Here is a 56,747-nt window from a genome sequence, read left to right as displayed (position 1 = left end):
AAGAGCACGTCCTCTATGCACGCTGACCACGGTTCAGACATCCACCGGTGACCTAGGACCGCCCACCCAGGGAGGAGCGCCACGGCGAGGAGGTAACCGCGCAGACGCTCACGCAGCCGACGCGCCTCGTGCCGTTGTTCAACTGCCATGATGGCCCCGTGTCATCGCAGGATGGTGCCTGGTCACAAGCGTATGCTGTCCACCTTTGCATGGTAGGTCAACGCTCGTGCGGGGACTGGGTGTTGGATCACGTATCGGCTCGTTCTTCTGGAAGTGTCGCGGCCGCGTTGGCTATGCCAGCGGACCACTGCCTTGTAAGGGCGGCGTGATCTGTAGCGGGAGCGACCAGGTCACCGCGGCTGCAGCGGCAGCCCAGGCCAACGGCACTTCTCGACTGTGGAGAGCCGTCGTTGACCGTGGCTGACCCTTGCATCTGGCACGCCTGTGGCACGGGCTGCCCCTAAAGCTCTTCAGTCCGTCGGGATCAGGTGCGCCCAGACGGTGCCGAGCCTCTTGAGCAGGGCACGCTGCTCGTCGATCCAGCCGCGGTCCACTTCGAGGGAGAGGGCCAGCCTGCTGGTCTGCTGGTCTGCGATGGTGACCGTGATCCCATCATGGTCGTCCTCCCGCCAATTCAGGCGGATGCCAATCTCGGCGACTCGCGCAGCCTCACGCCAGACGGCGTCGTGCCCCGCGGCGACCTCGTCCAATACGTGCGCCCAGCCGGCCAGGTCTCTTGGATCCACATAGGTATCGAGGACACCGGCCACGAAATCGTTGTGGACCAGGAGCTGCCCCTTCACGTCCGGGATGCCCGGGGCATAGGAGTCGTTCAACTCGACCACAACACTGCCGCCGTACTTACCGGTGATCCGCAGCAGTGCGAACCGCTCAGGCTCCTTCATGTCCCACCCTGGGTGTTCGGTCCAGTGCTGATGCCGCGCACTCTAAGCGGCACCACTGACGATGCCTGCTGCGCTCACCGTCTCAATGGGTGACTCAAGACCTGTCTTCTTGCCCTGGGTCTTGTCGGAGATCTTGAGACGCTGGAACTTTGCAGGTCGGGACACTAAGCGGCTTGCCTGAAGTTCTGCGCGTAACTCTTCGGCAGCCAGGGCGAGGCCCAGGGTGCGGCGGTGGTCAGCATCTGGGTGGGTGAGCGCTGCCGGAAGAAGGCGTGGACCTGGCGCAGGCGGCCCGGCCAGGTGACGGCGGTGTTGGCAATGTGGGCCTTCAGCGCGGCCCAGATGCGCTCGACCGGGTTGTCGTGCGGGCTGTAGCGGGCGCCGAACAGCAGGCGCAGGCGGGGCTGGTCGGCCAGGTAGGCGGTCACCGCCTTCGCGTGATGAATGCTGTCGTTGTCGCAGACCACCGCGACGACCGGGGCGGCGGGGTAGGCGGCCAGCAGTAGCTGGAGGAAGGCGGCGGCATTGCGGCGGCCCAGGGTGTAGACCCAGGCGCCGGTGGCCACTTCCAGGGCCCCGAAGACGGTGGCCTGCCGGTTCTTGCCTGGGGTGGCCACCTGCTGCCGCGTCCCGCGCAGGATCCAGCTCGCCCGCACGTGCGGCAGTAGGTGCAGGTGGGTCTCGTCCTCGGCCCAGACCACCGACCCGTGGGGCAGGGCGGCGAGTTGGCGGCGCAGGGCGGCGAGGGTGCGCCTGCGCTCGGGGTCACCCCTGGCCACCAGGCGGGGCCGCCGCCAGGCCGCCTGTTCGCGAGTGTGCCGGTACACGGTGCGCAGGCTCATCTTCGGCCGGCCCAGGCGGCGCCAGATCCGGCGGATGGTCCACGGCCCGGGGCGGGTCAGCAGGCGGCGGATGCGCTCGCCCAGCCTCGGCCCGCCGAGCCGGGGCCGCCCCGCGCGGGGGCGATCGGCCAGGCCCGCCAGGCCGGCGGTGTTGTAGCGATGGATCCAGCGGCGCACCGTGGCCGGGTGGTAGCCGAGCAGCTCGCCGATCTCTCCTGCGGTCATGCCGGCCGCGGACAGCAGCACGATCACCGCGCGGGAGGCCTCTCGCCACCGGTGATGCAGCAGGTGATACAGGTGCTGGTACGCCGGACCGGGGCGGTTGGCGAACACGGATGCCGGACGCATACTGGCCTTGACCTCGCCGGTTTTGTCGTAGTTTGGTCAACCTCGATACAACACCCGGCGAGGTCTTCTCGTCATCGAGGCCATCGCGCCAGGCCGCCGCTGCCGCTCCAGATTCCGCGCAGAACTTCAGGTCATCCGCTTAGTCCGCCGTGGCCCAGAGGTCGTCATTGGTCGTTGTTGGCCGCTGCCGATCGGCCTCGGACGGCCCATGGACGGCCCAGCCGTGGCCCACATGACCGGCGTCAGCCGGCGGAAACGGCCCGCCACTGAGCGGTGATGCACCCCTCTTCCATGTCCCACCACTCCTCGCCAACACCGCGTTTGAGCAACCTTTGCACCTTGGCGAGATCAGCGGTGGGCGGGACGTCCAGGGCCACCATGCCGAACCGCTCTATGCCCTCGCCTTCGACGCCGAGTTCCTGAAACGCGTTGATCACGCTCTGTCGCGCAGCTCCCGAGCCTCCGTCACGGAACACGATGAGGCGGATGGTGCAGTTCTCCGAACGCCGAACCACCTCGCCGGCCCATCGCACGCCGTCCTCGTCGGGTTCCGTGGCCACGATGTCCCCGCAGGCGATGCCTCGGACGAACCAGGGGATGTTGTCGAGCTGAACGGTGCCGTCTCCCTGGTCGATGGCCCACAGACTCTCCGCCGGGGCCGGAGGCCAGTCGTCCTCTGTCTCAAGCCGGAAGTGCACCTTCACGTACGGTCCGCCGGGATTCGTCATGCCGCCCAGGATGCACGCATCGGAGCGGCTGCCCGGAGGGGGCCCTCTTCCCCCGGCTGCACGTCACGGGGGCCAGCGTTCCAGGCCCGTGCCTCAGCCCCGTTCACGGCAGAGAGGTCCTCGGTGGATCGCCGGTGTGCGTGCCTGTTGATGTCACCCGCTGATGTCAGAGCCGCCGGCGCCATCCTGCAGGTAATCGTGCCATCCGGCAGGATCGGCGCGTTTGGCGGCCGACGAGGTCCCGTTCGTCGGCATGGATCGAACGGGACCTCGTGGCTTCCCAGGTGTGGTTCAGCTCGCTACGCGGTCTGCCGCATGGGCGTTGTCGTCCTTGGCCTGGGCGCGGGTACCGGAAGCGATGCAGACCAGGTCACCGGCTGCCGCCTCACGCCACACGCACCCCGACACGCAAGTGAGACCCGTGGCTCCCCAAGGTCGGACGCGCTAGCCCGCGTCGGGTGCGGGCCACTTACCGGGCACCCCTCCCCGTTCGGGTGACATCCGGACCGTCTCCCTATCACCCGACCCCAATCGGCACATAATCTGCGCACCGCTGGGGCGCTTCGGGGGGTGTGCGGGCACACCCGGGGAGGGATGAGCATGACGACGGACACAGCCACCGCCGAGACCACGACGGCGACGCACGGCGACGCGGGCCCTTTCCGATTCCGTCCCTCGGGCCGTCACCGCAAGCCGCGCCTGCGGCGACTGGTCTTCACCGTCGGCGGGTTCGCGCTCGCCGCCGGGGCCCTGAGCCTGGTGCACCTCGCACCCGAGTCGGCGACGGGCGGGGCCGGCACCGCGGAAGCCGAGCCCGGGATCAACACCCCCGACACGTCGGCCACGGTCGTAACCGAGCCCGCCACGGGTGCCGTGCGCCTCTCCGCGAGCGTCGTCACGGGGGCGGTAGCGCGCCCACCCGAGGTCGCGCCGGGCACCGCGCGCACGTCCGCGCACCCGTCCTCATCGGTCCCACGCGCCACCGACCCGGCGACCGGCATCCCCGAAGCGCCGTCGACCCCGACAGGCACGACCCCCGACGCGCCGTGGCCCACCCCGTCCGGTACCGCCACCACTCAGGAGCCCGAACCGGACCCGAGCCCCGCTCCTGCCCGCACGCACGGCGGCCCGCCGGAGGGCCACGGACGACGACCTGCCCAGGTCCCGGCGCACGACCCGTGGCGTACCGACTAGTACTCGGTGTGCGCAGCTGCCACATCCGCCTGGCCCCGGAGGAACCGAAAGTTCATCGCCCCGTTGATCCGGTGCCCGACCGGGGACCTTTCCGGCCGGGTGACGCTGCGCGCTAGCCGTGCGCTGTGTGAGTGCCGAGTCCCTGCTGAACCGATCACGGGCGACTGCCCGTCAGCGTCGGCACCGCGCGCTTCCCAGACCACTGCCCGTGCTGCGCTTGTCTCCCCCCGGTGCGGCATGGAGAGGGATAGGGGCGGCCGGGTCCCCGCCCACTGCACGGGGGTCCGGCCGCCCCCCATACGCATCGGACCGAGGCGGGCGGTCAGGCGCGACTCACGGACCTCACCGGGGCCACCGATCCCAGGGTCCGGGCGCGCTCGCCGGCGCATCGCGGCACAGCAGTCGCCGCGAGCCGTGTCCGGTGAAGCGACGGCGATTCCTCATGCCGTCGTCCTGCCGGCTCCGTCGTTGACCGACCTATCCCTTTCGGTCGATTCGCTCTCTGCTGGGAGGTCGAGGTGTAACACTTCCGGCCGAGTTCGCTCTGTCTAAGCGGACGACTGTGTCGGTCGGCCAGGACAAGGAGCACGACTCGTGCAGTGGACGGACGAAAGCGGCAGAGCATACGGCGAGGATCCGTACGGCGGCGCCGGGTACGCGTATGCCTATGGCTACGAGCACGGCGGCAGCGCCCCCACCGACACGGCCACGATGCCCTGGGCCCCGGAACAAGTCACGCAGCAGACGCATCCGGCGGGCCATGCCCATGTGGCGGGGACGGACCCCTACACCACCAGGCCGAATCTCTACGTCATCGCCACGGATCCCTACGCCGCCGGGCCAAACCCTGCCACTACGGGGTGGGACGCTCCCCACGGCGACATGCTCACCGTGCCGCCTCCAGAACTCGACCCGCCCGGCTCTTCCGCGCCAGGACCGGGTGCGCCGAAGAGCGAGTCGGTTCGGCCCGTCTTCGTCGACTCCTCGGGTCGACGCCAGCGTCGCGTGCTGCGCGCCGCCCGGCTGCTGGTGATCCCAGCCGGCGGCTACGTGGCCCTGTTGATCAGTACCCTGCTGGGCGGCCCCACCCTCAACGCCCCGTTCGTCCCGCAACCGGACTCCCCGCACCCGACCACGCCCCGGGCGACCGCTCCCGACGCCTCTTCCGGCACAGGCCACTCCGCAGGGAATGGGAGCCCTGCCGTGGCGCAGACGAACTCCCGCCTCACGCCGACGCAGAAGGTCTCCGGCTCCGCCGACCAGTCGACAGCCTCCGCCGCCTCTGCGGCGGCCGCACCCGGTCCTACCGCGGCCTCCACCGGTATCGCGTCCCCGACCGCAACCCCCACTGCCACTACCAATCCCCACTCCAAGGGCCGCGCGGTCGGCTCGTCCCACAACCCCGTGAAGTGAGCCAAGGCCAACTGACGTGACCAATCGCCGACGCCGCAATGCGCCTCCTCGCATCGGCAGCCGCATCCGCCAGATCACACCTCGCGCCCATTGGCTGCTGCTCAGTGTGTTCGCGGTGACCTTGTCGACGGCTCTGCTGCTGCAGGGCTACACCCACCACATGTTCCGTATCACCTCGGACAGCGTGACCGGCGCCCGTGGCCGCAACGACACGGTGCCCAGTCAGGTGGTCCACGGTGGCCCGGTGATCGCGAACGCCGCCACCTCTCCGCATACCGCCCACGTCAAGACCCGCACCATCGCGCTGACCTTCGACGACGGCCCGGACCCCGTCTGGACGCCACGGATCCTGGAGGTGCTGCGCCGCAATCATGTGCACGCGACCTTCTTCGTCGTCGGGACCCAGGTTGTCGCCCATCCGGAGCTGGCCCGTCGGATCGTCGCCGACGGCCACCAGATCGGCATCCACACCTTCACCCACCCTGACCTGGCCCACCTCGCCCCTTGGCAGCGCTCCCTGGAGCTGCGCGAGACGCAGCTGGCAGTGGCCGGTGCCGCGGGGGTCACCACCGCACTGCTGAGGCCGCCGTACTCCTCCGAGAACGACGCGCTGGACAACGCCGACTGGTCAGTCCTCAAGCAGGCCGACGCGGCGGGCTACGTCACCGTGCTCACCACCCAGGATGCCGAGGACTGGCAGCGCCCCGGTGTGCAGCGCATCCTCGCGAATGCGACACCCCACGGCCATGCCGGGCAGATCCTGCTGATGCACGACGCCGGCGGTGACCGGTCCCAGACCGTCGCCGCACTGGAGTCCCTGATCCCACGGCTCAAGGCACAGGGCTTCAGGTTCGCGACGGTCTCCAATGCGGTCGGCATGGCCGCACCCGTCCAGCCCGCCGGGCTCGGCGACCATCTGCAGGGGCTAGCCCTCATCAAGATGCTGCAGGGCGGCGACTGGGCCGTGTGGCTGCTGGGCCTGCTGATGTACGCGGCCGGAGCGATCAGCGTGCTGCGCGCGGTGGTCGTGCTGATCGCCGCCCGGCGGCACCGGCGCCTGCAAACCCGTCGGGGCCGCTCCTGGGGGCCGCCGGTGACCGAGCCGGTCAGCGTCATCGTCCCCGCGTACAACGAGAGCGCCGGGATCGAGGCAGCCGTGCGCTCCCTGCTCGCCTCCAACCATCCGGTCGAGATCATCGTGGTGGACGACGGTTCCACCGACGGAACCGCCGATCTGGTGGAATCGCTCCACCTGCCGGTGCGGGTGATCCGCCAGCAAAACGCGGGCAAGCCCGCCGCACTCAACACCGGCCTCGCAGCCGCCACCTGGGACCTGGTGGTCATGGTCGACGGCGACACGGTCTTCGAACCGGACACCGTCCGCACGATCGTGCAGCCCTTCGCCGACCCGCGCGTGGGCGCCGTCTCGGGCAACGCCAAGGTCGTCAACCGCGGTGGCCTGCTGGGCCGCTGGCAGCACATCGAGTACGTGGTCGGGTTCAACCTCGACCGCCGCCTGTTCGACCTCGCCGAATGCATGCCGACCGTCCCCGGAGCGGTCGGCGCGTTCCGCCGCCGGGCCCTGCTGGACCTCGGCGGCGTCAGCGACGTCACCCTCGCCGAGGACACCGACCTGACCATGGCGCTGTGCCGCGCCGGCTGGCGCGTGGTGTACGAGGAAGACGCGAAAGCCTGGACCGAAGCGCCCGCGTCACTCAACGCCCTGTGGCGGCAACGGTACCGATGGTGCTACGGCACCCTGCAGGCGATGTGGAAGCACCGCGGCGCCCTGCTGCAGCGCGGCGCCGCCGGAAAACTGGGCCGCCGAGGCCTGGTCTATCTGCTGCTCTTCCAGGTACTGCTGCCCCTGCTCGCACCCGTCGTGGACATCTTCGCCGTGTACGGGCTGGTCTTCCTCGACCCGGTCCGGATCATCGGACTGTGGCTCGCCTTCCTGCTCCTGCAACTCCTGATGGGCCTGTACGCGTTCCGCCTGGACGGAGAACGCCCGGGCCCGCTGTGGAGCCTGCCGCTGCAGCAATTCGTCTACCGGCAGCTGATGTACCTGGTGGTGATCCAGTCCGTCTTCACCGCCGTGTCAGGCTCCCGCCTGCGGTGGCAGCGCATGGAACGGTACGGCAGCCTGCAAGCCCCAACGGGCGCTGGGACACCCCGCGTTGACCTCACCCCACAGGACCCCGGTTTCGCGCAGCCGGCACCGTACGAGGGCTATCCGCAGCCAGCACCGTACGACGCCCTCCAGCAACCGGCGCCCTACGACGGCCTTCCGCAGCCCCCACCCCACCACGGCTTCCGGCAGCCCGCACCGCACGAGACATCGCAGTTGTACTGAACCGAGAGAAGTGATGCGGCGGTCCCCTAACCTGCACCTGCCTACTCGATCAGAGCTGTGACCTGCTGCTGAGCTGCCGACAGTTGTCAACGCTGGTCATCGTTGAGCGCCCTTCTACGGCCCAGCGACGGCCCCGGGATCCATACCCGGGGCCGTCGCTAGTTTGGAAGACCACGTATGCACGTCTGTCCCCACCGGTGGTGCCGCTGACCTGCGCGGAAGTGGCGCCGACACCGCTGTTCCCCGTTGCGCCCCCTTCGTGACCGACCGGACGGGCACACAACGGGCATGGGCGCCATGCCGACAGAGGCAGTGGCTGAATGATCTGCCAGGAAGCCTTGCTGCGACAGCTGTAGCTGCCGATCATTCGAGCATGAGACCCGAAGTGCAGGCGTTTGTCGCCGACGGTCCACTCCCCGACTGGGACGCGAGTGAGGAAGAGGTCGACAGGCGCTACGAGCAGCTTCGGGCAATCTCCCGACCGGTTACGGCGGAGGAAGCGCAGGCGCTGGCCGGGTGTTTTGGGCCCGACGACTGCTACGGCGTCGCCTGGATGCTGGTACACCTCATCGAGACGGGCCCTGGACCGGTGCCCTCAGTGGCTCGTCCCGGTCCCGACGCCGACTACTGGCACGAGACGCTGTGGTGGCGGTGGGGGCGAATAGTACGGCGGAGCATCAATGACTGAGGCAAGCCAGCGGGGCGCCGCCCATCGGTTGTGGACGACGCCCAGTGCTTGACACAGGCTTTGGGGTCCGGCCTCATCCTTATCAGGTCGATCACGGGGGTCTGTCGACGTCGACCAACGGCCCCTGCGCCTTGGTCCATCGTCCACTGAGGTCCGTCGCTGACCGCTGCTGTTCGTGCTTGTTGGTGTCAGCCGCTGGTGTCAGCCGCCGCACATGGTCTTGACAAGGGCTGCCCCGCCTTTGGCCAACGGCAGCGCCTCCAGGTGACACCCTGGCCTGCTGGACTGCCACCCGCCCGCCCCCACTCCGCGCCGAGCCGAAGGGGGCCAAGCGTTCCACTCTCGCCGGACACATCAGCACGCCCGCTGGCCGCTGCCATCACGCGCGCAACGCCACCGGCCATTTGCCAGCCAGCATCACGTGATCAAACCGGACAGAGCGGTTGAACGACGCCGCCCTGGCCCCGGGCCTGAAGCACCAGACCGAGCACGACGAGCCCCAGAGCAATGGTGAAAAGAACCATCGCCAATGGCCCAGCCCACGGATCCTCCGTCGCGGTGGGTTTGAGTCCGAGCGCCAGCAACATCGCGCCTGCTGTCAAGCCCATCAGGTCGTGGTGGACGTCCATCCATCTCGTGACTTCCGAAAGGTTGACCAGGTTTGATCGTGACAGGGAACCTGCCCCGCTGCCAAGGGGGGAATTCCCTGCCACGACCTGTGCCTGGACCCGCGGTCGGTGGAGTCTTAACTCACTTGGGTGCGGATCCTCTCGGGGGACGGTTGAACTGGGGTTTTGCTGATCTGGGTGTGGGTGGGGTGTTGTCGTCTCTACCGTGCGGGTAGAGGAGGCGGTGCCGGATGGGCTCGTTGATCGGGGAACTGGAGGCTCGGCAGGCGGCGGTGCGGTCCCGGGTGGAGGAACTCGAGCGGGAGATCGCCGTGTTGACCGTGCGGTTGGAGGCTGAGCGGGACCGGCTGGAACGGTTGACCGTGACGCGGGAGACGCTGGAGGAACTCGCGGCTGAGGGAGTGGCCGTGGACGCGGTCGAGCCGGTGGGCGGGGGCCGGGTGGTGGGAGCGCAGACGGTGACCGTGTGGCGGGAGGGGATGAGCAGCGCGGATCTCCCTGCGGTCTACCGCGACATCGTGGGCGTGATCGACGACGGGCCCGAGCCGGTGCAGGCGAAGCAGGTCGTGCCGAGGATCGGCCTGCCCGCGCAGACGTCGAAGATCGAGGGGACGCGGTCGAAACTGAAGCGGCTGGTCGAGCGGGGCTGGCTGGACGAACAGACACCCGCACTGTTCACCGCGTCGGCCGGAAGGACGGCGACCGGTTCGGTGCGGTGAGCCAACTCCCGGTGGTCAAGGGGCTCTTCTTCCTACCGTCGTAGGTGCCAACCAGGAACGACGGCCGGAAGAAGAGCCCGGATGGAACGCTACGACACCCACGATGTCCCTGACCCGTTTGCCTGCTCGATGGAAGCGGTGGAGTCGCTGGCAGCACGGCTGTCGGCACCCGAGACCGCCGAGTTGGACCATGCCGCGGTGGAACAGCTGATCGAGACCGATGGCCGGGAGATCCTGCGCCGGTTCTTCCAGGACCACCTCGACCTGCGGGCGGCCCGTGAAGAGCAGGCGCCGCCGCCTCGGGCGGTCTTCGGTCCGGACCGCGAGGTGCGGCCGTACCGCGAGAGGGGGCATGCCCGGCAGCTGACCTGCTTGTTCGGCACGGTGAGTGTGACGCGGTGCGCCTGGCGGAGCCGGGGCCTGTCGAACGTGCACCCGGCCGACGCCCAGTTGTCGCTGCCACGCGGCCGGCACAGCCACGGCGTCAAACGCCTCGCCGTGCGCGAGGCGGTCCGTGGTTCCTACGCGCAGGCCGTCGCGGCGATCACCGACCGGTGCGGGCCGGTACTGGGCAAACGCCGGGCCGAGAGCCTGACCGTCGAGGCCGCCGGCGACATCGACGCCTTCTACCACCACAAGATCGCCTCCCCGTGCACGGCCGACATGCCGCTGGTCATCCAGGTCGACCAGAAGGGGGTGGTGATGCGGCCCGAAGCGTTACGCGAGGCCACCCGCCGCGCGGCCGAGGCAAAGAAGCGGCAGGGCAGGCAGGCGCGGCTCGCACCGGGCGAGAAACCGAACCGGAAACGCATGGCGACCATCGCCTGCGTCCACGACACCCACCCCGCCCAGCGCCGTCCGCACGACATCGTCCACCCACCCGGCGGCCGTACCCGCCTGCGGACGGTGCGGCCCGGCCCGAAAGCGGTCAACCGGTGGTGCACCGCCTCCCTGATCCACGACCCCGACGACGTGATCGCCGAGGCATTCACCCAGGCCACCGACCGTGACCCGGGCCATCACCGGCCCTGGCTCGTCCTCGTCGACGGCGCCCGCCACCAACTCGACCTCGTCGAAGCCGAAGCACAGCGCCGCAACGCCAAGATCCACATCTTGATCGACTTCGTCCATGTCGCCGAGTACGCGTGGACGGCCGCGCACGCCTTCCATCCTGTCGGCAGCCTGGAGGCCGAGACTTTCGCCGCCGAGACACTCACCGCGATCCTGCACGGACACGCCGCCCGCGTCGCCGACGAGATGACCGCCCGCGCCGAGAAGGAACAGCTCACCGGGGCGAAACGGGACAGCGTCGACACCTGCGTGCGCTACCTGTCCGGCCACCTCGACCAGCTCCGCTACGACACCGCACTGGACAAGGGCTGGCCCATCGCGACCGGATCGGTCGAAGGCGCGTGCCGGCACCTCGTGGGCGACCGCCTCGACATCACCGGAGCCCGCTGGGGCCTCGCCAGCGCCGAAGCCGTCCTCAAACTCCGCGCTGTCCACGCCAACGGCGACCTCGACACCTACCTCGCCTACCACCACACCCGCGAGCATCAGCGCACCTACCCCGACCAGCACCACAACCAACCCAGCACTTGATCAACAACCTTCCCTCAGAAGGATCCGCACCCGTCCCCGTTGGCGGGAGGTGCCTGGTGGTGGGTGCGGTCATGACGTCCTGCCAAGGTGCATGGCGGGCTACGGCGACAGCGGCTTGGTCTGGTTCAGGGCTTCGGCAGGCCTGGCCGTGTGCCCCGGAGGATGGCCAAGCGTCACTGATTCCTAATGCCGAAGCCGACCCGAAGCACACGCCATCGCTGTTTTTCTACGTCTCGTAGTAGCTTGAACGGGTCGAAGACGGAGCTTGCTGGAGCAGGCAGAGGGAGGTGCCGGATGGCCGGCGGTGCGGACGGCCGGAAGGAGTCCCGGCGCCGTGCGCGGGGAGAGCTGGAGGGGGAGGTGCTGGCGGCCCTGTGGGCGGCCGGCGGGCCGGCGACGGCTGTGATGGTGCACGAGAAACTGGGGGACGACACGGCCCACACCACCGTGCTGACGATCCTGACGCGGCTGTGTGACAAGGGTCTGGTGACCCGGCGGCGCGAGGGACGCAGTTTCCTGTACTCGCCCGTGAACGACCAGCCGGGGATGGCGGCGGCGGGGATGCACTCGCTGCTGGACGAGGGCGGGGACCGTCCGGCGGTACTGGCCCGGTTCGTGTCGGATCTGTCAGCGAAGGACGAGCAGCTGCTGGAGCAGCTGCTGCACGGCGACGGCCCCCTGCGGGGGTGAGGCGTGTTCTGGCCCATACCGATGTATCTGCCGCTGCTGGTGAGCGCGGCGCTGGCGCTGGTGGCGCCGTGGGCGGGCCGCAGGATGCCGCCGCGTGCCGGGACGTGGGCGATGGCGTGCGCGGCCGTCGTGGCAGCCGGCACATGGGTGACCGAGCTGGCGATCCTGGCGTTCACCGCGATCGGGCAGGTGCCTCTGGTGGCGGCACAGGGGCCGTGGTCGGTGAGTGTGCCGGCGGCGTAGGACCCGGTGACCGTAAGGTCGCCGCGGTGTGCGCAGGAGTGGTGCTGGTCGTCGTGGTCAGTGTCACGGTGGCGTCCTGGCGCCGGGGGCAGGCGCTGGTCGACGCCTGGCGGGAGTGCCGGGACATTGCGGCGGGCGAGGATCTGGCCGTCGTCGACGATCCGGTTCCGGCGGCCTTCGCCGTGCTCGGCCTGCCCGGACGCGTGGTGGTCTCCTCGGGGATGCTACGGCTGCTGGACATGCGAGAGGGGCGGGCGTTGCTCGCCCATGAGCGTGCGCACCTGCGGCGTCGGCATCGTGTGTTCTCGCTGGTGTTCCATCTGACGGCCGCGGTCGATCCGCTGCTGCGCCCGTTGGAGCGGGCCGGGGCGTTCGCGGTCGAGCGGTGGGCGGACGAGGAGGCGGGGGCCGAGGTGGCGGACCGGCGCCTGGTGGCTCGGGCGATCGCGCGGGCGGCCCTGGCGGCGAGCCGGGCCCGGCAGGCGGCTCTGGCCGCCACCGGTGGGCCGGTGCCCCAGCGTGTCCAGGCGCTGATGGCCCCACCGGTCTCGCGTCACAACGGTGCGACGGCGGTGTTCGCGGTGCTGATGTCGGCGTGCTGCGCGAGCCTGGCGCTGACCGCGCACGACACGGAGCGGCTGTTCGAGGCGGCGATGCACGCCCATGCCGCCGGAGCACACCTGCCTGCGAGGTGACCGGTTCGGTGCGAGCGGGACCCGCTGCCGTCCTGCGGGTACGGACCTCGTCATACCCGGCCGGTAGCCGAGGAGCCGATCCGGTATGGGTGCGTGACGCGAGGGGATCGTGACTGGCGTGAGTGGAAGTCATCTTCCGTGGCTGGGCCTGCCGCACCAGAACGGTCCCTGGGGTGCCGCGTTCACGGTGTTCGCCGTCCCGCCTGGTGGCCTGTGGCTGTTGGCGCTGGTGCTGGAGCGCCGTCTGATGGGTTTTCGCACCGGGTTCGTGGCGGTGCTCCTCGGCGATCCGCTGCTGGCCGTGGCGAGCGGGCTGGGGATATGGCGTATGGGTATCGCCCCGCCGACGGGCCGTGGTGGGGCTGGCGTCCGCTGGTAGTGGTGAGCGGGGATGCTGCGCCCGGGGCGGCAGCATCCCCGCCGGGCTCACCCGGTGAAGTAGCCGGCCAAGTCCGCGATCAGGTCGACGGTCCCGGCGTGGTTGTAGAAGTTGATCTTTCCGTTGGTGACGGGGACGACGACGAGGTTGGGGATGGTCTTGTCTGCCGTGAAGTTGAGGTTGGAGGCGGGGGTCGGCCTGGAGAGGCCGTTGGGGTAGACGGTGACGTAGCTGCCCGTTGTGGGGTTGGTGGCGGTCACGTTGAGCACGACGGCCGTGGCGTTCACCGGTACGCCGTTGTGGCCGCCGACGGTCAGGGTGACCGTGGCATCCGCCCCGACGGTGCCCTTGCGGACGCCGGTGCCGTTGCGGGTGTCCATGACCCGGACCGGTCCCGCGTTGTGCTCGACGGAGCCGGTGGCGCTGAAGTAGCCGCTGATGTCGGCGATCAGGTCGACGCTTCCGGCGTTGTTGTAGAAGTCGACCTTGCCGTTGGTGACGGGGACGATGACGAGGTTGGGGAACGTCTCGTTCGCCCAGAAGTTGAGGCTGGAGGCGCTCGTGCGGGTGGTCCCGTCGGGGTAGACGGTGACGTAACTGCTCTTCGTCGCTCTCGTCGCGGTCACGTTCATCACCACCGCGGTGACGCCGCTGGTGGGCAGCCCGGCCTTGCCGGTGACCTGGAGGGTGACCGTGCCGCCGGGGCCGACCTGGGCCTGCGGTACGCCGGTGCCGTTGCGGGTGTCCATGACCCGCGTCGGGGTGATGCTGGTCAGCTTGGAACCGCTTCCGTCACTGGTGTAGTAGCCGGTGATGTCGGCGATCAGGTCCACGCTTCCGGCGCGGTTGTAGAAGTTGGCCTTGCCGTTGACGACGGGCACCGTCACCAGGTTCGGAAACGTCTTGCCCGCAGGGAAGTTGAGGTTGGACGCGCTCGTGCGGGTGGTTCCGTTGGGGTAGACGGTGACATAGCTGGCGGCCGTCGCGTTCGTCGCCGTCACGTTCATGATGACGCCTGTGACGCCGCTGGTGGGCACTCCGGCCCTGCCGGTGACCTGGAGGGTGACCGTGCTGTCGGCGCCGACCTTGGCCTGCGGTACGCCGGTGCCGTTGCGGGTGTCCATGATCCGCGTCGGGGTGACGGGCTTGAGGGTGCCGGTCGGCGGAACGACCGGGTCGGTCACCGTGACGTCGCTCGCCTTCACGTAGGCGAGGCGGTGGTTGTAGCGGATCGGGTAGTAGGTCGTGTTCCCCGAGACCAGCAGGCAGTCCGGGCTGCCCGAGCAGTTGATGTCCTCGGCGTAGTAGAAGTCGCCGTTCACCTCCGACAGCGCACTGTAGGACTGGCCCGGCTGGACGGTCTCGTGGTCGAGCGGGGTCAGCTGCTGGTTCGAGCTCGAGGCCAGGGTGCTCAGGCCGGCGGGGTAGGCCGAGGTCTCCGGGTAGGCGCGGCCGTACACCGCGACGGCCGACGTTCCGGCGGCGGTGATCAGGTGCTGTGCCGTGCCGGTGTTCGCCATGGTGTAGGCGCCGCCCGGGTTGTAGAACCACGCCTTCTGGCCGTCGTACCAGATGGCCGTCCAGTCGCCCTGCACCGCCGCGACCACGAAGGTCTGGCCGAAGGCGGCCTTGTCCGTCCAGTCCCAGCCGAGCGTGGTGCCCGTGGGCTTGCTGTCCGCCGTGAACTTCGGGTCCGTGATCAGCGACGCCGTGGAGGACGGGCTGGTGCGCAGATAGACGAAGTTGGCGGGGTTGGCGGGGCAGGTGGTGGTGGACGAACCGCAGCCGGTGAGGGTCGGCTCGTAACTGGTGCTCCACGGCGGGGTGATGGTGACCTCGCCGCCGGCCACGGGCATGCCGTTGCCGTTGGGGTAGGCGCCCAGCAGCGTCAGGTAGTGGCTCCAGTTCCACCACGGTCCGGGGTCCCAGTGCATGCCCTCGTAGTAGGCACTGAGGGGGCCGGGCACGCCGTCGTGGCCGATGATGTGCTCGCGGTCGAGCGGGATGCCGAACTGCTTGGCGAGGTAGCCGACGAGTGCCACGGAGGACTGGTACTCCTGCTCGGTGTACCAGCTGCCGTAGTCCAGTGCGTAGCCCTCGTGCTCGATGCCGATCGAGTGGTCGTTCACGTACTTGTTGCCGGCGTGCCAGGCGATGTCCTTGGTCGGCACCATCTGGGTGACCGAGCCGTCGGCGCCGACGACGTAGTGGGCGCTGGCGTAGGTCGACGGCTGCTGGAACGAGTTGATCGCGGAGGCCGCGGTGCTCTCGGTGTCGTGGATGACGATGGTGTTGACGGCGTCGCCGTCCGTGGGACGGTTCGCGAGGTCGTAGTTGCCGTAGTCGCTCTGGTCGCTGCTGCTGTTGAGCGCGTACGCGGCGGGGGTGAACGTGCAGGCCAGCGTGGAGGGGCACTCGGGTGCCTGGGTGGCGGTGGCGCCGGTGGTGAACGAGGCCTGGCGTATCGCGGGCTTCAGGTCCGGGCTCACCGCGGTCGGCCTGTGCGCCGGCACGGACGGGTCGGCGGACAGCGTCACTTCCTGGTTGTCCGTGGTGACCCGGTGGGCGCCGACGCGGATGGTCGCGAACACGCGGTCGGCGAACTGCTCGGCGACCTGGGAGCGGGTGGACTGGCTGTAGCGGGTCACCGCCGGGTACCACTGCCCGGGGTCGGACGGCAGCGAACCGGCCGAGGCGCGCTCGTAGGAGGCGAGCAGCGCGGCGGCGCCGCGGATGTTCTGCCGCATGGAGGTGCGCAGCGACGCGTGGGAGGCCTTGACCATCGAGGCGGCGGTGTCGAGGGTGCGCATCGCCCGGGTGACCCGCTGCGACGGGGGCGTCTTGCTCGGCGTGGACGTGCCGGCCACCGCCGAGTGGTGGCGCAGCGCCCTGGGGTCGTCACCATAGCCGGGCGTCTCCGCTTCGCTGTCCCGCCCCGGCTTCAGGTCGGTCGCGCTGACCGAGGTCAGGCCCATGACGTTGTAGTTGCCGGTGACCGAGGGCCGACCGTGGTGCGACTCCCAGAGTGTCATCTGGTAAGAGACGGCCATCAGCACACTGGCCGGCACATGGAACTCGGCGGCGGCCGACTTGAAATCTGTCTGGAGGGCGTGCGAGGGGCGTCCGCTCGACGCGGCGGTGCCGGTCCGGTCGCTGCCCGCTCCCAGGGCCGTCGTTGCGATCACGCCTGCCACGAGCCCTCCGGTGGCGAGTCCGCTCGCCACGCCGAGCCACAGCCGCATCCGAGATCTTCGGTGTTTCGAAAGCAAGGAGCTACCTCAATCGGTCAATACGAGTCGTGAACCGGTGAAGGGGGCAGGCCAGTGGGGTAGGTCTGCCGGGGCAGCGTGACCTGTCACATCCGTGGAGCGAGCGGCCACGGAAGCGTTTTCGGCCCCCTGCGTGTACAGCGCCGACAGACAGGTAAACATCACGCCAACGGTGAATGGAGCGGGCCGTCGAGGTGTGGGCCGCCACCCGTCAGCGCGTCGTCGGCAACGCCGCCGTGAATCACGGTCCGTCCGCCCGGTGTTGCACCGGTAACGTCACCTTGAGGCCCGTCTCCTGGCCCGCCGCCGACAGCTGTGTGACGTACTGCAGCCCTGGCCTGCGACGCACCCGGCGCGCGTGAGGCGCGAAGTGCCGCGGCGCTACCGTCGGTACGGATTCCCCGTCGGCGGACGCGCCGCCATCACGCCGTACGCCTGCCGCGTCGGGGGACGCTTGTCGAACAGAGCGGCTTTATGGGCCCAACGCGGGTGGTGGTCGCTCACTGCCGGGGCGTAGTGGACCTTCAGCTCAGTGCCCGGACGATATGCCCCTGGCGCCGCTGAGGTTGGTCCCCAGCGAGCCGGGACCGACTGGTGATGCCCCGCCGACCAGGATGGTCGGCGGGGCATCACGGGTGCGGTGTCGGATCTCCTCAGCTGGTGTAGCCGGCCACGTCCACGATCACGTTGGTGGTGCTGTTGGTGTAGAAGTCCACCTTGCCGTCGGAGCCGACCGGCACCATCACCTGGTTGGCGATGGTCTTGCCCTTCACCCAGTTCAGGTTGGAGGCATTAGGGCGGCTGGTGCCATCGGCCCAGGCGGTGAGGTAACCGGTTCCGGTGGTGCCGGTGACCGTGACGGTCAGGACGACAGCCTTGACGCCGGTCGTCGGAATGGCGTCGCGACCGGAGATCTGCAGGGCCAGTGTCTTGCCGGAGCCGAGCGCCGTGGTGTTCCTGGTGTCCAGCAGACGCGAGGGGGTCACCGTCTTGAGAGTCGTACCGGAGGAGGAGAAGTAGCCGGAGACGTCGGCGATCACGTGGCTGCTGCCGCGGACGAAGATGCTGACGTTGCCGTCACTGCCGATCGGCACGATGGCCATGTTGGCGATGGTGGTCCCGGTGGCCGACCAGTTGAGGTTGGAGGCGGTCGGGCGGGTGGCGCCCTCCGGGTAGGCCTCCAGATAGCCGCTGCTGCTGGTCTGGGTAGCCGTCAGGTTGAGCACCACGGAGGTGGCGCCGCTCGGCACGCCCCCGTGGCCGCGGACCTTGAGGCTGATCGCCGCGTTGGAGATCTTGCTGGTGGTGGAGATCCCGATCGCGTGACGGGTGTCCAGCAGGCGGTACGGCTTCAGCGCCGAGTGCCTGGCGCCGGTGGTGTTGTTGGTGTAGTAGCCCTGGACATCGACGATCAGGTGGGTGGTGCTGCTGGTCGAGATGTCCACGATGCCGTCGCCGGCCACCTTGACCGTCGTGGAGGCGGCGATGGTCTGGCCTGCGGCGCTCCAGTTGAGGTTGCTGGTCGACGGCTGGGTGGTGCCGTCGGCCCAGGCGGTGAGGTGCCCACCGCCGGTGGTGCCGGTGACCGTGAGGTTGAGGACCACGGCGGTGACACCGCTGCTCGGTATGCCGGCCGCGCCCTCGATCCTGACCGGGGCGGTGCCACCGGTGACCAGAGCGTGCTTCGTCGGGACGGAGCTGAGGCCCCAGCCGGTGCCGTTGCGGGTGTCCAGCAGGCGTACGGGGCTGGCGAGCGGGTGGAAGGTGGAGGCTCCGGTCGCCGCTGTGCCCTTGGCCGCGCACACCGAGGTGATCAGGCCCGGCTCCCGGGGCGCGCCGAGACCGGTGACCTCGTCATAGCCCGCCGCCGCCGTGAAGCCGGTCGCGTACACGGAGTTGTTGCCACTGGTGACATCCCAGAAGTCACCGGGGTAGTCGGCGCGCCCTGCCGTGTAGAGGGCGTCGTTGAGGAAGCCGACGCGGCCGTTTGTCTGGCAGGCACTGGAGGCGTTGGCCTGGACGATGGCGGCGGCCCAGGTCGGGGCCGCGCCGCTGGTTCCGCCGAGAATGCCGGGGACGGGGCTGGAGGACTGGGAGTTGTCCAGGTAGTAGATCGGGTAGCCGGCGCTCGGGTCGGCCAGGGCGGCCACATCCGGGACCGCCCGCTTGGTCGTGGTGACCACGCCGCCCTGGTAGATGGCAGGCTTCCAACGCGCGGAGACGCCGCCGCCGCTGGCGCCGCCGTTCGAGTTCCACACCGCCTGGGTGGCCGTGCTGCCCGAACCGTTCATCGTGGTGCCGCCGACGCCCGTGACATAGGGCTGGCTCGCCGGGTCGTCGACGGCGGCGGCGGAGGAACCGGTCGCGGGTTCGCAGTCGCTGGAACCGCTGTCGCCCGAGGCGGCGACGACACTCTGGCCCTGGGCGGCGGCCTCCGCGAAGATCGTGTTCTCGGCGTTCGCGGTCGCGCTGCTCTCGACGGCCTCGCACAGACCCCAACTGGTCGAGATGACCTGCGCCCGGTCGTCGGTGACCATCTTCTGGTAGACGTCGAGCACGTTCTGGTCGGTGGCGGACGAGGCGTCCACGCCCTGGTAGTCGATGATGCTCGCGCCCGGCACCAGGCCGATCAGGTCCTCGATGTCGAGAGCCGACTCCACGCCGACCGGCGCCCCGTCCACCGTGCTGCCCGCCGCGGCGCCCGACCCGGACGTCGTGTCGACGTACACGTGGGAGACCGAGGTGCTGGTGCCCACACAGGACTGGTACGCGGCGATGCTGGCGCTGTCGACGTTCTCCGGCTCGAACACGGCCACCGTCTGCCCCGCACCGACGGTGGAGGAGCTCGTCATCCCGTAGTTGCCGGCCAGCTTCCCGGGGCTGTAGTAGTCGGTGCCGTCGGAGAGGCCCGAACCGGTGAAGTCGGCGCAGAGCCCCGGGCTGTACGTCCGGGGGGCCACCGTGCGGGGGCTGCTCCCGGCGACCGACCTGGGCGCGCTCACGTGCCGCACGGCGGAGTGGTGGCTGGTGAGGGTGTTGACGTTGCTCAGGCCGACGATCCCGGTCACGGACGCCGCCACGTCGGCGGGCAGTGCGGGGGCCGAGGCGTTGAGATAGTGGGTCGTGCCGTCCTTCAGCCGGACGTTCCTGAACTGGGTGCCGAAGGCGTGAGACGCCTGTGCGACGGTGGCGGTCACCGGGATGGCAAGGCCGTCGGAGCTGACCTCGCCCGGGCTGAGGCCGGCCGCTTTCAGCGCCTGTGAGACGCCGGCGATGGTGGCCCGGGTGGGGCCGAAGGCCGAGGCGAACTGCCCCTTGGCCAGGTAGTGGTGGTAGAGGTGATTGCCCGGGGTGGACACTGCCGTGATGAAGTCGGTCAGCCCCTTCGGGTCACGCGGGGACAGATGGACGCTGAGGTGCAGCGTGCTTCCCGGGGTGGTGGCGCCGACGGCCGTCGCGCCGGTCGGCACCCGCGGAGCCGTGCCTATTCGCTTGGGCGCATCCGGCCGCTCCGCGGCAGTGGCGCCGACCGCGGTGGCGAAGATGGCGGCCGCCGTGATGAGAGCGACGGCGAGAGTGGACGCCACCATCCCCCTGACCCTCGTGTCGATCTCGCCCGCCGCGCGTCTGCGACGTCCGGGCGCGGCCTGAACCTTTCTGGTCATGCAGTCCCTTCAAAACTGAGGCACCGTCAATGCGGTCAGCGCCGGCACCTTGAGCTCACTCTGGCGGGCTGGTTCAACCGGGCATGCGCGGGAACTATCCACCTTCGCCAGAAGTTTGAGCATTATTATCAGAATCGGTCAGTCCTGTCTCCTGTCGGACAGAACCATGCGGCTCGTCAGTAGGGCTGATGACTGCACTCCGAGCAGCAGCCACCACGCCAGTCAACACCCCTGCTTGGACCGGCGCCGTCGGCTGAACTCGACCAGGAAGAGCCCTGCTCCCGACGGCGTCAAGTCGACGAGTTCAAGCTCGGCATGGACAGCGACCGCATGTCCACAGTTACGGGCGCGCCCCGCGCGACTACGAACGTGGGGTGAACCGCCCGTCGCCCCGCTTGTGCAGCCAGCCGCGGTCGGCGAGCTTGACCATCTTCGCCCGCAAAGGTTCCAGCTTGCCGCGCACCGAGGCGTCCAGCCCCAGCCGCTCGCCGACCGCCCTGACCTGAACCGGGCCGTCGGCCTCCCGCACGATCGCCAGGATCTCGCGGTCCAGGCGGTTCAACACCCGCTCCGCGATCGCCAGTTCACCCCGCTCGACCTGGACCTCCTGGAGTTGCTTGGCCAACTCCTCGGCGAGGGCGTCCCGTTCGCTCCGGCGGACGGTGATCCACCGCCGCTCCTGCATCCCCCACGCCCTCCTGCGTTCTCACGGCGTGCCGACCGGCTGACGGTTCGTGGGCGGGAGCCGGTAGACAGCGAGCCAGACTTTGTTTCGATTTTCGAACTGGGCTGGCATTGACGGCGGCGTCACTTCGGGAGGAATGCAGGTCTCGCACGTGCGGCTGGACGGCAAGTGGACGCCCACGGCACTCAAGAGCAAGCGCGAGGAGATCCGCGCTCTCATCGGGGCCCGCACCGACCTGCCCATGGAGATCAAGGCGGGCTCCCACGGGGACCGGGCCACGATCACCCTGCGGACCCGCAGCGCTGCCGACGGCATCGACCTGAGCGGCTGGCAGCCCGGAGCCCCGTGGGGTGTCGACACCGTCACCGGCGAGCCGGTGTTCGTCCCCCTCGGTCGGCGCATGCTCGTCGCCGGTACGTCGGGCGCGGGCAAGAGCTGGTCGACGCGGGCCGTCCTCGCGGAAGCCTCGGAGACGCCGAATCACCGACTTGTGATCATCGATCCGAAGCGTGTGGAGGCCCTGAACTGGCAGCACCGCGCCCGCACGGCGGTGACTCCGGATGAGGTCCTGGACGTCACGGGCGAGCTGTACGCGGAGATGATCGAGCGTGAGGAGCTGATCCCCCGAGGCGAGGACGTCATCCAGATCAGCCCCGAAAGGCCCCGCATCACGGTGTTCGTCGACGAGGGCGCCGAGGTCATCGCCATGGCCAAGAAGACCCGCCGCAAGGGCACCGAGGACGACCCGGGCGACCCCGACTGGGGCGAGATCATCGAGAACCTTCGGTCCCTGGCGCGCCGTGCCCGCGCAGCCGAGATCATCGTCATCTGGGCAACACAGAAGCCCACGATGTCCGGCGAAGGCCACGGCATCGACTCCCAGATCGCGGGCCAGATCACCTACCGGGCCTCCCTCGCGCTCTCCAGCGCGGGCGAGTCACAGGTGGTCTTCGGACAGGACGCCCACGAGAAGGGCTGGCACGCCCACGAGCTGCCCATGCCGGGCTTCGCCCTGCTGCGCTCGCACCCCAAGGCCAAGCCCCACCACATCCGCACACGGGCCATGTCCCCCAAGGACGTGATCGCTCTGCCCGACCGGCCCATATGGCACCGCGCATCCACCAAGACAACCGGGAGCACGCTCCACCTTGTCAAGACACCGGCCACCCCGACAGAGTCCGCGCCCGTGCCGGCCGCGGCGGAGACGAACCGTGACCGGGTGCTGCGCGCCGTCCACGACGGCGCCCGGACCCTGCGGGACATCACCGACCGCACCGGCATCAACAAGGGCACCGTCTCCCGCGAAGTCAAAGCCCTCACCGCTGCAGGATCCCTCCGCAAGGCGGACGACGGCATGCTCCTGCCCCGCCGCGAGGCGGCATGAGCACCGCCGCCTGACCGACCCGACCAACGACAACGGCGGCCCCCCTTCCGCCAAGAACCGGGGCCGCCGCCAATCCACCAGTGCCTCACAGACCTGTGGAGGTCTCTAGCATGACCCAACCCACCGACATCCGGCGAGTGCTCGCCTTACCCGCCCTGGTCCGGCCCCTTCGGGTGCTGGACGCCTTCTGCTGCATCGGTGGCGCCACATGCGGCTACCAGCGGCTGGGCTGGCACGTCACCGGCGTGGACGTCCAGGCACAGCCGGACTACTGCGGCGACGCCTTCCACCAGGGCGACGCCATCGAGTACATCCGCACCCACGGCCACGAATTCGACTTCATCCACGCCTCTCCGCCCTGCCAGGGAGAGGGCGCCCCGACCAAGGGCACCAACGCCGCCCGCACCGCCGCGATCGGCCGAACCTACCCCCGCCTCATCGCCCCGACCCGGGCCGCGCTGGAAGCCACGGGGCGGCCGTACGTGATCGAGAACGTGGCTGGCTCCGAGGTCCGCAAGGACATCCGCCTGTGCGGGGAACAGTTCGGCCTCGCCGTGCTCATGCACCGCTACTTCGAACTCGGAGGGTGGACCACCATCAAACCGGCCCACCCCAAGCACCGTGGTTACGTGCCTGGTTGGCGCCACGGTGAGTACCGCGAGGGGCCCTACGTCGCCGCCTACGGCAAGGGCGGCGGCAAGGCCACCGTGGAGGAGATCCGCACAGCGAAGGGCATCGACTGGTCCACCGACCACTTCCGCCTGCGCGAGGCCCTGCCGCCCGCCTACACGGAATGGATCGGCCGCGCCTTCCTTGCCCCCGCGTTGGAGGTAGCGGCATGAGCGAGCATCTGCACGCCGCCCTCCGCCTCGCGGCCGGCGGGGTACCCGTGCTTCCCCTGCGGGAGGGGAAGGTGCCGTTCGGGAACTGCCCGGCCTGCGCCAAGAACGCGTGCGGTGGCCGTCCGAACATGAAGACCCCCGGCCCCTGCACCTGCCCGAACCCGTGCCACGGCTGGGCCGCCGCCACCACCGCCCTCCACGTCCTCAACTCACCGAATTGGGCGCGGGCGTGGCGCGAGGCGGCAGCGGTGGCCTATCACCCCGGTGGCGCCGGTCTCACCGTCGTCGACCTCGACAATCCGGCCGCCATCGCGTGGGCCCGTGCGAGCCTGCCCGTCACACGGAGCGTGCGGACGACCCGGGGTGAGCACTGGCTCTACCAGGGCGCCATGCAGTCAGCCAACGCCGTACGGCCCGGCGTGGACATCAAGTCGTCCATGCAGTACGCGCGGTGGCTCGGTCCCGGTACCGGCACCATCACGGCGCTGCCGGACGCCGTGCGCGCGCTGGTCGTGAAGGAGTCCCGCGCAGTGCGACCGGCGGCCGTTGGCGTGCCCGCGCCGGCCGGGGGCGGGCAGTGCCCTCACCGCACGCCCGTCTATTTGGATCGTGGCATCGCCATGGCCGTGCAGCGCATCAGTGAGGCTCGCGAGGCGGTGCACGCCACGGTGTACCGGACGTTCCTCGCGGTGCTGTCCGTCCACGGCCGGTGCGGCTGCCTTACCGACGCTCACATCAGCAGGCTGTTCACCGTCGCGCAGGCCAAGGGCGAAACGGCCCGGCACTGCACCGACGCGTGGACCAACGCCCGGACTAGGTTGGGACTGTAGCCATGTCTGAGGACGAGAAGACCCCTGCTCGCGAGGTCATCGCAGACTACGCGCAGGCGCACTTTCGGTACTTCCGCACCGCGGACGGGACTGTGTACGCACAGAGGAACAGCCACCCGGTGGCCTGTCCGATCCGCTCTCAGGGCACGACGGGGAGTCACCGGCAGGAACTCATGGTCGGCCTATTCAGGGACGGGCGCGGCGTGTTCAACGGGACCGCGCTGAAAGAGGCGTTGGACTTGATCGAGGCGCTTGCCCTTTCCGAGGACGTGCAGCCCGTCCACATCCGCGTTGCTCCCGGTTTCGACGGGGCGACGTGGCTGGACCTGGGCCGCAGCGATGGGCAGTCCGTCCGTATCCACCCCACCGGCTGGGACATCGCCATTCCCGACCCGCGCGAGGTGTGCTGGCGACGCACCCAGCTCACCGGGGAACTGCCCCTGCCGGCCAAAGACACCGACGGCAAGGGCATCGACCTTCTCCTACGGCTGTGCAACTTCGCCACCGCGGAGACTGAGTGCCTGGCCATCGCATGGCTCCTCGGCTGCCTGGAACCCTCCGTGCCGGTCCCCGCGCCGTTCCTCACCGGCCCGCAGGGCGCGGGTAAGTCCACCGGTGGGCGGATGCTCGTGCGGATCATCGAGGGCATGAGCGGTGACCTGCGCCGCGCTCCGAAGGATGAGGAGAATCTGATCGCGGCGGTGGCGGCCGGATGGGTCACCGCCCTGGACAACCTCTCCCACATGACCCCGGACCTGTCCGACGCGATGTGCTGCATCGTGACCGGCGTCGAGAACGTCAAGCGCGCCCTGTTCACCGACGGGGACGTGTTCCGCGTCGGCTACCGTCGGCCCCTGCTCCTGACCGGCATCGACGTCGGCGTCATCCGGCCCGACCTTGCGGAACGGCTCCTGCCGCTCCGTTTGGAGCGACCCCGCGTCCGGCGCACCGAGGCCGAACTGTGGGCGGAGTACGCAGAGGCTCTGCCCGTCGTTCTCGGCTCGCTCCTGGACCTTGCGGTCAAGGTCCGCGCGGTGGAGGCGGAGACCCCCACGGACCTGCGGATGGCGGACTTCGCCCGCCTGTGCGCGCAGCTCGATGCGGCAACCGGTCTCGGGGCGCTGACCGCGTACCGGGCCAGTCTGGACGACCTGAACGACGACGTGATCGAGGGCGATCTCCTCGCACAGACCGTTCTCAGGCACGCCGACGCCATCGAGCCGGGCGGCGCGCAGCGGATGACGTCCACCGAGTGGCTGCACTGCCTCAGTCGGCTCTACAGCGGTGAGGAACTGCGTTCCCTGCCCAAGGGGTGGCCGACCACGGGCAAAGTCCTCTCCGACCGGCTCAAGCGGCTCCAGCCGACGCTTGCCGCCCGCGGTGTCCTCATCGACACGGGCCGCACCAAAACGGGCCGCTACCTCGAAATGACCCGCCTGCACGCTGCGCCCCCACACGAGCAGGAGCAGGCGTTCTGAATCGGACTCCGCACGTCGCCCGGACAAGCAAGAAGAGCACCATCCCAGCGAGGCGTGCTCCTCTTGCTGTTCGGCGCCACTCGTCGCCCAAAGGTCGCGCCGCGAAGCGGCCCGTCATTGCCCGGCCGCGGCAACGCCGCCCAAGGGGCCCATTCTTCACGCTGTAAGGCGCACCGAACTACAACAGACACCCCTCTTTTGTCCTAAGAGCCCGTGAACAAACTGATCATTTCCGGTGCTTGGCGTCCTTCGTGCCCGCCAGGCGCCGGGACATCAGCATGATCATGGACCACTTGACCATGGCTTCATGGTGCTCGGGTAACCGTTCGTAGTCGCGTACGCAGCGGCGGCGCTGGAAGATCCACGACAGCGTGCGCTCAACCACCCACCTGCGTGGCAGTACCACGAAGCCCTTGACGTCGTCGTTGCGCTTGACGATCTCGATCGTGAGCTGGAGCTTCTTCTTGGCCCAGGTGACGAGTTTCCCGGCGTAGCCGCCGTCGGCCCAGACCAGGCTGATTGATTCGAAGAGGTCACGCAGGTGCGTCAGCGAGGGGCGGGCGCCGTCGCGGTCCTGCACGCTCGCGCTGGTGACCATGACGACGAGGAGCAAGCCGATCGTGTCCACGATCACGTGGCGCTTGCGGCCTGCCACCTTCTTGCCCGCGTCGTACCCGCGGCTGTCGGCGCCGACCGTCTCCGCAGCGCGTACCGACTGCGAGTCGATGATCGCGGCGGTCGGGTCGGTGTCCCGGCCCTCGGATCGGCGGACCTCGTCACGCAGGTCGTTGTGGATGGCGTCGACGCTTCCGTCCTGCCACCACCGGGTGAAGATGGTGTGCACCGTGCGCCAGTGCGGGAAGTCGCCTGGCAGGTTGCGCCACTTGTTGCCGTTGTCCGCGACGTAGAAGATCGCGTCCACGATCAGCCGACGGCAGTACTCCTCCGGCCGCCCGCCATTGCCGTCCAGCCATGCCGGCCACGGCAGTACCGAAGCGATGACCTGCCACTCCGCATCCGTGGTGTCTGAGGTGTAGCGGCGGGGCCGGGCCGGATGACGGCGACCGTGCCCGAACCGGCAGGCCAGGCAGGGGCAGTGACCTTGCCCGTCTGGGGTGACAGCGGTGGCGGCAGGGGCGTACAACGGCATGACAGGACCTCTTGGCGCGACTGGGCTTCGACACCGCAGTTGCTACCAAGAGGTCCTGGTCGTTCACGTCACTTCACCGATTCCCACCCGCCGACAACGATCAGTTTGTTCACGGGCTCTAAGAGGGAAGACGCTGCGTCACCTGCGTCACCCAGCCCGAAAAACGGCACCTACCTGCGCATACAGGGGTGACGCAGACGGCAGGCTCTGCGTCATCGTGCGTCACCTGCGTCACCGATGACGGACAGCCTGCGTCACCGATGACGCACCCCTGAGCCTCTGCGTCACCCGAAAGCCGCAGGTCAGAAGCACGGATGACGCAGATGACGCGGTGACGCAGAAATCCGAACCTCGGACACACGCGGGCTCCTGAGAAGCCCACGCCGCCGCTGGCCCGCCGCGACTGTCGACTCTGAAGAGGAGATAGCTACATGGACACGGCCCACCTCGCCGATGCCATCGATCCCACTCTCGTGCTGCTGACCGTTGAGGAGGCCGCCCGACGTCTCCAGATCGGTCGAACCGTTTGCTACCGACTCATCCGCTCTGGAGAGCTGGAATCCATCACCGTCGGCGCCCTCCGCAGGATCCCCGCCGACGCGCCAGCCAAGTACGTCGCAGGTCGACGAGACGCCTGACGACCCCCGAAACGGCGGGCAGTCCTTCGGGACTGCCCGCCGTCTTGGTTTCCATCTGACAGGGAGAAATCAGGAGTTTGCCTGTGGCAGAAGAGAAGAAGCGCACCCGGCGCGCCAACGGCGAATCCGCCATCTATTTCGGGAAGGACGGCCGTTGGCACGCCCGAGTGCCGATGGGGTACAAGGACAACGGGGAGGCGTACCGCCGACACGTGACGCGCCCGACGCGTGAGGAGCTGGTTGACGAAGTCCGGCGGCTTGAGAAGCAGCGCGATGAGGGTTCGGCGCGTCAGCCCGGTAAGGCGTGGACGGTTGAGAAGTGGCTTTGGCACTGGGTTGAGAACATCGCCAAGCCGACCGTCAGCGAGAACACGTACGACGGCTATGAGGTCGCCGTTCGCGTTCACCTCGCGCCTGGTGTAGGCAAGCACCGCCTTGACCGCTTGCAGCCCGAACACCTGGAAAGCCTGTATCGCCGTATGCAAGCGAACGGGGAGCGCAAGGCCGGGACGGCTCACCAGGCCCACCGCACCGCCCGAACCGCTCTGGGTGAGGCGGTACGGCGCGGCTACGCGGCGAAGAATGCCGCCGCGTTGGCGAAGCCGCCACGGATGGAAGAGGACGAATCCGAGGTAGAGCCCTACTCCGTGGAAGAGGTCCAGCGGCTACTGCTCGAAGCCAACAAGCGCCGGAACAGTGCCCGCTGGATGCTAGCGCTGGCGCTCGGACTGCGGCAGGGCGAGACGCTCGGGCTGCGCTGGTCTGACGTCGACCTGAGCAACGAGTACCTGAAGCTGCGGAGGAATCGTCTGCGCCCGAGGTACGAGCACGGGTGTCCGGAAGCATCGCCGTGCGGCAGGAAAGCCGGGTACTGCCCCGGCAAGGTGCAGGTCCGGCGCGAGACCAAGAACACGAAGCCTCGAGCGGGCCGGCGTGCCGTGCCCCTGCCGGGCCCGCTGGTCGCCATGCTCCGTGGACACGCCGAGACGCAAGAGCGCGAGCGCAAGGCGGCCGGTGATCTGTGGGCAGAGTCGGACTACGTATTCACCAAGCTGCTGGGTGGCCCACTGAGCCCGAACACGGACTACCACGACTGGAAGCGGCTGCTGGAAGACGCGGGGGTTCGGAACGGTCGGCTGCACGACGCCCGGCACACGGCCGCCACCGTGCTCATGCTGCTTGGTGTCCCGGACCGCGTCATTGATCAGATCATGGGGTGGGAGCCGGGCACCTCCGCAAGCATGCGGGCGCGGTACCTCCACGTGCCCGACGCCATGCTCAAGGACGTCGCCCGGAAGATCGCCGACGCCATCTGGGGAACGCCGGAAACACCCGCTGTGGACAAAAACCAGGACAACGAGGACTGAGGAATACGTCGAAGGGCCCCACCGTGAGGTGGGGCCCTTCGACGTATTGCCCGGTGAGAGCAATGGCGGAGGATACGAGATTCGAACTCGTGAGGGGTTGCCCCCAACACGCTTTCCAAGTGTGCTTGTGCTAGTCAAACGACCATACGGGGCCGTTCACCTGCGTCTATGTGTGTCCGTTGCCTTGGAGTTGGATGTGCCCTGGTACTCATCCGGACGGGGCGGTACGCGTGCGAATGAGACCAGAAGTGAGACCACGACTGGGACGGGCATGCTGGTCGGTTCAGCGAAACGAAGCGTCATCCGATTTCCGTGGACCCCTGCTGTTCCCTCGTGTGGGATTGGGCGGGATCCCGAGTGAGCCGCTGACACACTGGACCATGTGACCGAGTACGTCAGCCCGCCCCGTGACATTGCCTCCTCCGGCCAGGCCGATCTCACCGTCCAGGACAACTTCTACCTGCTGGAAGCAGGCGGTGAGCGCGACGGCCGCGACACCCCGAGCCAGGACGGGCTCGCCTTCGGCGGCCCGTCCTGGCTCGGCATCTTCACCGGCACCGACTTCAGCTCCCTGCCGTGCCGGGTCGAGATTCTGCGCCGCATGCCGCCGAAGGTGGACCGCACCTTCGAGATGGCCGCCGAGTACGACCTGCAGATCCTGCACGGCATCGTCACTGTCACCGGCCCGCAGGGCCAGCTGCCCCACTTGGTCCTCGGCACGGTCCCGGGCGCCTACCGCTGCCGGGTCCACGTCCGCGGCCGCTCCGCCGGCCTGCACCCTGCCCCGCTCGACGCACCCCAGATCAGCCGCATCAACCCCGAGCAGCACCTGATCCAGCTCTGGCCCATCATCAACGCCCGCGTGCCCGAGCTCGTCTACGGCCCGGATGCGTTCGCCCGCGCTTTCACCTGACCGCCACCCACCCCAGTCTCCGCAGGGAGTGCCTCCAGGGGCCTTGACCGCGGTGTGTCAGTGTCTCGAGGACACAGGCTCTGGAGGCGTTGCGTCAGCAGGTGCCGGCGTGCACGCACTGCTGTCCAGACACTGCCTTGGGGCTCCTGGAGCAGTGGGAGGGCGGCTGCCGCCGACACCCGCTTTAGGAGCGAGGTTGGGGAACCATAGGCGTGACCTGGGAATCCCTGCCTTGGGCAGCGTGGGGCGGTGCGCATCCTGACGAACCTCGATTCCCCGTGAGTCCCCGTCCGTTCTGGCACGGAAGTGGCACGCTCGCCGTATCGGGCACGGCCCTTCGGCTACTCGTAGACGACGGCCGCGCTGAGGGCCCGCGCAAAGAACGTCCAGTCGCCGTCCGGCGGCATCTCTTCGCCGAGGTACCGGTACGAGCCGGGCGAGTCCGTGATCCACGCGGCGAGCGCACCGAGGTAGTCCTCCACAGTGCGGTTCTCCCACTCCTCGCCCCGTCGGTGAAAGTCGTCACAAAGGCTGCGGATCACGGCGGCGAGGGACTCTCGCGTCATGAGTTCTTTGAAGGGATCGGGTGCATCGTTCGGCATTGCTGGACCGTAGCGTGATCGGCCTAGTGCCATCCGTCAATTTGTGACGGCTCCACGCCAGGCTTTGCAGTCTGGCCTCATCCTTATCAGGTCAATCATCGCGAGCTCTAGGCACTGGATCTTGGCCGCCATGCGGCGTGGGAGCGGTCGCCAGGGTTCGCCCTGATCCGCCTTCGTCCGCCGTTGTTGGTGTCAGCCGCTGGTGTCAGGCATCAGCGGCCCACTTGACGGTCGTCCTAGATAGGGAGTGGGGGCGCCACTCAGTCGCCGTCGCCAGCACGACGAGCCTTGGCGAACCCTCCGCGCCAGACCTGAAGCACCGCACCAAGCACGATCAGCCCCATAGCCACGGCGGAAAGAGCCGCCGCCGCTCCGGAAGAGAAGCCGAGGAGTTTGGGTCCTCCGTCCAAGACGAAGCCGCCACCCATCGCTATCCAACCCCAACCAGCCCAAGGCGACCGCGTATACGCCGCAGTCCCTCGGCCGCTCAAGGTGAACACGCCCATGACTACGAAAAAGCAGCCGGCACCCAACATGATCCACGCTGACATAGCACCCCTCCGCGGGAAGACTACGGCACGGGTGGAACGGCTTTGAGTGGCGGGCCTGGCGGTGTCGTAGAGCACCAGTTTGGAAGACGCCGTATGCGGATGGAGGCTGACCTGGCAACTCCCCGACCTGGGTCGGCGCGTGGTCGGCGCCGCTGTTCCCCGTGAGTCCCTGCTGCCTTCCGCCGGATCGGGCACGCAACGGGCACGACTGGGCACGGGACGACGCCGTTCCTCCGATGGGGAGGACGGCAGACCGTCTTAAGAGACAGGGCTTTTCGGATGACAATTCAGGCCACGGGGACGAAGCCACCGTGCACGCGCAGCGGTAGGCCAGGAATGATCAGCCTGCCTTCCACTTGGCGACAAAGCCAGACTGGGACGCTCTCCTCGTACTCCTCCCACTCGGCCCACTGGCGGAACCAGACCCCGATGCGCCATGTGCCCTCGGTTCCACGCACCAAGAAGCAGGCATCGCCCTCCGCCGTGACCGCCCACTGGACCATGCCACCATCCTCGGGAAACACGGCGTGGGGGATCGTGTCGGGGACGAGCTCTTGGTAGAGCGGAGCCATGCGCTCAATCGTTTCAAACATGTTGAGCGTGGCGGACTGCGGATGCAGCACGTTGAGGAAACGGCCGACGATGCCCGGCCCGAACCCGGCCACGAACTCCTTGTAGTCCATCGGTAGCGGCCCCGTCGCGGCTTCCATCTCCTCCCAGGCACCCACCTCGGAGTAGCCGCGAGGCGCACCGAAGCAAGCTTCAAGATCACTCGCAGGCAGCATGATCAATCTCTCTCCGCTGGCTCCTCACAAGCCGCACGCTACGGCAGCTCCTCGCGCTGGTAGCGCAGGGAATCGGTGCTGCTGGGTGGCCAGCGTACGACCGCGGTCGGCGTAGCGACTTTGGCCGGGAGCTGCTTTGGCGCGAGTGATCATGGCCCCGTAAGCTTCCGGCGCGTCGGGCAGTCTGTGGACCTGCCCGGTAAAGCACGACGTTGGGGCCATGATCTTCGAGGCTCGCGCCAAAGTGGCTGGCTAAAGTCGCGGAGCCGACCGCCCCGGCCACGACGTGTTCTCACCCCATGTCCCGTGTGCCTGCCTCTTGGGCGGGAGTGGGCGGCCGGCGGTGCCGAGCGGGGCGGAGACATGAGCGCGGGCGCCGCCGGCCGCCCGCGCCCGCCCGGAGGAGCGAAGCGACGACGGGTGCTTGATGAGGTAGAGAAACCTGTAACAGCTCGCGTGGGGTCACGCGTCGAAGTCGTACTCCAGGATGTAGGAGGCGGCATCGAGCGTCATCTCGTTGATCTCGACGGGGCGGCCTTCGTCGGCGAATGCGGTGCGGCAGATGAGGATGACGGGTGTGCCCGAGGAGATGCTCAGCTGTGCCGCTTCATGTTTCGAGGGCATGCGTGAGCGGATCTCTTCACGGAAGTGCACTGGCTTGTAGCCGAGTTCGGCAAGCCGTGCATACGTTCCGCCGGGGCCCGTGTCTTCTTGAGTGATTGCGGAGCCTGCGACCACGGACGTGGGCAGGTAGCTGGTGGCGAGCAGGACGGGCTTTCCGTCCAGGACGAACCGCCGGCGCCTCACGCAGACGCTGTCGTCCTCGGCTAGATCGAGGACCAGGCTGACGCGTTCGGGTGCGGCTTCCTCGGACACCGTCACCTGATCCACTACTAGTGCGCGGCTCTCGGTGTCGGCAGACCAGATAGAGCGGCCACTTCCCCACTGCTCCTGTGACAGTCGCTGGATGCCCCGGCGTCGCAGGGGCCGGAAGTCGCGTACGAACACGCCCGCGCCCTTGCGTGCCTCGGCGACGCCTTCGTCCTTGAGTACGCCGAGGGCCTGGCGGGCGGTCATGCGGGCCACGCCGTGTTCGGCCATCAGGTCGTTCTCTCCCGGAAGTCGATCACCGGGACGGTACTCGCCCGACTGGATCGCCTCACGTAGAGAGTCCGCGATCCGCTGGTACTTCGGCCGACGATCGTCATCGGTGTTCGTCATTCCGGGGCCCTCCTCTCTTCTCTAGACAGCCTAGGCCATGGGTGGGGGCACCCGCTCGGTGCGTGTAGCCGCAATCCTCCGCTTCGAACATCTCTATACATCCCTCTTGACGTCTCTAGAGATCTCAGCTCCAATGGAGATGTCTAGAGAGGTCGCGCCGGGCGGCCTCCAGAGCGAGGGATGTGCTCATGCCGTCTTTCAAGATCGACCTTTCGACCGCTGTGGTGTTCGTGGCGACTGCGCCCGTGCCGAAGCTGGTCAACCAGAAGACCGGTGAGCGGGCTGTGGACCGGGAGACCGGTGCGGGTCTGTCCACCGTGGGTCTGCTGGTCTCGGACGAGGGGGAGGGGAACCTCTACCAGGTCACCATCCCCGAGACGGGTATCCCGGAGAGCCTGGCGCCGGGAACGCCGGTCAAGGTCGTGGGACTGAAGGCTCGTGACTGGGAGAACGAGTTCAACGGGCAGAAGCGGCACGGGATCTCGTTCCGCGCGGTCGCGGTCACGTCGGCGGTCTGACCATGACCGACGTCTCGATGTGGCTGGAGGCCACGGGAGCCTTAGCAGGGGCCGGCGGTCTGGGCTACGCGAAGGTACGCGCTCCGCGCGTGTACTGGTCGCTGGTCGGACTACCGGTCACCTGGGGCCGGTTCACGATCACCTACCGCTCGACGATGGACGTGTGCGGGCTGACGGTTCAGCCGTCACGCCTGCGGGCCTTCCTCACGAAGAACGTGGCCCACCGTGAGGTACTGCCGGTCCCGCCAAAGGTCCGCCGGGTCCGGGGCACGTCGACGGGGCTGCGGGTCACTTTGCGGCTTCCCGCTGGTCTGGAACCGTCCGACCTGGTGGCCGCCTCCGAGCGACTGCGGCACGCCTGGGGCGTCCACTCGGTGACCATCGCCGAGACCAAGCCCGGGTATGTCGAGCTGCGCATGACCGGCTATGACGTGCTGCGCCGGGTGCAGATGCCGCGCGGAGCACGCCCCGAGGGCCTGACCGTTCCGGTGGCTTTGCGGGAGGACGGGACCGCGTTCGTCCGCGACTACCGGAAGGTGCCCATGGCGCTGACCCTGGGCGCGAACAACTCCGGCAAGTCCGTCTACCAGCGGAACCTGATCAAGGGCTTGGCGCGGTTGCCGGTGGCGCTGGTCGGGATCGACTGCAAGCGCGGGGTGGAACAGTCCGCGTACGCGCCTCGCCTGTCGGCCCTGGCCACTACCCCGGATGACTCCGCCGCGCTGCTGGATGTGCTGGTGGCGGAGATGGAGTCCCGGTTCGACTTGCTGAGCCTGCACGGCGTCTCCGACGTGTGGGATCTGCCCGAGGGCGTGCGGCCGGTGTCGGTCGTCGTCTTGGTGGACGAGGTGGCGGAGCTGTTCCTGATCGCCTCCCGTAAGGATGAGGTGCGGCGGGAGCGGATCGTCACCGCGTTGATCCGGCTGGCGCAGATGGCCCGCGCGGTCGGCATCCATCTGGAGATCTGCGGGCAGCGCTTCGGCTCCGAGCTGGGCAAGGGCGCGACCATGCTGCGCGCGCAGCTCACCGGCCGGGTGGTGCACCGGGTCAACGACAAGCAGACCGCCGAGATGGGGCTTGCCGACGTGGCGCCGGACGCGGTCCTGGCCGCCGGTCTGATACCGGCAGAGCGCCCCGGAACGGCGGTTGCGGCGGACTCCTCGGGGGGCTGGGCGAAGATCCGCACCCCGCACACCTCCCGCGCCGAGGCGATGGCGGTGTGCCGGGAGTTCGCCCATCTGGTCCCCGACTTCCCCGCCCTCGATCCCTTCCGTCCGCACGTGCCCGCCGACGCCCCGGCGTCCGGGTCGCCCGTGGTCAAGCCGCTGCCGGTCACGGACTGAGAGGAGTGACCCGCCGTGAGCCGTTCGATCCGCCCCGATGCTGTCCTGATCCAAGCCGTGATCGCCGGTGCCCTGTCCTTCGCGCACCTGCATGATCTGGCGGCGGCGGCCGGACAGTCCGGGTGGAAGGCGTGGGCCTATCCGGTCTCGGTCGACCTGCTGCTGGTCGCCGCCTGGCGCCGACTGCGCACCGGCCGGGACCGCTCGTCCTGGACCTGGTTCGCGATCGCCCTGTGCGCCTCGCTCGGCGCCAACGTCGCCACGGCCGGTCTGCTCGACATGGACCACGTGCCGGCCTGGCTGCGCATCCTCGTCGCCGGATGGCCCGCCCTCGCCTTCCTCGGCGGAACCCTCCTCGTCCACGCCCCCACCTCCGAGACCACCGATCCGGAGCCGAAGCCTGAACCGGCGTCACCGGAAGTCGAGATGCACCGCATCGACACACCCGAACCGGCACCGGCCCCGATCCCGGCGGCGGAACTCACCGCAGCATCCCCACCGCCTGCAACCGCCCCGGCCGTTCCGCCCGCTCTGCTCGATCACGCGCGGTCTATCGCCGACATCCACCGGAACACGACGGGCGAGCCGATCACCGCCGACGCGCTCACCGCCCGGCTCGGTCTGCCCGCCTCGACCTGCCGGGCAATCGCCGCCCAACTCCAACTCACCTGACCCGAAGGAGGCTCCGCTCCATGCGCCCGAATCGCTTCTACCAGGTGGTGCAGATCGGGCCGGTCAAGGTCGGCTCCTACAACAACGGCCGCGGCCAGACCCGGCACACCGCCGCCTGCACCGCCCCCGGCTGCGGCTTCTCCACCGAGCACCGCGACCGCTCGGCCGCCGAACTCGCCGCCCGCACCCACCGCTGCAACGCCTAACCGAGAGGAGAAGACCTGTGCTCACCCCGAAGTACCCGACCCCGGACACCGCCCCCACACCCACCATGGCGCAGCCGTCCACCGCGACACCCCAGGTTCCGGCCCCGCAGACCAGCCCGGCCCCGGTCGCCCCGGTATCGAACCGGCCCACTGTTCAGCTCACCCCGGGCAGCGCGCTCGCCCTCGCCGCCGGCGGCGGTGCCGTGGTTCTCGTTGTCGGCGCGGTCCTGGTCTCGCTGCTGCTGGCCGTGGCCATCACCGGCGTCTCCGTCGCGGTGGTTGCCGTCGTCCTGCGCCTGCTCGTCAAGGACCTCAACAACCACCGCTAAACGGCCCCGGGGCGGCTCTCTCGCCAAAGACCGCCGCCCCGGCGCCTGCAACCCACTTCCAGATCCAACGGACCCGAAAGGGAAGCCCCATCATGCCCCAGCACGCCCAGAACACGCCCGTCTGCCGCGACTGCGACGGCTTCTCCACCGCCGCGATCACCACCGGCACCCGCCACCGCGACGGCACCCGCGCCACCCTCCGCGTCGACTGCCCCGCCTGCAAGGGCACTGGCCACATCGTCCCGGTTCTCGCGCTCGCCCAGGGCCGGAGGTGACCACGTGAAGAGCCTCACCACCTCGGCCCACATCGAGCCGGACAGCCGCTTCCGCGTCACCGCCTTCGCGGACAGCGCCGCCCCCTTTGTCAGCCTCCGCATCGGGGGCGACCTCGTCGAAATCGCGCTGATCGCCGCGCCTGGTACCTCCGGGACCCTACGCAACCTGGCTGCCGCAGCACTCGAAGCCGCCGACGCTCTGGACGCTTTGAACACCAACGCGCCGGAGGTGTCCGCGTGACCGACACCGCCACCGCGGCGGGCCTGGATACGGCCACCCTCGCCGACGTGCTCAGGGTGGCCGCATCCGGCGACTTCGACCGCTGGCAAGAACAGATCCGACGCACCGGCGGCTGCGCCGACCCCATCCGCCTGATGGGCGCGACCAAGACGATCGACCCGGCCACCCGCACGGTCCTGCACCACTACACGACCGAGCACGAACCCGGCGGCACGCTCCGCGTGGCCTGCGGCAACCGCCGAGCCTCCCGCTGCCCGGCCTGCGCCTGGACCTACGCCGGCGACACCTACCACCTCATCCGCGCCGGACTGACCGGAGACCCCGACAAGGGCACCCCGCACACCGTGCGCGATCACCCCCGGGTCTTCGCCACCCTCACCGCCCCCTCGTTCGGCCCCGTCCACAACCGCCCCGGCACCCGGCACTGCGCCTGCGGCACCCACCACCCCGAGGACGCGCCCGAGCTGGGCACCCCGCTCGACTCGGAGACGTACGACTACGCGGGCGCCGTGCTGTGGAACAACCACGCCTCCGACCTGTGGCGCTACTTCACGATCTACCTGCGCCGCGAGATCGCCCGACACGTCGGGCTCACCCAGACAGCCGCCCACGAACAGTCCCGCCTGTCCTTCGGCAAGGTCGCCGAGTACCAAAAGCGCGGCGCCGTCCACTTCCACGCGGTGATCCGCTTCGACGGACCGGAGGGACCCGACACCCCGCCCCCCGTCTGGGCCACCCTCGATCTCCTGGCCGACGCCATCCATGCTGCTGCCGCCCGGGTAGCGGTCGACGTGCCGGCGGCCGGTGACCAACCAGCCCGCACGCTGCGGTGGGGGACGCAGCTCGATGTCCAGCCGATCGGCGCCTTCGGTGACGGCGAGGACATCACCGAACAGGCCGTGGCCTCCTACGTCGCCAAGTACGCCACCAAGGCAGCCGAGACCACCGGCACTGTCGACCGCCGGATCGGCAACAAGGAAGCTCTCACCCTGCTCGGGGTGCCTGACCACCCGCGTCGGTTGATTGAGGCGTGCCTGGACTTGCACCCGCTCTACCCCGAGCGGAAGTTACGGGACTGGGCTCACATGCTCGGCTTTCGCGGCCACTTCTCCACCAAGTCCCGCCGCTACTCCACCACCCTCGGCGCCCTGCGACAGGTCCGCGCCGACTACCGCGCCGCCCAGCAACGTGCCGCCCTCGGCCTGCCCGACCCCGATGACGACCCGGATGCAACCACGCTCACCCTGGCCCATTGGACCTATGCCGGACACGGCCACACCCCCGGCGAATCCTGGCTCGCCGCCACCATCCACCGCGACATCCAGCTCAACCGCGACACCGCCCGCGAAGTTCGGGCGGACCTGGACCAATACGAGATCACGGGGGAGTGGTGACCGTGGAACGTCTCCTCAGCGTGGAACAGGTCGCCGAACTGCTCGGTACCACCGTCCGATTCCCCCGGCGGCTCATCGAGGAGCGGCGCATCCGGTACGTGAAGGTCGGCCGTTACGTCCGCATCCCGCAGAGCTCTGTGGACGAGTACCTTGCCGCGCGCACCGTCGAGCCGATCAGGCTCCGTAGAGCTGGACTTCGGAGGGTCGCCTGATGGCCAACAAGAAGGGCAGGCGCCGGCGCTTTGGCGCGGTGCGGCAGTACCGGTCCGGCCGTTGGACGGCGTCGTACCTGGGGCCTGACGGTGAGCGCATCCGGGCGGAGGAGACCTTCGAAACCAAGAAGGACGCGGAGGTCTGGCTGTCTCAGGTTGAGGCGGATTTCAGCCGCGGGGACTGGCGTGCTCCCGACGCCGGGGCAGTCAACTTCCGGATCTACGCCGAGAAGTGGGTCGAGGAACGAGGGTTGGCCGTTCGCACTGAGGACCTGTACAAGCACCTCCTGCGGCTGTACATCCTTCCCACCTTCGGCGCCCTCGATCTCGACGAGATCACCGCTCCTCGCGTCCGTGAGTGGCGCGCCGAGCGGCTTCGCACCACCCAGGCCAAGACCACCGTTGCCAAGGCGTACCGCCTCCTCAAGGGCATCCTTGAGACGGCCGTCGATGACGACCTGATCAGCCGCAACCCGTGCCGGATCAAGGGCGCGGGCAAGGAGTCGGCCTCCGAACGCCGGATTGCCACCGTCGCCGAGGTCGACGGTCTCGCCGAGGCGATCGGTATTCGCTGGCGACTCATGGTCTACCTCGGCGCGTACGGTCCGATGCGGCCCGAAGAGCTGGCAGGCATCCGCCGCCGGGACGTCGACCTCGACAACCTGGTGATCCATGTCCGTGTCGCCGAGCCGGAGCGGACCAACGGCAAGCGGGCGCCTGGCGAGACCAAGTCGGACGCGGGCGTACGTGCCGTCGTCCTTCCGGCCTTTCTCCACAAGGAGGTGAAGCAGCATCTCGCCTGGTTCGCCGAGAAGGGGCCCGACGGCCTGGTCTTCGTCGGCGAGAAGGGTGCGCCGTTCCGCCGGACTTCCTTCGGTCGCAAGTGGCGGCGCGCCCGAGCGGCCCTCGGCCTTCCAGAGGGGTTCAGGTTCTACGACCGTAACTGGTTTGGTGGTCCTGGCGCACTGAGTTGATCTTGGCGTCCAACTCGTTGATCATTGGATCTCGTGTCCGACACCCCGCCGCTGCCGAGCTACGCGGAACTGATTGCACTCGTTGGCGAGTTGAGGGCCGAGCTGACGGCCGCCCGGGCCGAGATCGCTGAGCTGCGCGCGGAGAACGGTGAGCTGAAGCGGCGTCTGGGGATGAACTCGAAGAACTCCTCCAAGCCGCCGTCCAGCGACGGGCTGGCGAGGCCGACGTCGCTACGTAAGCCCTCGGGCCGAGGCCCGGGCAAGCCCCGCGGCGGCGCCGGGGGCGCGCTGATGCAGGTCGACGAGCCCGACGCGATCGAGGTCCATTCCCCGACCGCCTGCCTGGGCTGCGCGGGTGACCTGACCGGGGCCGAGGTAGTCTCCATCGAGCGGCGGCAGGTCTTCGACCTGCCCGAGATCCGCCTGCGGGTGACCGAGCACCGCATCGAACACCGCCGCTGCGCCTGCGGGCAGGTCAACGCTGCCGCCACCCCTTCCGACGCCCCCGCCGCCCCGGCCCAGTACGGGCCGCGGCTGAAGAGCCTGGCGGTCTACCTGCTCACTCGCCAGCACCTGCCCTATGAGCGGTGCGCCGAACTGCTGGCCGACTGCCTGGACGCGGATGTGGCCACCGCGACTCTGCTCGGGTGGGCCGGGCAGGCCGCCGAGGCAGTCGCCCCGCACACCGAGGCCGTGCGGCAGCAACTCATCGAGTGCGAGGTGGTCGGCTTCGACGAGACCGGCACCCGGATCGCGGGGCGCACCTGCTGGGTACACACCGCCTGCACCCGCTCGCTGACGCTCTACCAGGTCCACACGAAGCGCGGCGTGAAGGCGTTCGAAGCCATGGGCGTCCTACCGCACTTCACCGGCATCGCGGTCCACGACGGCTGGAAGCCCTACAAGACGTACACCGACGCGGTCCACGCCCTATGCAATGCCCACCACCTGCGCGAACTGGCCTCCGTCGTGGACAACGCGCCTGCCGGCCACCCCGAGGACTGGGCCGAAGAGCTGGCCGCGCTGCTGGTGGACACCTGGGACGAGATCAAGAACATCCAGACCGCGCACCCTCACGCCACCGGCTTCACCGTCGACGCCCTCGAACGCCTCACCGCCCGCTACGAGGAGATCATCGCCGCCGGACGGACCCTGCACCCGCCCCGCGCCCCCGGCGAACCACGCCGCAAACGGGACAAGGCCGCGAACCTGCTCGACCGCCTCGACACCGAAAGCCACCAGGTGCTCCGGTTCGCCTTCGACTGGCGGGTGCCCTTCGACAACAACACCAGCGAGCAGGCCATCCGGATGGCCAAGATCCAGCAGAAGATCTCCGGCGGCTGGCGCACGGCACCCGGAGCCGAGCGCTTCTTCGCCGTGCGCGGCTACCTATCTACCGCCGCCAAGCAGGGCCGCAACCTGCTCGACACCATCACCCGACTCTTCGACGGCCGAGGCGCCTGGATCCCCACCCCAGCCTGACCACCAAACCAGTCACCTACGACCTTCGTCACACCGGACACACTCTTTCGACGCGCTCGGGTGCCACCCTCAAGGACACGATGGTTCGCGCCGGCCAGTCCTCCGAGAAAGCCGCGTTGATCTATCAGCACTCCGACGAGGAGCGGCAGCGGGACGTGGCGGCCGGGCTCGACGACATGGTCCGCGCCGAGCGTGCGAAGAAGCACAACGGCGAAGGCGCGCACCACAAGGACAAGACCACCGGTAGCTGACAGCGGCCTTATGGTGCGGTTGTGGTGCGCCCGCCGCCCGCCGGTCTAGACAACAAGAAACCCCCAGGTCTCTGACCTGGGGGTTTCGCATGGAGCGGGTGACGAGAATCGAACTCGCGCTCTCAGCTTGGGAAGCTGATGTTCTACCATTAAACTACACCCGCGTAGGAGACCGGTTGATCCGGATCCGTAATGCTCGCTCACTGTACCTCATGTCGGACCCCCGGTGCTGATGCCGTGGGGTCCGAACGCTTTCCCGGGTGTGGATGCTGCTGCGGGGGACAGGAGTTGGGGCGTACGGTGGGGGTGGCGAAGAGGGGTCGTGGACGGCCGGAGTGCCGCCTGGAGGGCCGTCCTTTTCATCCCGTAATGTGGCTTTCGTCGGCCGTCACGCACGTGAGACGAAGGCTCTTGGGGAAGGGACTCAGAGGACTTGATGGAGCGCACCGTCGTCCGTTGTGCCGAGGGGCACGTGTTCAGCACCGCTTCGTTCCCGATGCAGCAGGCCGAGCGCCTCGGGCCCGGCCGGCTCGTCCGGTGCCCTCGCTGCGCCCGGCTGCGCAGTGTGGTGCCGGTGGCCTTGGAGAAGCAGTAGCGGCCTAATGCTGCGTTCCTCAAGATGGGTGTGGACCGCTGGGCGTCGGGGGGCGCATGATGCGTGGTGGAGGACTGTGCCATGTATCCGCCTCTGTACGCGCGTCCGGCGCGTGATCCGGACGAGGAGCGCAAGATCCGCAAGCTGGCCGGCGCTCGTCATGCCCCCGCTGATTGGATCCTGCGAGCCCGCATGATCAGCCTCAGCTGGGCCGGGAAGCAGGTCACCGCCATCGCCGCCGAACTGGGTTGCCATCCCAAGACCGTGCGGGAGCGGCTGCACCGGTTCAACGCCGAGGGCATCGACGGGCTCGGCGACCGGCCGATCAGCGGGCGCCCCCGCCGGCTGACCGAGGACGAGCGCTCGGTGGTCATCGCCCTGGCCCGCAGCGACCCTCCCGGGCGCCCGGTGCCCGGTCCCGGCGGCGCCCTTCAGGCCGCCGACGAGGCCGGAGCGCCGGCCTGGACGCTGGATACGCTCACCGAGACAGCCCGGGCCGGCGGTATCGACGTGCACCGCAGCCAGGTGCGCAGGATCCTGCTGGCCGAGGGGGTGCGCTGGCGCCGTACCCACTCCTGGGTGACCAGCAAGGACCCCGACTTCGCCCCAAAAGAACGGCGGTCGTCGGGCTCTACACCGACCCGCCGCCGCGCTCCACGGTGATCTGCGGCGACGAGCTCGGCCCGGTCATCCCGCGCACCTTCGCCCCCGCCCCGGGCTGGTCCCCCGACGGGCACAGGATCAAGGCGCCGCTGGAGTATGCCCGCGGCAGTCAGAAGACCTGGGTGTACGGGGGCCTGCGCATCCGCGACGGCCAGGAGGTGACCTTCTGCGCGCCGTCCCGCAACACCGCCGGCTGGCTGAAGCTGCTGCAGGAGATCGCCCGGACCAACCCGCGGGGCCAGGTCTACGTGGTCGCCGACAACCTCTCCAGCCACGCCAGCGGCCCCATCCGCAGGTGGCTGAGGAAGCATCCGAGGGTCCATCAGATCTTCATCCCCGTCGGCGCGTGCTGGCTGAACCTGGCCGAGGGCTGGTGGCGGATCTTCCGCAAGACCGCGCTGGCCGGGCAGACCTTCGCCGACCCCGACGAGATCGACCAGGCCACCCGCCTGGCCACCGCCCAGCTCAACGCCCACGCCAAACCCTGGGTTTGGGGACGACCCCCGCCACCGCACCGCCGACTACGCCGGAAGTTCGCCTACCTACTTTGAGGAACGCAGCACTAAGCGGCTTGCCTGAAGTTCTGCGCGTAACTCTTCGGCAGCCAGGGCGAGGCCCAGGGTGCGGCGGTGGTCAGCATCTGGGTGGGTGAGCGCTGCCGGAAGAAGGCGTGGACCTGGCGCAGGCGGCCCGGCCAGGTGACGGCGGTGTTGGCAATGTGGGCCTTCAGCGCGGCCCAGATGCGCTCGACCGGGTTGTCGTGCGGGCTGTAGCGGGCGCCGAACAGCAGGCGCAGGCGGGGCTGGTCGGCCAGGTAGGCGGTCACCGCCTTCGCGTGATGAATGCTGTCGTTGTCGCAGACCACCGCGACGACCGGGGCGGCGGGGTAGGCGGCCAGCAGTAGCTGGAGGAAGGCGACGAAGGCGGCGGCATTGCGGCGGCCCAGGGTGTAGACCCAGGCGCCGGTAGCCACTTCCAGGGCCCCGAAGACGGTGGCCTGCCGGTTCTTGCCTGGGGTGGCCACCTGCTGCCGCGTCCCGCGCAGGATCCAGCTCGCCCGCACGTGCGGCAGTAGGTGCAGGTGGGTCTCGTCCTCGGCCCAGACCACCGACCCGTGGGGCAGGGCGGCGAGTTGGCGGCGCAGGGCGGCGAGGGTGCGCCTGCGCTCGGGGTCACCCCTGGCCACCAGGCGGGGCCGCCGCCAGGCCGCCTGTTCGCGAGTGTGCCGGTACACGGTGCGCAGGCTCATCTTCGGCCGGCCCAGGCGGCGCCAGATCCGGCGGATGGTCCACGGCCCGGGGCGGGTCAGCAGGCGGCGGATGCGCTCGCCCAGCCTCGGCCCGCCGAGCCGGGGCCGCCCCGCGCGGGGGCGATCGGCCAGGCCCGCCAGGCCGGCGGTGTTGTAGCGATGGATCCAGCGGCGCACCGTGGCCGGGTGGTAACCGAGCAGCTCGCCGATCTCTCCTGCGGTCATGCCGGCCGCGGACAGCAGCACGATCACCGCGCGGGAGGCCTCTCGCCACCGGTGATGCAGCAGGTGATACAGGTGCTGGTACGCCGGACCGGGGCGGTTGGCGAACACGGATGCCGGACGCATACTGGCCTTGACCTCGCCGGTTTTGTCGTAGTTTGGTCAACCTCGATACAACACCCGGCGAGGTCTTCTCGTCATCGAGGCCATCGCGCCAGGCCGCCGCTGCCGCTCCAGATTCCGCGCAGAACTTCAGGTCATCCGCTTAGCAGTACAGGCGCGCGGGGACGCCATGATTGTGGTGGCTCCGCGCGCCTTGCGTATTCTCAGGACGTGCTTCTCTCAGACAAGGACCTCCGGACCGAGATCGACAAGGGGCGGGTCCGGATCGACCCGTTCGAACCGACCATGGTGCAGCCCTCGAGCATCGACGTGCGGCTCGACCGCTACTTCCGGGTGTTCGAGAACCACAAGTACCCCCACATCGATCCCTCCATCGAGCAGGTCGACCTCACGCGCCTCGTCGAGCCCGAGGGCGACGAGCCGTTCATCCTCCACCCCGGGGAGTTCGTCCTGGCCTCCACGTACGAGGTCATCACGCTGCCCGACGACCTCGCCTCCAGGCTCGAGGGCAAGAGCTCCCTCGGCAGGCTCGGGCTGGTCACCCACTCCACCGCCGGGTTCATCGACCCCGGCTTCTCCGGGCACGTGACGCTCGAGCTGTCCAACCTGGCCACGCTCCCGATCAAGCTCTGGCCGGGTATGAAGATCGGGCAGCTGTGCATGTTCCGGCTCACCTCGCCGGCCGAGTTCCCCTACGGCAGCGAGCGGTACGGATCCCGCTACCAGGGGCAGCGCGGGCCCACGGCCTCCCGCTCCTTCGTCAACTTCCACCGGACACAGGTGTGAGCGGGACATGACCGGGACAAGGGAGAACCTGACCTACGAGGAGTTCGGCCAGGCCGTCCGCGATCTCGCCCAGGCCATCGCCGACGACGGCTACCAGCCCGACATCGTGCTCAGCATCGCGCGCGGCGGCGTCTTCGTGGCGGGCGGTCTCGCGTACGCCCTGGACTGCAAGAACATCCACCTTGTGAACGTCGAGTTCTACACGGGTGTGGGCACCACGCTGGAGATGCCGGTGATGCTCGCGCCGGTACCCAACGCGATCGACTTCACCGACAAGAAGGTCCTGATCGCCGACGACGTGGCCGACACGGGCAAGACGCTCAAGCTGGTGCACGACTTCTGCCTGGAGACCGTCGCCGAGGTCCGCTCCGCCGTGATCTACGAGAAGTCCCACTCCCTCGTGAAGTGCGAGTACGTGTGGAAGCGGACGGACGACTGGATCAACTTCCCGTGGAGCGTCCTGCCCGTGGTACGCAAGTCCGGGGAGCCCGTCACGCCCTCGAAAGAGGCTCTCTGACCGCGTTCCTAGCGTGAGTGATCCAGAGCGCGGCCCAGGTGGGCAACGGGGCCTCGCTCATCCGCGCCCTCCGGGAACCGATCGATGAGAATCATGGCCACGTCATCCACCAGGGAATCGGCGGTGTGGCAGATCAATCGCCGATGGAGCTCTTCCAGGAACTGCTGCGGAGTCGCTGCGTGCACGGATTCCATGGCCTCGGGCAGCGGGAAGAAGTCGCCGGAGCCGTTGCGGGCTTCGGCCACGCCGTCCGTGTAGAGGAGAAGCCGGTCACCTGGCCCGAAGGTGTAGCTCTCGGTGGGAGTCGGAGGGCCGGTCATCAGGTCCTCCAGACCCAGGGGTGGCGTGGGCGCGCGAGGTCCGAGGGCGCGGACCGTGCCCTGGTGCAGCATCAGCGGAGCCGGATGGCCGCGGTTGACGAGCTGGACCACGGACCCGTTCGCCACTTGGCCGACGAGGGCGGAGGCGAAGCACTCCATCCGGTATTCCTCGTCGTGGTCGGCGGCTGCGCGTTCTCTCTGCATGGCCGCCGCGCAGTGATTGACGACCTCGGCCAGATCGCGCTCGTAGTGGACGGTCTCTCTGAACGCGCCCAGCACGGCTGCGGCCGCGCGTACGGCCGGTAGGCCCTTGCCCCTGACATCGCCCACGATCATCCGGACCCCGAACCGGGTCTGGACGGCTTCGTACAGGTCACCGCCGATCTGGGCCCCGGACTCGGCCGCCAGGTAGATGCTGGCGGCACGGAGCGGGCCCAGGCGGGGGCTCACGGGCCGCAGCAGGGCGTCCTGAGCCGCTTTGGAGACACGGCGGATCCGGTCCAGCTCCTGTTGCCTGCGGGTCCGCATGACGTTGCTGATCGTGACGCAGGCGACGGAAACCACGACGAGGCCGAGAAGGTTCCCGTAGACCTGCTCGTCGCCCCATGAATGATGGAGGGTGGCGGAGATGATGCTGACGGCCAGGGCGCCGACCGCTGCCGACAAGGTGCCCAGCGGGCCCGCGGTGAGTGCGGCGACCGCCGGCATTCCCGTGAGGAGCGGCCCCGTGTATATGGTGTGCAGGGGCGAGAGCTCGATGCCCAGCCCGATGAGCAGGACCGCGAAGGGCAGGCATTGCCCCAGCCTGAGGAGGCCTCGGTCGTGATCGCCCCCTCCTGACCGGGCAGAAGTGCGGAAGATCCACCGCATACCACCAGCGTCCCTCGTTGCCCCGCGATGTTCCACCCGCGTCACGAGCGATCCGCTCAGCCGCTCTCGACCGGGCGCGGCCAGGGCCCTGTATCTGCCTCGGATGTCACTGAGAGTGCCGAACCGGCCGGGTTGCCTGTCCCGAGTCCCGCAGGCCTCACCCCGGGCACGCGAAGGCCCCCGGCGGCACGGGGGCCGGTGGGGCCTTCGCGTACGAACGGGTACTAGAACGTGCCCAGCTTCACGATCGACAGGATCGCGATCAGCTGTATCGCCGACGCGCCGAGCGCCTTCGGCCACGGCAGATCGTGGGACTTGGAGACCATCTGGGTCAGCAGCGCGCCCGCCGCGACCCAGGTCACCCAGCCCAGGAGCTGGACGAAGGGTGCGTCGCCGCCCAGGAACATGGCGACGACCAGGCGCGGTGCGTCCGTGATGGACATGATCAGCATGGAGAGGCCGACCGTGGGCTGCCAGGCGCCGTCGCCGCCGAGCTGGCGGGCCAGGGTGTGGGTGACCACGCCCAGCACGAAGGAGCTGATCACCATCGCCACGGCCGTCGTCAGGACGATCGGGATGGCGCTCGAGAGCGTGGCGTGGATCGCGTCCTGGCGGGCGCCGTCGAAGCCGAAGACCGCGAGCAGGCCGTAGAGGAAGGTCACGATGAGGGCCGGGGCCCACATCGTGTAGTCCCTCATCTGCAGAAACGTCCGGGTCGGGGATATGACGATGCCCCGCAGCAGGTCCTTCCAGTGCAGTCGCGGACCGATGGGCGGCGCGGCGGCCTGGCCGGCACGGTAGGTCTCGCCGGCGTTGTAGGGGTCGTCGCCGACGGAGAAAGCCTGGGTGTGGCCCGGGTTGTTGGCCGCGTACGGATCCGGCCGGCCTGGATAGCCGTGGCCGTCGTCGCCGAAGTACTCCGGCTCACCCTGGCCCTGGGGCCTCCACGGTTGCCCGCGATGGGGCTGCGCGCCGCCGTACTGCTGCTGCGGCGGGGAGGGGTAGCCGTACGACGGGCCCTGCGGCGCCTGCTGTCCGTACGGGGGTTGCTGCGGTCGCGCTTGAGGTGCGCGGCCCGCCCGGTCGCGTCCGATCCTGAATCCAGCCACGTCTTCGAACGTACCTGCTCCTGAAGAGTGGCGTGGGGGCCCGGGGCGACGGGACCGGCATTGCTGCCGACCTGTGACATCCCCTAGGGGTCCGCCGGGCGCGTCATCAGGGACATATCAGCTGCCCACCCCCGGGGGCCTCGCGGCCGCACTCCGGCGTACCTGGCGGCCCGCTTGAGCTGCGGACTCTGCCGGAGTCCCGGCGCGGCCGAACGAGTGCCACCGCTCCGCCGTCTGTGGCGTGCCCGAGCGCGTCTGTTTTCGCCGCAAACGATTACTGCCTATGGATTTTCATGCCTGATGCCACTCGATGGTGGCGCTGTTCGGTGGTCCGCGGTTCCCGAACGGCTCGCATCGGTCGAACGGCGGCAGGGCGCATCGAGGCAGGGACGACGGACGCTACAGCGGTCAGGTGCAACCGAACGTGGAACAGCCCACGCACGCCACGAGACGCCCTTCGTGCGGCCGAGCGCCGATCGCCCGATACCGAAGCACCGGCGCGAGTGGGAGCTGAGGGCCGGGCATGCCGCCGATCACCGACACACTCCTGAGCAGTGCCGCCCCGGCAGTCCCGGAGAGCCCGGCGCGGCGGAAACGCCGACGTGTCCGGCTGCTGCTGTGGGTGCTCATGGGCCTTCTCCTCACAGGACTGGTGTGGATCCTCGTCACCGGCCTGATGGCCCGGGCCGAACTCGTGGGGAGCCGCAACGACTTGAGGACCTTGCGCAGTTCGATGACGGGGACCGGTGGGCCCGCCTCGACGGCCGAACGAGGGGCGAGTCGCAGCGAACTCGCCCTGCGGACGGCCCGTTCCGCTGCGGCGCACGCCGAACGCGCGCACTGGCTCACCACCGGCCCCGCGTGGTACGTGGCGGCCCGACTTCCCTTCGCCGGGGGCTCCTTCAAGACTGTGCGCGGGACGGCCGAAGTGGTCGATCGGCTGGCCGGAAAGGCGTTGCCCGCCGTGGTGCGCACCGTGGGCCGCCTCACCGCGAACGCGGGGGCAAGCACCTCAACCTCGCCGAACTGCGCAGGGCCGCACCGGATCTCGAGCATGCGGCGCACGAGGCGGCCCTGGCCCGGACGGAGGCGGACAGGCTGCCGCGACGCACCTGGTTGCCTCCGGTCGACCGGGTTCGCGGTCAACTCCTCGCCACCCTAGACCGGGTGGCACCCGCGATGGAGAACGCCGCCGTCGGCGCCCGTCTGCTGCCGCCCATGCTGGGAGAGGGCGGTCTGCGTCGTTACCTCCTGGTGTTCCAGAACCCCGCCGAGGCACGCGGTACGGGCGGGATGCCGGGTGCCTACGCCGTGCTGACGGCCGACAAGGGCTCCCTGGCGCTGCCGGAGTTCGGACGGGACACCGATATGGCGGGCACCCGGCCCAAGATCGACCTCGGTGCCGAGTTCGCGGCCATGTACGGGCAGTACGACTCGGTCATGACCTGGCCGAATTCCAACATGAGCCCGCACTTTCCCTACGCCGCGCGCATCTGGTCCGCTGCGTGGCACGCCAAGAGCGGGGAGCGCATGGACGGCGTGCTCTCACTGGATCCGGGTGCGCTGGCCGGACTGCTGGCCGCGGTCGGACCGGCGCGGATGGCCGACGGCACACTGGTCACCGCGGCCAACGTGGTGGACCTCACCGAGCGCACCAACTACGTGATGTATCCGGACCCGGTCAAACGAAAGGCCTTTCTGCTGAACGTGGCCCGTGCCGCTGCCGGGCGGCTGCTGACCGCCGCAGGGGACTCCCAGCGGCGCCCCGCCCTGCTCCGGGGCCTGTACGGGGTGCTGGGCAGCGGGCAGATGACCGCGTGGAGCGCTCATGCGAACGAGCAGCGGGAGCTGGCGGCGCGCCCGGTCGGCGGCTCCGTCCCGGAGGGACCCGAGCCCTATGCCGGGCTGGTCGTCAACAACGCCGCCGGCACGAAGCTGGACTACTACCTCGACCGCGCCCTGGAGTGGTCCCCCGGTCGCTGCACCCGCGACGGACGCGAGGTCACCGTCAAGGCGGTCCTCACGAACCGTGCCCCGGCCGGGGGCCTTCCCTCCTATGTCACCGACCGGCTGGACAAGCCCGCCCACGGGACCCGCAAGGGCGACAACCGCCTGATCGTCTCCTACTTCGCGACCGCCGAGGCACGACTGGTCGAGGCGAGCCTCGACGGCAAGCGACCGTTCTCGTCGCCGGGCACCGAACGGGGACACCCGGTGTACACATTCGACGTCGAGGTGCCCCGGGGCGAAAGCCGCACGCTGACGCTGCACTTGCTGGAACCGCCGTCCGATCGCGCGCCCACCGTCCTTCGCCAGCGACTGACCCGCCCGATGCAGGTCACGGTGCGTCCCGGGCCCCGATGCGCGGGACACGGGGCGTAGCCCGCACCGTTCGTCGACTGCGGCACGGCGAGGAGCGGTTCCGGCGCCGCCGGGGCCGTCACCCGATGGCACCACCCCCTTGCGGGTTGACAGATATGTGCCGATTGCACCGGTATGGTGCCATCGGTGTTGCGTTCGGTAGTTCGTTCACTTCTTACACCCAATGAGGGAGGGCCGATGTGCGGCGTAGCGGGGATGGTGTCGACGGCGTCACCCGATCCGGCGGCCGTGAGGACGATGTGCGATGTCCTCGCCCATCGCGGCCCGGACGGTGAGGGGTTCCACACCGATGACCATGTCGCCCTGGGCATGCGGCGACTGGCCGTCATCGACGTCAGCGGAGGCGACCAGCCCGTCTTCAACGAAGACCGCAGTGTGATCGCGGTCTTCAACGGAGAGATCTACAACTTCCCGGAACTGCGCAGGGACCTGCTGAGCCGCGGGCACAGATTCCGCACGAACGGCGACAGCGAATGCCTCGTCCATCTCTACGAGGAACACGGTGAGGACCTCGTCCATCATCTGCGCGGCATGTTCGCCTTCGCTGTGTGGGACGCAGGTAAGGGACGGCTGCTGCTCGCTCGCGACCGGGTCGGCAAGAAGCCGTTGTACTACCGGGATGCCGGTGGCTCGCTGGCCTTCGCCTCCGAACTCAAGGCACTGAGCGCGATCGCCCCCGGCCGCGGCGAGGTCGACCCGGTGGCCCTGCACCACTACTTGACCTACCAGTACGTACCCGCGCCCTGGTCGATCCTCCGCGACGTCCGCAAACTGCCGCCTGGTTGTCTGCTCACCTGGCAGGGCGGGCGGGTTCAGGTGCGGCGCTACTGGGAGCTCGACTTCACCCCGGGCGCCGTCACCAGCGAACAGGAGGCGGCCGAACAGGCCCGGGAGCTCCTCCTCGAGGCCACGGGCATCCGCATGCTGTCGGAGCGGCCCCTGGGCGCTTTTCTGTCCGGCGGCATCGACTCCTCCGCCGTCGTCGCGGCCATGGCGAGGCTGTCCCCGAAGCCCGTGAAGACCTTCTCCATCGGTTTCGAGGACGCCCAGTTCGACGAGCGGGCGCACGCCCGGGCGGTGGCGCGGCAGTACGGGACCGATCACCATGAATTCGTCGTGGACGCCTCGGCGTTGGAGATCCTGCCCACCCTCGCTTGGTACTTCGACGAGCCATTGAGCCTTTCTCGGTAACCGGCGGTCGCTGAGTGTGATCGCCTCCGGGTGTCTCGTGGTGCACTCCCAACTCCGGGCAGGCGTAAGGCCCCTGGTAGGAACGATCTTGCAACAGAAAGATCCGACCGAGGGGCCTCACGTGCCGACCAGTGTCACATACACCGCCGTGCTCGATGTCCGGCGCTCCACCGCCGAGCACCTGGCCCGGCTCCTGCGAAGCCATCGAACCGAGGTCGGCACCCGCCGCGGGCGCCGCGCCCTGGGCTGCTTCAAGCAGGCCGTGCTGATCCTGCGCTGGTTCATCGACGGCACCCGTCTGTCCCAACTCGCCCGCGACAACGCCCTGTCCACGTCCACCGCCTACCGATACCTGCACGAAGGACTGACGGTCCTGGCGGCCGGGGCACCGGACCTGGCCACCGCGCTGGAACGGGCGAAGGCGGCCGGCCTGACCCATCTCAATCTGGACGGCACGGTCATCCGCACCGACCGCGTCGCCGCCCCGGGGCCCAACGGGGCAGACCTCTGGTGGTCGGGCAAGCACAAGCATCACGGCGGCAACGTGCAGGTCATCTCCGCCCCGGACGGCTGGCCGATCTGGGTCTCGCCGGTGCGGCCCGGCCGCGAGCACGACACTACCTGCGCCCGCCACCACGGGCTGCTCGATGCTCTGAACCGGCTCGCCGACCAACTGGGCACACTGACCCTGGTCGACCTCGGCTACGAGAACGCCGGAGACGGCTTCCGTCACCCGGTCAAGAAGCCCGCGGGCGGTGAACTCACCGAAGCCCAGCAGACCTTCAACAGGGTCATCCGAGGCATCCACGGGATGTGCGAACGCGCGAATGCCCTGCTCAAGACCACCTTCAAGGCCCTGCGGCGGGTCAGCCTCGATCCCAGCCGCATCACCCAGATCGCCGCCGCAGCCCTCGTCCTACTCCAACTTGAATACGACCGCACCATCTGAACGTTCACACACAGGCATGATCGCTTACCGGGAAAGGTTCATTCGCCGACTCGTCCGCGATTCCCTCGTTCTACGTGGCCCAGTTGAGCCGCCGGCATGTGACTGTCGCCCTGAACGGCGACGGTGGTGACGAGTCGTTCGGCGGATATGCCCGCTATGCCCAAATGGCCCGCATGGAGAAGTTCCGGGTCCCCGGGGCCGCACAGCCGGTCGTCACACACCTGGGGCAGGCCCTTCTCGCGTCGGGCCCTCCCCGTTCGCAGCGGAGGAGGGCTGGCCTTGCCCTCACCGTGCTGGGCGAGACCCAGCAGCGTCGTTATGCCCGGATGATGTCGTATTTCTTGCCGGAGCAGAAGCAGGACGTCTACACGGAACAGCTGCGCGAGGCGACGTCCGGTATCGACAGTTACGCACTGCTGGACCAGGCCTTCCGCGCCTCGCACGCGGTCGGCGGCGTCAACCAGCTGATGGATGTCGACGTGAACACCTACCTTCCCGGTGACCTTCTGGTGAAGGTGGACATCTCCACCATGGCCAACTCCCTGGAAGCCCGGTCGCCGTTCCTCGACCACCAACTCATGGAGCGGGCGGCACGACTGCCCGCGGAGTTGAAGGTGCGTCGCGGAACCACCAAGTACCTGCTCAAGAAAGCGCTGCAGGACTGGCTCCCGCATGACGTGCTGCACCGGCCGAAACAGGGATTCGGAGTACCACTGGCTCACTGGCTACGCACTGATCTGAGGGACCTGGCATGGGACGTGCTGACCGACCGGACCACGAGGGCCCGGGGATTCTTCCGGCCGGAAGCGGTGCGGACCCTGCTGGACGAACACGCGGCCGGAGAGAACCACGCGCGGCGGCTGTGGGCGCTGATGCAGTTCGAACTGTGGCACCGCAGGTTCGTCGACCGGCCCGTGCCCGGCTCGGCCGAGGTTGCCGGGGAGCCGGTGCGGCACATCGGTTGACCCGGGCGAACGAGAGCCTCCTTGCGGCGGGGCCACGGAGGACGAGTTGATGGCCACCGGTAGAGCGAACATGAGATCCGTCTTCACCGTCGTGATCGGCCGGATGGGGCTGCTGGCCGCCGGGCCGGCCGCCGCTTACCTGGCGCTGTTCCACGGCGCCACGGCCGCCGTCGCCGCGGTGGTGATCTGCTTCGCCCTCGTGGTGTGGCCGCGACCGGACGTGGCCCTGCTGCTGTTGCTCGGTCTGGTCCCCTTGGCAGCGATCATCGATACCGGCGGCACGGTGATGACCGCGATGATCGGGGGTGCCGTAGCACTGTTCCTGTTGCGGACCGCGCTGAACGGAGCGCGTCTGCGGCTGGACCTGGTCCTGATCCTGCTTCTGGCCCTCGCCGTCGGCGTGAGCTGTGTGCTGCCGGAGGAGTCCTTTCCCGTCGTGGAGCCGTGGAAGGGCTGTGGCTTCCTGCTGATGGGACTCGGTCTGCTCGCGGCCTCCGTCCTGGCACCTCCCGACCCCCGACGGATCGCGCAGGTCGTGGCCGGTTCAGGGACGGGTGTCGCCGTGTACCTCATGGTCCGGGGGGAGTACGTCTCCGACCGGCTGACGGGTCTGGGCCTGAACGCCAATTACCTGGGAGCCTTCCTGGCGCTTTTCCTGGTCGCCACCGTGGGAATGGCACGGTTCCACCGCCCCTGGCCGTGGCTCCTGCCGGCTGTGGTCTGCGCCTCCGCGCTCCTGGAGACCCGCTCCCGAGGGGCTCTTGTGATGGCCGCGACGGGGCTGGCCTGTGTTCTGCTCGCCGGCCGTCCGCTGCGGTACAAGGTGCTGGCCGGGCTGGCGATGCTCGCCGTACTGACGCCGCTCACGGGCAGCCGGGACTCGGTCGAGCAGGACCTGATGGGCAGCCGGGCGTCGACCGAGCTGACCGCGAACACCGAGGTACGCAAGCAGGCCGCCCTCCTGGCACTGCGGGTGGCACTCGACCATCCGTTGCGCGGCATCGGATACGCGATGTTCCCCGAATACGCCCGGGCCGCGTCCTCCCTGGGGATCTACATCAACACCCACAACGACTTCCTGAGACTGGCAGCCGAGTGCGGACTGGTGACCTGCGTCCTGTTGGTGACCCTGCTGTGGCTCGGCCTGGCCCGCCGCTGCGCGACGCACCACGCCATTCTTCAGGCCCTGTGCGTGTCGTACGCGGTGGGGCTGTTCTTCGCCAACACCCTCACCTACCTGCTGGTTTCCACACCTTTCTGGATCTCTCTGGGCTGTCTGCTGGCCCGTTCCGCACGGCGGAAGGAAGATCCGGGAGGCGGACCGCTCACCGCTCCCTCCGCAACGTAAGGAAAGCCCAATGAGCAACTGCGAGACCGAAATCAACGAGGGCCGCCGTTTCGCCTTCGGCCGGAACTGGCTCCGATTCGGGCAGCTCATCGACGAGGAACGCATCACTCTCGCCAGAGGGTCGCTCGAGTCGGCTCTGGGCACCGCGGATCTCACCGGACGCACCTTTCTGGACGTCGGCTGCGGAAGCGGACTGTTCTCCCTGGCCGCCCTGCGGATGGGTGCGCGGGTGCGGTCGTTCGACTACGACCCCGACTCGGTGAGAGCGGCCGAGAAGGTGCGGCGGGAATTCGTCGGCCCCGACAGCGACTGGAGCATCGAGCGCGCCTCCATCCTCGACGCGCAGTTCGTGCAACAGCTGGACCAGGCCGACATCGTCTACTCGTGGGGCGTGCTGCACCACACCGGCGCCCTCTGGGCCGCGATGGAAGCGACGTGCGGCCTCGTCGCTCCCGGTGGGACCCTGTATGTGTCGATCTACAACGACCAGGGAGCCGAGAGCCGGGTCTGGACATCGGTGAAACGGCGTTACAACGAGTCCGGGGCCATGGGGCGACAGCTGCTGCTGACCGGCAGCCTGCTCTATCTCGGCCGGCACTACCCGCTTCGTGCCGCGGCGAAGCTGGCCAAGCGTGTGCGGGGTGCTTCGGGACCTGCTGTTCCCCGGCCCCGCGGCATGTCACGCAAGCACGACCTGGTCGACTGGGTCGGAGGCTATCCCTTCGAGGTGGCCACGCCCGAGGAGGTCTTCTTCTTCTGCCACGAACGCGGCTTCGGACTACGCCACATGAAGACCTGCAGGGGAGGCCTCGGCTGCAACGAGTTCGTGTTCACCCAGGGTGCCCCGACGGGCGGCTGACCCTCCCGGGCCCGAGCTCCGAGGCGCGTCGGTACATCTCCTGGTCATGGCACCCGGCTGATGTGCAGTTCGCGGTAACGACGCTTCACTTCGGTCGTGAACCGCGTCGCCTCGGCGCTCGTCGGCAGCAGACATCTCAAGCCGAGTCCGCTGATCCGTCTGAAGTACGTCATCTGGAAGGCCACCACCGCCGAGTAGGCCACGGTGGAGGCGAGCGCACAGCCGACCGCTCCGCAGACGGGAATCAGTGCGGCGTTCAGTGCGACGTTCACCACCAGGGCGGTCAGCGACGGCAGTACGACGAGATGTGACGACCGCTGGCGCAGCAGGAAGGTGGACAGCGGGCGGGCGGCCGACAGCAGCAGGACTCCGGGTACCAGCCAGGCGACCACGGTGGCCGTGTCCGCGTACGGACGGCCGTACAGCGGGGTGATGAGAGCCGACACTCCGGCCACCGTCGTCAGCGCGGACGCGACGCCCAGCAGCACGGTGAACCGGACCATCCGCGCCGCGACCAGCGCGGAGTCGTCGACGTCGTCGTTGAATTGGCGTGACAGGGTGACTTGTGCGAAGACGTCGACGGCCAGTCGGCTGAGCTCCGCCAGCGTCACGGCGAGCGTGTAGATCCCGACGTCTCTCGATCCGGCCAGGGCGTTGAGCAGGAAGACATCCGACCGCATCAGCAGGTACGAGGCCGCCGAACCCGCGTGCAAGCGGAGTCCCTTGGCGCATGTCGTGCCGGCGAGACGCAGGTCGGGGCGTCCTACGGTGACGCCGCGCGCGGCGATCAACACGATCAGGGAGACGGCGAACGAGACGACCCACGCGATCACCACCGTCCGGACGGTCAGGTGCCCGGTGACCCCGAAGGCGACCAGACAGAGGCACTGGACGACGGCGCTCCCCAGCATCGACCACCCCGCCACACCGGCACGGTCGCGCAGGAGGGTGATGTTCGTCCCGTAGAGCACGGCCATGCCCATCGGCACGCCCGTACAGGCCAGGACCAGGAGCCGGATGTCCGGGAAATGGCCGTGCTCCTGGAACACCAGGCACAGCCCCGTCGCGACGACAGCCGCCGCGGTACCGATGAGCAGTCCGAGCGGCACACTGTTCCTGTCCAGGGAGGACCGTCGCCGCTTCTCCGTCCACATGGACGTCTGCGCCTGCTCGACGGACAGATGGCCCACAGCCATGGCGGTGGTGGCGACGGAGACGGCCATGTAGTAGGTGCCGCGCTCCTCGGGGGTCAGCGCCCGGGCCACGACGACACTGGCGAGCACGCCCGTGACGAGGGTGCCGGCGCGGGCCACCAGCATCCAGACGAATTGCGGTCTGCGGTCAGCCACTGTGTCGGGGAACCTCCCAGGCGGCGAACAGTCCGGTGGGGGCCGGTCGGAAGACGGTCGGACCACGCCGGCTCCCCGGGCCGGCCGGCAACGTCCGCTATGCAGTGCGGCGTGACCCCAGCAGCTGCTGGTAGAGAGTGATGTACCGGTCCACCATGACGTCGGCCGTGAGGTTGGCCATGGCCCACTCACGCGCCTTCCGCCCCAGGTCGGCGGCGGCTTCCGGGTCGCCGAGCACCTGGTCGAGTCCCTCGGCGATGGCCGCCGCGTCGGCAGGCGGGACCAGGACTCCGCGTCCCTCGAGGAGTTCCGGGGTGCCGCCGACCGCCGTGGCGACCAGCGGACGGCCGGCTGCCATGGCCTCCATCACGGCATTGCTCGAGCCCTCGTACAGGGACGGCAGGACGACCGCGTCGGCCCGGGCCAGGAAGCGGGCCACGTCGGTACGGGCCCCGAGGAAGCGGACGTCGAGGCCCAGCCGGTCGGTCAGCCGCTGAAGCTCGGGGCGCTCGGCACCGTCCCCGATGAGGACGAGGGTGCAGGGT

General features: G+C 69.0%; 53 protein-coding genes, 1 tRNA gene and 4 pseudogenes (1 of these 58 running past the window's edge). 41 read left to right on the top strand and 17 right to left on the bottom strand.

Annotated features, from left to right (window positions below; all coding sequences use genetic code 11):
• Positions 1-470: 470 nt before the first annotated feature.
• The 3 genes from ACQEXA_RS27775 to ACQEXA_RS27765 form a co-directional block, all read right to left on the bottom strand.
• Positions 471-905, bottom strand: a complete 435-nt coding sequence (locus ACQEXA_RS27775) for a DUF5959 family protein (protein WP_432930410.1) — start codon at positions 903-905, stop codon at positions 471-473.
• Positions 906-1,069: 164 nt separating this feature from the next.
• Positions 1,070-2,095 (bottom strand): IS630 family transposase, encoded by a 1,026-nt coding sequence (locus tag ACQEXA_RS27770; RefSeq protein ID WP_433128281.1) that lies wholly within the window; start codon positions 2,093-2,095, stop codon positions 1,070-1,072.
• A gap of 242 nt (positions 2,096-2,337) precedes the next feature.
• Positions 2,338-2,823, bottom strand: a complete 486-nt coding sequence (locus tag ACQEXA_RS27765) for a DUF4265 domain-containing protein (RefSeq protein WP_432930412.1) — start codon at positions 2,821-2,823, stop codon at positions 2,338-2,340.
• Between the two features lie 600 nt (positions 2,824-3,423).
• On the opposite strand from ACQEXA_RS27765, the gene ACQEXA_RS27760 reads away from it, so the two are divergent.
• From ACQEXA_RS27760 to ACQEXA_RS27745, 4 genes are all read left to right on the top strand, one after another.
• A complete protein-coding gene (locus tag ACQEXA_RS27760; RefSeq protein WP_433131399.1) occupies positions 3,424-4,017 on the top strand; it encodes a hypothetical protein in 594 nt (197 codons plus the stop codon).
• Positions 4,018-4,611: 594 nt separating this feature from the next.
• Positions 4,612-5,430: a hypothetical protein gene (locus tag ACQEXA_RS27755; protein WP_432930415.1), complete on the top strand. Its 819-nt coding sequence runs from the start codon at positions 4,612-4,614 to the stop codon at positions 5,428-5,430.
• A 16-nt stretch (positions 5,431-5,446) separates the two neighbouring features.
• Entirely contained in the window at positions 5,447-7,783 is a 2,337-nt protein-coding gene (locus tag ACQEXA_RS27750; protein ID WP_433131397.1) for a glycosyltransferase, read from the top strand.
• 373 nt (positions 7,784-8,156) lie between these two features.
• Entirely contained in the window at positions 8,157-8,471 is a 315-nt protein-coding gene (locus ACQEXA_RS27745; protein WP_432930419.1) for a hypothetical protein, read from the top strand.
• A 425-nt stretch (positions 8,472-8,896) separates the two neighbouring features.
• Here the strand turns inward: ACQEXA_RS27745 and ACQEXA_RS27740 are convergent, their stop codons facing one another.
• Positions 8,897-9,100, bottom strand: a complete 204-nt coding sequence (locus ACQEXA_RS27740; protein ID WP_432930421.1) for a hypothetical protein — start codon at positions 9,098-9,100, stop codon at positions 8,897-8,899.
• 230 nt (positions 9,101-9,330) lie between these two features.
• On the opposite strand from ACQEXA_RS27740, the gene ACQEXA_RS27735 reads away from it, so the two are divergent.
• From ACQEXA_RS27735 to ACQEXA_RS27710, 6 genes are all read left to right on the top strand, one after another.
• Positions 9,331-9,819: a hypothetical protein gene (locus ACQEXA_RS27735; protein WP_432930360.1), complete on the top strand. Its 489-nt coding sequence runs from the start codon at positions 9,331-9,333 to the stop codon at positions 9,817-9,819.
• 81 nt (positions 9,820-9,900) lie between these two features.
• Positions 9,901-11,421, top strand: a complete 1,521-nt coding sequence (locus ACQEXA_RS27730; protein WP_433131395.1) for an ISKra4 family transposase — start codon at positions 9,901-9,903, stop codon at positions 11,419-11,421.
• A 294-nt stretch (positions 11,422-11,715) separates the two neighbouring features.
• Positions 11,716-12,111, top strand: a complete 396-nt coding sequence (locus ACQEXA_RS27725; RefSeq protein WP_432930423.1) for a BlaI/MecI/CopY family transcriptional regulator — start codon at positions 11,716-11,718, stop codon at positions 12,109-12,111.
• 3 nt (positions 12,112-12,114) lie between these two features.
• The gene (locus tag ACQEXA_RS27720) at positions 12,115-12,354 is read left to right on the top strand and encodes a hypothetical protein (RefSeq protein WP_432930425.1); all 240 of its coding nucleotides are present in this window, start codon (positions 12,115-12,117) and stop codon (positions 12,352-12,354) included.
• A 26-nt stretch (positions 12,355-12,380) separates the two neighbouring features.
• A complete protein-coding gene (locus tag ACQEXA_RS27715; protein ID WP_433131393.1) occupies positions 12,381-13,049 on the top strand; it encodes a M56 family metallopeptidase in 669 nt (222 codons plus the stop codon).
• Between the two features lie 118 nt (positions 13,050-13,167).
• A complete protein-coding gene (locus ACQEXA_RS27710; protein WP_432930429.1) occupies positions 13,168-13,428 on the top strand; it encodes a hypothetical protein in 261 nt (86 codons plus the stop codon).
• 47 nt (positions 13,429-13,475) lie between these two features.
• Here the strand turns inward: ACQEXA_RS27710 and ACQEXA_RS27705 are convergent, their stop codons facing one another.
• From ACQEXA_RS27705 to ACQEXA_RS27695, 3 genes are all read right to left on the bottom strand, one after another.
• Positions 13,476-16,670 carry an N-acetylmuramoyl-L-alanine amidase gene (locus tag ACQEXA_RS27705; protein WP_432930431.1) on the bottom strand — a complete coding sequence of 1,065 codons (3,195 nt, stop codon included), beginning with the start codon at positions 16,668-16,670 and terminating at the stop codon, positions 13,476-13,478.
• 680 nt (positions 16,671-17,350) lie between these two features.
• The gene (locus ACQEXA_RS27700) at positions 17,351-20,362 is read right to left on the bottom strand and encodes a S53 family peptidase (RefSeq protein WP_432930433.1); all 3,012 of its coding nucleotides are present in this window, start codon (positions 20,360-20,362) and stop codon (positions 17,351-17,353) included.
• Positions 20,363-20,723: 361 nt separating this feature from the next.
• A complete protein-coding gene (locus ACQEXA_RS27695) occupies positions 20,724-21,047 on the bottom strand; it encodes a hypothetical protein (protein WP_432930435.1) in 324 nt (107 codons plus the stop codon).
• A gap of 136 nt (positions 21,048-21,183) precedes the next feature.
• Between ACQEXA_RS27695 and ACQEXA_RS27690 the strand changes: the two genes are divergently transcribed.
• From ACQEXA_RS27690 to ACQEXA_RS27675, 4 genes are all read left to right on the top strand, one after another.
• Positions 21,184-22,431, top strand: a complete 1,248-nt coding sequence (locus ACQEXA_RS27690; protein ID WP_432930437.1) for an FtsK/SpoIIIE domain-containing protein — start codon at positions 21,184-21,186, stop codon at positions 22,429-22,431.
• Positions 22,432-22,541: 110 nt separating this feature from the next.
• A complete protein-coding gene (locus ACQEXA_RS27685) occupies positions 22,542-23,273 on the top strand; it encodes a DNA methylase (protein ID WP_432930439.1) in 732 nt (243 codons plus the stop codon).
• A complete protein-coding gene (locus tag ACQEXA_RS27680) occupies positions 23,270-24,103 on the top strand; it encodes a bifunctional DNA primase/polymerase (RefSeq protein ID WP_433131391.1) in 834 nt (277 codons plus the stop codon). Before ACQEXA_RS27685 ends, ACQEXA_RS27680 begins: the two co-directional genes overlap by 4 nt.
• 2 nt (positions 24,104-24,105) lie before the next feature.
• Positions 24,106-25,581 (top strand): ATP-binding protein, encoded by a 1,476-nt coding sequence (locus ACQEXA_RS27675; protein WP_432930443.1) that lies wholly within the window; start codon positions 24,106-24,108, stop codon positions 25,579-25,581.
• Between the two features lie 226 nt (positions 25,582-25,807).
• Here the strand turns inward: ACQEXA_RS27675 and ACQEXA_RS27670 are convergent, their stop codons facing one another.
• Positions 25,808-26,731 carry an IS5 family transposase gene (locus ACQEXA_RS27670; protein ID WP_432929601.1) on the bottom strand — a complete coding sequence of 308 codons (924 nt, stop codon included), beginning with the start codon at positions 26,729-26,731 and terminating at the stop codon, positions 25,808-25,810.
• Positions 26,732-27,162: 431 nt separating this feature from the next.
• On the opposite strand from ACQEXA_RS27670, the gene ACQEXA_RS27665 reads away from it, so the two are divergent.
• The 4 genes and pseudogenes from ACQEXA_RS27665 to ACQEXA_RS27650 all read left to right on the top strand — a co-directional run.
• A complete protein-coding gene (locus ACQEXA_RS27665) occupies positions 27,163-27,369 on the top strand; it encodes a helix-turn-helix domain-containing protein (RefSeq protein WP_432930445.1) in 207 nt (68 codons plus the stop codon).
• A gap of 83 nt (positions 27,370-27,452) precedes the next feature.
• Complete coding sequence (locus ACQEXA_RS27660) at positions 27,453-28,736, top strand: tyrosine-type recombinase/integrase (protein ID WP_433131389.1); 1,284 nt, start codon at positions 27,453-27,455, stop codon at positions 28,734-28,736.
• Positions 28,737-29,118: 382 nt separating this feature from the next.
• On the top strand, positions 29,119-29,649 hold the full coding sequence (locus ACQEXA_RS27655; RefSeq protein WP_432930449.1) for a hypothetical protein: 531 nt from the start codon (positions 29,119-29,121) through the stop codon (positions 29,647-29,649).
• Positions 29,650-29,711: 62 nt separating this feature from the next.
• A pseudogene (locus tag ACQEXA_RS27650) lies at positions 29,712-29,837 on the top strand (DUF6233 domain-containing protein); the annotation flags it as partial.
• A 153-nt stretch (positions 29,838-29,990) separates the two neighbouring features.
• Here the strand turns inward: ACQEXA_RS27650 and ACQEXA_RS27645 are convergent.
• From ACQEXA_RS27645 to ACQEXA_RS27635, 3 genes are all read right to left on the bottom strand, one after another.
• Complete coding sequence (locus tag ACQEXA_RS27645) at positions 29,991-30,215, bottom strand: DUF7660 family protein (protein ID WP_359411331.1); 225 nt, start codon at positions 30,213-30,215, stop codon at positions 29,991-29,993.
• Between the two features lie 874 nt (positions 30,216-31,089).
• Entirely contained in the window at positions 31,090-31,587 is a 498-nt protein-coding gene (locus ACQEXA_RS27640; protein ID WP_432930453.1) for a hypothetical protein, read from the bottom strand.
• Positions 31,588-32,049: 462 nt separating this feature from the next.
• Positions 32,050-32,808, bottom strand: coding sequence for a GntR family transcriptional regulator (locus ACQEXA_RS27635; protein WP_433131387.1), 759 nt, complete (start codon positions 32,806-32,808; stop codon positions 32,050-32,052).
• Positions 32,809-32,996: 188 nt separating this feature from the next.
• Here ACQEXA_RS27635 and ACQEXA_RS27630 point away from each other — a divergent pair, with 188 nt between their 5' ends.
• From ACQEXA_RS27630 to ACQEXA_RS27575, 12 genes and pseudogenes are all read left to right on the top strand, one after another.
• Positions 32,997-33,326, top strand: a complete 330-nt coding sequence (locus ACQEXA_RS27630; RefSeq protein ID WP_359410366.1) for a hypothetical protein — start codon at positions 32,997-32,999, stop codon at positions 33,324-33,326.
• Between the two features lie 2 nt (positions 33,327-33,328).
• A complete protein-coding gene (locus ACQEXA_RS27625) occupies positions 33,329-34,669 on the top strand; it encodes an FtsK/SpoIIIE domain-containing protein (RefSeq protein ID WP_433131385.1) in 1,341 nt (446 codons plus the stop codon).
• Positions 34,670-34,684: 15 nt separating this feature from the next.
• Positions 34,685-35,341, top strand: coding sequence for a DUF2637 domain-containing protein (locus ACQEXA_RS27620; RefSeq protein WP_432929086.1), 657 nt, complete (start codon positions 34,685-34,687; stop codon positions 35,339-35,341).
• 20 nt (positions 35,342-35,361) lie between these two features.
• A complete protein-coding gene (locus ACQEXA_RS27615) occupies positions 35,362-35,547 on the top strand; it encodes a mobile element transfer protein (RefSeq protein ID WP_433131383.1) in 186 nt (61 codons plus the stop codon).
• A 17-nt stretch (positions 35,548-35,564) separates the two neighbouring features.
• Positions 35,565-35,876 (top strand): SpdD protein, encoded by a 312-nt coding sequence (locus ACQEXA_RS27610; protein ID WP_433131381.1) that lies wholly within the window; start codon positions 35,565-35,567, stop codon positions 35,874-35,876.
• Between the two features lie 92 nt (positions 35,877-35,968).
• On the top strand, positions 35,969-36,151 hold the full coding sequence (locus ACQEXA_RS27605; RefSeq protein WP_433131379.1) for a hypothetical protein: 183 nt from the start codon (positions 35,969-35,971) through the stop codon (positions 36,149-36,151).
• Between the two features lie 4 nt (positions 36,152-36,155).
• A complete protein-coding gene (locus tag ACQEXA_RS27600) occupies positions 36,156-36,392 on the top strand; it encodes a hypothetical protein (RefSeq protein ID WP_433131377.1) in 237 nt (78 codons plus the stop codon).
• Positions 36,389-37,786: a replication initiator protein RepSA gene (gene repSA, locus ACQEXA_RS27595; RefSeq protein ID WP_433131375.1), complete on the top strand. Its 1,398-nt coding sequence runs from the start codon at positions 36,389-36,391 to the stop codon at positions 37,784-37,786. Before ACQEXA_RS27600 ends, repSA begins: the two co-directional genes overlap by 4 nt.
• Entirely contained in the window at positions 37,780-37,998 is a 219-nt protein-coding gene (locus ACQEXA_RS27590) for an excisionase family DNA-binding protein (RefSeq protein WP_432930464.1), read from the top strand. The genes repSA and ACQEXA_RS27590 overlap by 7 nt, the downstream gene beginning before the upstream one ends.
• Positions 37,998-38,936: pseudogene (locus tag ACQEXA_RS27585) on the top strand (tyrosine-type recombinase/integrase); the annotation flags it as partial. The gene ACQEXA_RS27590 and the pseudogene ACQEXA_RS27585, both read left to right, overlap by 1 nt.
• A 69-nt stretch (positions 38,937-39,005) precedes the next feature.
• A complete protein-coding gene (gene tnpC / locus ACQEXA_RS27580; protein ID WP_432920114.1) occupies positions 39,006-40,454 on the top strand; it encodes an IS66 family transposase in 1,449 nt (482 codons plus the stop codon).
• A gap of 17 nt (positions 40,455-40,471) precedes the next feature.
• Positions 40,472-40,705, top strand: a pseudogene (locus ACQEXA_RS27575) (tyrosine-type recombinase/integrase); the annotation flags it as partial.
• Between the two features lie 90 nt (positions 40,706-40,795).
• On the opposite strand, the gene ACQEXA_RS27570 reads toward ACQEXA_RS27575, so the two are convergent.
• Positions 40,796-40,869: transfer RNA gene (locus ACQEXA_RS27570), tRNA-Gly, on the bottom strand.
• A 512-nt stretch (positions 40,870-41,381) separates the two neighbouring features.
• On the opposite strand from ACQEXA_RS27570, the gene ACQEXA_RS27565 reads away from it, so the two are divergent.
• Positions 41,382-41,963 carry a helix-turn-helix domain-containing protein gene (locus tag ACQEXA_RS27565; protein ID WP_433131373.1) on the top strand — a complete coding sequence of 194 codons (582 nt, stop codon included), beginning with the start codon at positions 41,382-41,384 and terminating at the stop codon, positions 41,961-41,963.
• A complete protein-coding gene (locus ACQEXA_RS27560; RefSeq protein ID WP_432934586.1) occupies positions 41,960-42,514 on the top strand; it encodes a transposase in 555 nt (184 codons plus the stop codon). The genes ACQEXA_RS27565 and ACQEXA_RS27560 overlap by 4 nt, the downstream gene beginning before the upstream one ends.
• An 11-nt stretch (positions 42,515-42,525) precedes the next feature.
• Here ACQEXA_RS27560 and ACQEXA_RS27555 read toward each other — a convergent pair whose 3' ends face one another.
• Complete coding sequence (locus tag ACQEXA_RS27555) at positions 42,526-43,560, bottom strand: IS630 family transposase (RefSeq protein WP_432923211.1); 1,035 nt, start codon at positions 43,558-43,560, stop codon at positions 42,526-42,528.
• A gap of 207 nt (positions 43,561-43,767) precedes the next feature.
• Here ACQEXA_RS27555 and dcd point away from each other — a divergent pair, with 207 nt between their 5' ends.
• Both dcd and ACQEXA_RS27545 read left to right on the top strand, forming a co-directional pair.
• Complete coding sequence (gene dcd, locus ACQEXA_RS27550; RefSeq protein ID WP_359407207.1) at positions 43,768-44,343, top strand: dCTP deaminase; 576 nt, start codon at positions 43,768-43,770, stop codon at positions 44,341-44,343.
• Between the two features lie 7 nt (positions 44,344-44,350).
• Complete coding sequence (locus ACQEXA_RS27545; RefSeq protein ID WP_359407210.1) at positions 44,351-44,860, top strand: phosphoribosyltransferase; 510 nt, start codon at positions 44,351-44,353, stop codon at positions 44,858-44,860.
• Between the two features lie 8 nt (positions 44,861-44,868).
• On the opposite strand, the gene ACQEXA_RS27540 is transcribed toward ACQEXA_RS27545, so the two are convergent.
• On the bottom strand, positions 44,869-46,050 hold the full coding sequence (locus ACQEXA_RS27540) for a PP2C family protein-serine/threonine phosphatase (protein WP_432930467.1): 1,182 nt from the start codon (positions 46,048-46,050) through the stop codon (positions 44,869-44,871).
• A 224-nt stretch (positions 46,051-46,274) separates the two neighbouring features.
• Positions 46,275-47,159: a YIP1 family protein gene (locus ACQEXA_RS27535; RefSeq protein WP_432930469.1), complete on the bottom strand. Its 885-nt coding sequence runs from the start codon at positions 47,157-47,159 to the stop codon at positions 46,275-46,277.
• 523 nt (positions 47,160-47,682) lie between these two features.
• On the opposite strand from ACQEXA_RS27535, the gene ACQEXA_RS27530 reads away from it, so the two are divergent.
• The 7 genes and pseudogenes from ACQEXA_RS27530 to ACQEXA_RS27500 all read left to right on the top strand — a co-directional run bounded on the left by ACQEXA_RS27530 (position 47,683) and on the right by ACQEXA_RS27500 (position 54,853).
• Positions 47,683-48,321, top strand: a complete 639-nt coding sequence (locus tag ACQEXA_RS27530; protein WP_433131371.1) for a hypothetical protein — start codon at positions 47,683-47,685, stop codon at positions 48,319-48,321.
• A gap of 5 nt (positions 48,322-48,326) precedes the next feature.
• On the top strand, positions 48,327-49,541 hold the full coding sequence (locus ACQEXA_RS27525) for a DUF4012 domain-containing protein (protein WP_433131369.1): 1,215 nt from the start codon (positions 48,327-48,329) through the stop codon (positions 49,539-49,541).
• 177 nt (positions 49,542-49,718) lie between these two features.
• Positions 49,719-50,732, top strand: a complete 1,014-nt coding sequence (gene asnB, locus ACQEXA_RS27520) for an asparagine synthase (glutamine-hydrolyzing) (RefSeq protein ID WP_433131366.1) — start codon at positions 49,719-49,721, stop codon at positions 50,730-50,732.
• 121 nt (positions 50,733-50,853) lie between these two features.
• On the top strand, positions 50,854-51,681 hold the full coding sequence (locus ACQEXA_RS27515; RefSeq protein WP_433128709.1) for an HARBI1 family protein: 828 nt from the start codon (positions 50,854-50,856) through the stop codon (positions 51,679-51,681).
• Positions 51,682-51,731: 50 nt separating this feature from the next.
• Positions 51,732-52,646: pseudogene (locus ACQEXA_RS27510) on the top strand (asparagine synthetase B family protein); the annotation flags it as partial.
• A 49-nt stretch (positions 52,647-52,695) separates the two neighbouring features.
• Positions 52,696-53,994, top strand: a complete 1,299-nt coding sequence (locus ACQEXA_RS27505) for an O-antigen ligase family protein (RefSeq protein WP_433131364.1) — start codon at positions 52,696-52,698, stop codon at positions 53,992-53,994.
• A 10-nt stretch (positions 53,995-54,004) separates the two neighbouring features.
• Entirely contained in the window at positions 54,005-54,853 is an 849-nt protein-coding gene (locus ACQEXA_RS27500) for a class I SAM-dependent methyltransferase (protein ID WP_432930477.1), read from the top strand.
• Positions 54,854-54,897: 44 nt separating this feature from the next.
• Here ACQEXA_RS27500 and ACQEXA_RS27495 read toward each other — a convergent pair whose 3' ends face one another.
• A complete protein-coding gene (locus ACQEXA_RS27495) occupies positions 54,898-56,202 on the bottom strand; it encodes a lipopolysaccharide biosynthesis protein (protein WP_433131362.1) in 1,305 nt (434 codons plus the stop codon).
• Positions 56,203-56,299: 97 nt separating this feature from the next.
• Positions 56,300-56,747 carry the 3' portion of a glycosyltransferase gene (locus tag ACQEXA_RS27490; protein WP_433131360.1) on the bottom strand. Its footprint extends 731 nt past the window's final position, so 448 of the gene's 1,179 nt are visible here — the last part of the coding sequence; its start codon lies beyond the right edge, outside the window — the gene reads right to left on this strand; its stop codon occupies positions 56,300-56,302.

It is taken from the genome of Streptomyces sp. CA-106110 (assembly GCF_050936285.1).
In the GTDB taxonomy this organism is placed as follows: Bacteria; Actinomycetota; Actinomycetes; order Streptomycetales; family Streptomycetaceae; genus Streptomyces.
This window is presented reverse-complemented; position numbering and strand designations above follow the sequence as displayed.

Coding starts and splice junctions, on each gene's coding strand:
- ACQEXA_RS27775 (WP_432930410.1), bottom strand. CDS start 905: ATGAAGGAGCCTGAGCGGTTCGCACTGCTGCGGATCACCGGTAAGTAC.
- ACQEXA_RS27770 (WP_433128281.1), bottom strand. CDS start 2,095: ATGCGTCCGGCATCCGTGTTCGCCAACCGCCCCGGTCCGGCGTACCAG.
- ACQEXA_RS27765 (WP_432930412.1), bottom strand. CDS start 2,823: ATGACGAATCCCGGCGGACCGTACGTGAAGGTGCACTTCCGGCTTGAG.
- ACQEXA_RS27760 (WP_433131399.1), top strand. CDS start 3,424: ATGACGACGGACACAGCCACCGCCGAGACCACGACGGCGACGCACGGC.
- ACQEXA_RS27745 (WP_432930419.1), top strand. CDS start 8,157: ATGAGACCCGAAGTGCAGGCGTTTGTCGCCGACGGTCCACTCCCCGAC.
- ACQEXA_RS27740 (WP_432930421.1), bottom strand. CDS start 9,100: ATGGACGTCCACCACGACCTGATGGGCTTGACAGCAGGCGCGATGTTG.
- ACQEXA_RS27735 (WP_432930360.1), top strand. CDS start 9,331: ATGGGCTCGTTGATCGGGGAACTGGAGGCTCGGCAGGCGGCGGTGCGG.
- ACQEXA_RS27730 (WP_433131395.1), top strand. CDS start 9,901: ATGGAACGCTACGACACCCACGATGTCCCTGACCCGTTTGCCTGCTCG.
- ACQEXA_RS27725 (WP_432930423.1), top strand. CDS start 11,716: ATGGCCGGCGGTGCGGACGGCCGGAAGGAGTCCCGGCGCCGTGCGCGG.
- ACQEXA_RS27705 (WP_432930431.1), bottom strand. CDS start 16,670: ATGCGGCTGTGGCTCGGCGTGGCGAGCGGACTCGCCACCGGAGGGCTC.
- ACQEXA_RS27700 (WP_432930433.1), bottom strand. CDS start 20,362: ATGACCAGAAAGGTTCAGGCCGCGCCCGGACGTCGCAGACGCGCGGCG.
- ACQEXA_RS27695 (WP_432930435.1), bottom strand. CDS start 21,047: ATGCAGGAGCGGCGGTGGATCACCGTCCGCCGGAGCGAACGGGACGCC.
- ACQEXA_RS27690 (WP_432930437.1), top strand. CDS start 21,184: ATGCAGGTCTCGCACGTGCGGCTGGACGGCAAGTGGACGCCCACGGCA.
- ACQEXA_RS27685 (WP_432930439.1), top strand. CDS start 22,542: ATGACCCAACCCACCGACATCCGGCGAGTGCTCGCCTTACCCGCCCTG.
- ACQEXA_RS27680 (WP_433131391.1), top strand. CDS start 23,270: ATGAGCGAGCATCTGCACGCCGCCCTCCGCCTCGCGGCCGGCGGGGTA.
- ACQEXA_RS27675 (WP_432930443.1), top strand. CDS start 24,106: ATGTCTGAGGACGAGAAGACCCCTGCTCGCGAGGTCATCGCAGACTAC.
- ACQEXA_RS27670 (WP_432929601.1), bottom strand. CDS start 26,731: ATGCCGTTGTACGCCCCTGCCGCCACCGCTGTCACCCCAGACGGGCAA.
- ACQEXA_RS27665 (WP_432930445.1), top strand. CDS start 27,163: ATGGACACGGCCCACCTCGCCGATGCCATCGATCCCACTCTCGTGCTG.
- ACQEXA_RS27645 (WP_359411331.1), bottom strand. CDS start 30,215: ATGACGCGAGAGTCCCTCGCCGCCGTGATCCGCAGCCTTTGTGACGAC.
- ACQEXA_RS27640 (WP_432930453.1), bottom strand. CDS start 31,587: ATGCTGCCTGCGAGTGATCTTGAAGCTTGCTTCGGTGCGCCTCGCGGC.
- ACQEXA_RS27635 (WP_433131387.1), bottom strand. CDS start 32,808: ATGACGAACACCGATGACGATCGTCGGCCGAAGTACCAGCGGATCGCG.
- ACQEXA_RS27630 (WP_359410366.1), top strand. CDS start 32,997: ATGCCGTCTTTCAAGATCGACCTTTCGACCGCTGTGGTGTTCGTGGCG.
- ACQEXA_RS27625 (WP_433131385.1), top strand. CDS start 33,329: ATGACCGACGTCTCGATGTGGCTGGAGGCCACGGGAGCCTTAGCAGGG.
- ACQEXA_RS27615 (WP_433131383.1), top strand. CDS start 35,362: ATGCGCCCGAATCGCTTCTACCAGGTGGTGCAGATCGGGCCGGTCAAG.
- ACQEXA_RS27605 (WP_433131379.1), top strand. CDS start 35,969: ATGCCCCAGCACGCCCAGAACACGCCCGTCTGCCGCGACTGCGACGGC.
- ACQEXA_RS27565 (WP_433131373.1), top strand. CDS start 41,382: ATGTATCCGCCTCTGTACGCGCGTCCGGCGCGTGATCCGGACGAGGAG.
- ACQEXA_RS27555 (WP_432923211.1), bottom strand. CDS start 43,560: ATGCGTCCGGCATCCGTGTTCGCCAACCGCCCCGGTCCGGCGTACCAG.
- ACQEXA_RS27545 (WP_359407210.1), top strand. CDS start 44,351: ATGACCGGGACAAGGGAGAACCTGACCTACGAGGAGTTCGGCCAGGCC.
- ACQEXA_RS27540 (WP_432930467.1), bottom strand. CDS start 46,050: ATGCGGTGGATCTTCCGCACTTCTGCCCGGTCAGGAGGGGGCGATCAC.
- ACQEXA_RS27530 (WP_433131371.1), top strand. CDS start 47,683: ATGCCGCCGATCACCGACACACTCCTGAGCAGTGCCGCCCCGGCAGTC.
- asnB (WP_433131366.1), top strand. CDS start 49,719: ATGTGCGGCGTAGCGGGGATGGTGTCGACGGCGTCACCCGATCCGGCG.
- ACQEXA_RS27505 (WP_433131364.1), top strand. CDS start 52,696: ATGGCCACCGGTAGAGCGAACATGAGATCCGTCTTCACCGTCGTGATC.
- ACQEXA_RS27500 (WP_432930477.1), top strand. CDS start 54,005: ATGAGCAACTGCGAGACCGAAATCAACGAGGGCCGCCGTTTCGCCTTC.